Below are 45358 nucleotides of genomic sequence, written 5' to 3'. Positions count from 1 at the left end.
ACGGAGCACGGAGCACGGAGCACGGAGCACGGAGCACGGAGCACGGAGCACGGAGCACGGAGCACGGAGCACGGAGCACGGAGCACGGAGCACGGACCACAGGCCCAGGACCGCGGACCACGGGCCCCGGAGCGCGGGCCCCGGGCCCCGGGCCCCGGGCCCGAGCTGTGTCGTCCGGGTGCGGCGTGAGCGCGGGGGACCAGAATGCTTGACACCGTTCGGAGTGTTCGGTGAGCGATGTGCGACTCAGGCTCAGCCCTCAGGACGGCAGGCCGAGTGCGCCTTCCAGGTGGGCCTTGCGGAAGGTTGTGCCGTCCAGTTGGGCGCCGGTGAAGTCGGCCTGGCGGAGGTCGGCGCCGGTGAAGTCGGCTGTCCGGAGGTCGGCGCCGGTGAAGCGGGCTTGGGGAAGGGCGGCGTTCTTGAAGTGGGCCGTACGGAGGTCCGCGTTGGTGAAGCGGGCCTGGGACAGGGTGGCGTCCGTGAAGTCGATGCCGCGCAGGTCCGTGCCCGACAGGTCGGTGGCGCGAAGGGTGACGCCGTCGGCGGCCACGGGGCCGGTGGAGACGGGGCCGCGGTCGGACTTGCGGTCGCGGCGGCCGAGCACGGTCAGGGCGGCCTCGACGGTCAGGTGGGGGCGGGGGGTCGCCTGGCCGCGGGCCCGGTCCTGCAGGTACGCGGCGATGCTCAGGGTCACCTTCCAGGCGAAGGACGGCGCCTCGTGGGAGATGTCCTCCAGTTCGTAGAGGCCCTGGACCCGGGCGCTGGAGTCGCTGGACCTGAGGTCCTTCAGCGCCTGGTCGTAGCGCGCCTGAAACTGCTTCTGGGTCTCGAGCGAGACGGTCTGGGAGCTGAAGTAGAACGTGCCGACCAGGCCCGCCAGGGAGAGCGCGGCGGTGACGAGGGAGCCGACCTGCATGAGCATCGTCCGGGTGGCGGTCACCGCCTCGGCCCGCTGGTCCGGCGCAAGCGCTTTGACGTCCGCGGTCATCCGGCGGGTGACGGGGCCGAGCAGCGCCCCGACGGCCACGGCCGAGCCGGCGACCACCACCCCGAGCACGATCATCAGAAATGTCATGGTGCGCCTCTTCCGCTGATAAGGCCCGGCGTCCGAAGGATCGGCCGGGCCATATTAGCGGCGAGGTAATGGCTGTTTCTTAGGTTGATCGTCGTGTTGGGATAAGAGCCCTATGGCCGATTAATCGGCGGTTTCGCGCCATCTGTTGGTGATGGGGAGGCGGCGGTCGCGGCCGAAGTTCTTCGGGGTGATCTTGGGGCCGGGCGGATACTGGCGGCGCTTGTACTCGGCCAGGTCGACCAGCCTGATGATCCTCGTGACCAGCTCCGGATCGTGGCCGGCCGCGATGAGCTCCGTCGAGCCCATGTCCTTCTCCACGTAATCGTCCAGCAGGCGGTCGAGGATTTCGTACGGCGGAAGGGAGTCCGTGTCACGCTGGTCGGGTCGGAGCTCGGCGCTCGGCTCCTTGGTGATGGAATTTTCGGGAATGGGGGTTTTCGCGTCGAGCAGGAATTGCGGCAGCGAATTGGCGTTGCGCCACCTCGACAGTTCCCACACCATCGTCTTCGGGACGTCCTTGATGGGGGCGAAGCCGCCGGCCGAGTCGCCGTAGAGGGTGGAGTAGCCCGTCGCCAGCTCGCTCTTGTTGCCGGTCGTCAGGACCAGGTGGCCGTGCTGGTTCGACAGGCCCATGAGGATCATGCCGCGTACCCTCGCCTGGAGGTTCTCGGCCGCCAGGCCCGAGAGCTCGATCTCCTTCTCGAAGGCGTCGACGATGTCGGCGATCGGGGCGATCCGGGAGTTGACGCCCTGCCTGCGGACGAGTTCCTCGGCGTCGGCCAGGGAGTGGTCCGAGGAGTAGCGCGAGGGCATGAGGACCACGTTGACGCGCGAGGGGCCGATGGCGTCGGAGGCGATGGTGGCGGTCAGGGCCGAGTCGATGCCGCCGGACAGGCCCAGGATGACCGACTGGAAGCCGTTCTTGGCCACGTAGTCCCGCACCGCCAGGACCAGGGCCGCGTACACCTCGCCGTGCAGGTCGAGGTGCTCCGCGATCGCCGCGGGAGCCGGTTCGTACGGCTCCAGGGGGTCCGAGGAGAGCACCAGGCGCTCGACGGTGATGGTGGAGCCGTCGCCCGCGTCGTACGGGAAGAAGCCCGGCTCGGCGTCCGAGACCGGCAGCTCCAGATCGACGGTCAGCAGCTCCTCCCGGAACTGGCCCGCCCGTGCCACCAGCTCGCCCGAGGCGTCCACCACGATCGAGTCGCCGTCGAAGACCAGCTCGTCCTGGCCGCCGACCTGGTTGACGTAGACGAGGGCGCAGCCCGCCTCGCGGGCCCGGCGCGCGCACAGCTCCAGGCGTACGTCGTCCTTCTCCTTCTCGTACGGCGAGGCGTTCGGCGAGATCAGCAGCCCGGCGCCCGCCTGGCCCACGACGGACACGGGGCCGCCCTCCTGCCAGAGGTCCTCGCACACCGCGATCGCCACGTCCACGCCGTGCAGCCGGAAGATCGGCAGCCGGTCGCCGCGCACGAAGTAGCGGTATTCGTCGAACACCCCGTAGTTGGGCAGGTGGTGCTTGGCCGTACGGGTCACCACCTGGCCCTTGTGGAGCACAGCGGCCGCGTCCAGCGGGGCGCCCTTCGGCTGGCCGACCCGGGGCGCCAGTCCGGCGCGGTCGACGTAGCCGACCACCACCGGCAGGTCGCCCAGGCCCTCCCGCTCCAGCCTGCGCGCCACCTCCTCCAGGGTCCGGATGCTGGCGTCCACGAAGGACGTACGCAGCACCAGGTCCTCCACGGGATAGCCGGTGAGGAACATCTCGGTGAAGACGACGAGATGGGCTCCACGATCGGCGGCGTCGCGGGTCCACGCGATCAGCCGCTCGGCGTTGCCGTCAAGGTCGCCGACGGACGGGTTCATCTGGGCCAGGGCGATACGCAGTTGTGCCACGTCGCCAAGCCTAGTACGGCGCGATTTTTATCGTCAAAGCGACGAAAAGGAAGTCTTTTCCCCGGGTGTCACAAAACCTGACTCATACGCGGCCATAACCAGCTGTGCGCGGTCGAACAGCCCGAGATGCTCCAAGAGCGACTTGACCATGATGGCCACCTCCTCCTCGGACAAGGAGAGCGTCTGGCCGATCTGGCGGTTCGTCAGGCCGCGGGCGACGAGTTTCAGCACGTCGAGCTGGGAGTCGGCGAGCCCGGCCAGCGCCGGGGGAGAGGCCGGGTCGACGCGTCCGGCGAACCCCGCGATCAGCCGGGTGGTGATCGTCGGGTCGATGAGCGCGTCCCCGGCGGACGCGGCCCTGATCGCGGCCAGGAACTGCTCGGGGGCCGACGTTTTCAGGATGAATCCACTCACTCCAGCACGTAGTGCCGCATAAAGGTTCTCGTCGCTGCCGAACGTGGTCATCATGATCACCTTCGGCGGCCGGTTTTCGGACAGGATGCGGCGGGCGGCGGCCAGGCCGTCCAGATGGGGCATCTGGATGTCGAGCAGCACCACGTCGGGGCCGGTCTCGGCCACGAGCGCGATCGCCTCCTCGCCGTTGGTCGCCTCGCCGACCATCGTCACGCCGGGCTCGGCGTCCAGCATCGCCCGCACGCCCGCCCGTACGAGCGCCTGATCGTCGGCCACCACGACCCGCAGCGGCGCGGCGCCGGAAACGGGGGCGGACACAGCGGCGGGCGCTTCCGCCGGAAGCTGCGGCGGCTCCTCGGGGGCCGGGGACTCCAGGCGCTGGGCGAGCATGTCGGCCTCCAGGCGCTGCAGCCCGGCCGACAGGTCGAGGCCCAGCTCGTCCCGCCACACCGAGCGCGCCCTGCGCAGCGCCGCCAGCGCGTCGCCCTGGCGCCCGAGCCCGTACAGGCCCGTGGCGAGCAGCCGCCAGGCCTCCTCCCGCAGCGGGTACGCCGACGCGTGCGCCTCCAGGTCGGCCACCAGCGACGTCGCCCGGCCCAGCGCCAGGCCGGCCCCGGCCCGGCGCTCGACGGCGATCAGGCGCAGCTCCTCCAGCCTGCCCGCCTCCGTCGCGGCCCAGCTCAGCTCGCCGAACTCGGCCAGCGCGGGCCCCCGCCACAGCCCCAGCGCCGTGTCCATGGCCGCCCACACCCGGCCCGGGTCGCCTTCCGACTTCACCAGGGCCTCGAACCGCCACGCGTCCACCTGCTCGGTCGCGGCCCGCAGGGCGTATCCGGGCGGTGCGGAGACCAGGACGCGGGCCTCCTCGCGGGGTGCGCGATCGGGTTCGAGGGCGCGGCGCAGGCGGGAGACGTATCCCTGGATGGTGGACAGGGCCTGTGCGGGCGGCGCGCCCGGCCAGAGCTCGTCGATGAGGGTGTTCACGGGTACGGCGCGGCCGCCGGCGACGAGCAGGCGCGCGAGCACCGCCCGCTGCCGCTGGCCGCCGAGATCGAGAGGGGCGCCGTCGGCCCAGGCCTGGAACGGTCCCAGCGCGGTGAATGTCAGCATGTCAGGCGTAACTTTAGAGGGAGACGGTTCCTGGGTATATGGCGAATTCTCCCAAGGTACGCGTCTCCCGTGACCCGGGATGCCGTCAGCGGCGCCTGATCGCGGGTCCGAGCAGCAGCATGCCCGCGGCCGACAGCACCCCCACCCCGCCGATCGTGAACCACAGAGCCTGGGAGCCGATCTCCAGCAGCGGCCCGCCGATCAGCGGCGCCAGCACCGCCGCCAGCGACCACGAGAACCCGAACAGCCCCGAATACCGCCCCCGCAGCTCGGCCGGCGCCAGCGTGGCCACGACCGCGCCCGGGATGCCCGCCGTGATGACCTCGCCCGCCGTCCACACCACGATCGTCACCACCAGCCCCAAGGTGGTCTCGACGAACGCCGTCATCGCGAACCCGAGCGCCATCACCGACAGCCCCAGCGCGAACATGCGGGCGGGGTCCCGGCGTCCCAGCCACCCCGACACCAGGGGCTGCACGATGACGATCAGGATCCCGTTCAGGGCCATGGCCACCCCGAACTCCCCGGCCGACAGCCCCACGACCTTCGTCATCGCCACCGGCAGCATGGTGAACGTCTGCGAGTAGACCAGCGCGTTCCCCAGCGCCACCAGCGTGAACCCGATCATCACCCGGTCCCGCAGCACCACGCCGAATCCGCCCGCGGACTCCCGCGCCGCCGGCCTGGTCTCGGGGACGGCCCGCCACACCAGCACGGCGAAGACCACGCTGGACAGGGCGTCGATCCAGAACAACCAGAGGAACCCGAGGCCGGCCAGCCAGCCCCCGGCCGTCACGCCGACCGCGTACCCGAGGTTGATCCCCCAGAACAGCAGCCCGTACGCCCGGGGCCGCTCCTCGGGCGAGACCAGGTCCGCGACGAGGGCGGACGAGGCGGGCCGGTAGATGTCCATCACCAGGCCGAGCACGAGCATCGAGGCCACGACCGCCGGCAGCGAGGAGCTGTAGCCGAGCGCCAGCATGGTCGCGCCCGTGGCCAGCATCCCGCCCGACAGCGTGGCGCGGCGCCCGATCCGGTCGGTGAGCACCCCCGCGACCAGCTGCGACAGCAGCGAGCCCACCCCGAACACGCCCATCACCAGGCCCGCCGCCGCCACCGACAGGCCGCGGCTCTGCGTCAGGTAGACGCCGGTGAAGGGCATGACCATGGTGCCCAGGCGGTTCACCACCGTACCGCCCCAAAGGGCCCAGAACGCGCGGGGCAGCCCGCCGATCTGGGACCGGAAAAACGACCTTCGCTCAAGAGTTGTGCTCGACACGCGACAAGCCTGATATGCCGGGTTTGTGGGGGCGAACGATTTAGTGCAGGCTAAAAGCATGCCGATCGAGTGGGTGCTGAAGCCGGAAGACGTGGCCCGGATCCGGTTCGCGTTCTCGCCGATGTGGGAGCTGGTCGCCAGCCTGCGCACCCTCCAGGGGCCGTCCAGGCAGTCGATCCACCTGCCCTGGCTCAAGGCCGTACGCCCCCGCCTGGCGGCGCTGGACCTGGCCGAGCTGTTCGCGCTCGTGCCCGCGACCGGCTACATGGCCGACTTCATCACGCCGCCGCCCGACACGCCGATGCCGGAGTTCGCCGCCGAGCTGGAGCGGGTCAGGAGCGCGGATCCCGGGCAGGCCCGCGAGGAGGCGGCGAAGATCGTGGGGACCGACCGGGCCGTGCTGGAGCGGTTCATGGCCGACCCCGAGGCGGGCGTGGCCAGGGTCGCCGCCACGCTGGAGGCGTACTGGGAGGCGTGCTTCGCGGAGTTCTGGCCCCGCGTGTACGGGCTGCTCGAACGGGACGTGCTGCGCCGGTCACGGCAGCTCGCCCAGGGCGGGGCGCGAGAGCTGTTCGCCGCGCTCGATCCGGCCGTGGTGTGGACGGGGGAGCGGCTGCTCATCGACCGGCCCTGGTGCGAGGCGGGCGGCCTGCACGGCGACGGGCTGGTGCTGGTGCCCAGCGCGTTCTGGGGACCGGCCGCCGTGGCGGTGATGACGGCGCCGTACCAGTCGATGCTGGTCTACCCCGTGCTCGGCGTCGGCACGCTGTGGGAGCAGGGCCCGCCGCCCGCGCCCGGCGCGCTCGCCGCGCTGATCGGCAGGAGCCGGGCGCAGATCCTGCTCGCCCTCGCCGAGCCCGCCACGACCTCGGCCCTGGCCACACGCATGGCGCTCACGCCCGGCGCGGTCAGCCAGCACCTCGGGGTGCTCAGCGGCGGCGGGCTCACGGTGGGGATGCGGGTCGGCAAACAGGTCGTCTACCGCCGCACCCCCACGGGCGACACGCTGGCGGGTCACGCGTAGCGCTTGGACTCCAGCAGCCAGTCGAGGTGGGCGCGCGGCGCCGCCAGGTACGCGCAGGCGACCTTGCTGACGTCCCTCGCCTCCTTCGGCGCCAGATCATCCAGCGGCAGCCGCCTGGCGGCCTTGTGCATGTCCTGGCAGCGCGCGGCGATCCGGTCGAGCACCCAGGCCGTCGCCTCCCGCTCGCCCAGCCCGAGCTGGCGCATCGCGAGCACCACGAAGTTGTGCACGTCGCCGCGCTCCTTCGGCCGGGAGGCCACGTCGTTGCACCACGCCGTGACGTCGCTGCACGCGCTCACCAGCTGCTGCCACGGCTCGCACTCGTGCACCCACACGGGCACCTCGACCCGCAGGCACGGCTCCACCAGGTCATAGAGGTACGGCCCCACGGTGCCCCTGCGCAGCGCCGGATATTCCTCCAGCGTCGGCATCCGGCCCGCCGCCCGGTTGTCGGCCTCGGTACGGCACGCGTCGTGCTGGCGCCGCAACCCGACCGCGAACCTGGCCCGCCACCGGTCGCTCATCCGCGCGCTCGTCACCCGCCACAGGTCCGCGAACGCCGCCTCCAGCGGATGCCGGGCCGCGCCCCTGAGCATGCCGTCGAAGATGTCCAGCGGGCAGGAGCCCTCGTCCAGCTCGTCGTCCAGGTGGAACAGCCACGTCAGCCACTGCGCGAACAGCGCCGCCGCGGCAGCGTCGAACTCGGCGAACGCCCGGCCCGCCATCCGGTGGTAGCCCACGCCCGGGGCGGCCCGCAGCCCGGTCCTCCTGGCCCAGTCGATGACCGCGGCCTCGATCGCGTACACGGCCGGGTGCATCCGGCACGGGGCCGCCATCGCGGGCACCCGCTCGGTGAGCGGCAGCAGCGCCATCGCGGCCGAGCCGCCCCTGCGCGGCAGCGGCAGCACCGAGGTCAGGGCCGAACGCAGCGCGGTACGCACCGTCGCGAACACGGTGGTGCCCCCGGTGGTGCCCCCGGTGGTGTTCGCAGTGGTGTTCTCAGTGCTCTTCACAGTGGTCTTCGCAGCGGCCTTCACGCCGGTCCTCACGCCCGCCTTCACAGCGGGCCGAAGAGCCAGTTGCCCGCGGCATTGGGGTCGGCGCCGCGGTAGTAGTCGGAGGCGGCCTGGACCAGCTCGTCCACGGTGAGCGTGCCCCTGCCCTCGCGGTCGAGGCGGTCGAAGGCCGCATCGACGTCGTCGTACGCCACGCCGAACGCGCTCAGCATCGTGCGGAAGTCGCCCGGGCCGATCTCCCCGTCGCCGTCGCCGTCGCACAGTTCGGCGACCGCCACCGTCGCGGGCCTGAACACCGCGTCGTACTGGTCGCCCGTGACGAACGCCGCCACCATCCCGGCCCGGAAGTCCGGGCGCGCGATCCCGAAGTCGATGTCACGCTCGAGCGCCTTCGACAGCGCCGACCAGATCTCGTCGAAGCCGTCGACGAGGCTGGCCCCGGTGACCGAGGTGGGGGACTCCCCGAAGCCCACCAGGATGCGGGCGCCCAGACCCAGCAGGTCCTCCCGCTCGACGACGCCGTTGCCACTCGCGTCTATGTGGTCGAATGCCCGATCTAGCTTGTGATTGAGCAGGTCGATGGCCACCAATGCCTCCCCCGAGACTGACTGCGTGATCACAGTAAGCTCGGGGCGGGGCCTTTGTCAGCGAGGCTCGCACCGGCACCCCCCGTAACGTGTGCGAAACACGGGCGCGGCATGCTGGTAGCTGGACCTGTACTGACAGATAGAGGGGACGCCGTGGACCGCCAGCAGGAGTTCGTGCTCCGCACGCTCGAGGAACGCGACATCCGGTTCATCCGGCTGTGGTTCACTGACGTGCTCGGTTTCCTCAAGTCAGTGGCCATCGCCCCGGCCGAGCTCGAAGGCGCGTTCGCCGAGGGCATAGGTTTCGACGGCTCGGCCATCGAGGGTTTCGCGCGTGTCTACGAGTCCGACATGCTCGCCAAGCCCGACCCGGCCACGTTCCAGATCCTGCCCTGGCGCAGCGAGACGCCGGGCGCGGGCCGCATCTTCTGCGACATCCTGATGCCGGACGGCTCGCCGTCGCACGCCGACCCGCGCTGGGTGCTCAAGCGCACCCTCGCCAAGTGCGCCGACATGGGCTTCACCTTCTACACCCACCCGGAGATCGAGTTCTTCCTGCTGAAGAACCGCCCGGAGGGCAGCGAGCGGCCCGAGCCGATCGACTCCGGCGGCTACTTCGACCACACGCCGCACAGCGCCGGCCACGACTTCAGGCGCCAGGCGGTGCTGATGCTGGAGTCGATGGGCATCTCGGTGGAGTTCAGCCACCACGAGGGCGCCCCCGGGCAGCAGGAGATCGACCTGCGCTACGCCGACGCGCTGACCACGGCCGACAACATCATGACCTTCCGCCTGGTCATGAAGGAGGTCGCCCTGGAGCAGGGCATCTGGGCCTCCTTCATGCCGAAGCCGTTCACCGAGCACCCCGGCTCCGGCATGCACACCCACATGTCGCTGTTCGAGGGCGACCGCAACGCCTTCTACGAGGCCGGGTCCGAATACCGGCTGTCCAAGATCGGCCGCTCGTTCATCGCCGGGCTGCTCAAGCACGCCGCCGAGATCACCGCCATCACCAACCAGTGGGTCAACTCCTACAAGCGGCTCTGGGGCGGCGCCGAGGCCATCGCGGGTCAGGGCGGCGAGGCCCCCTCCTACGTGTGCTGGGGCCACAACAACCGCTCCGCCCTGGTCCGGGTGCCGATGTACAAGCCGCACAAGGGCGGCTCGACGCGCATCGAGTTCAGGTCGCTCGACTCGGCGTGCAACCCGTACCTCGCCTTCGCGCTGATCCTGGCCGCGGGCCTGAAGGGCATCGAGGAGAGCTACGAGCTGCCCGCCGCCGCCGAGGACAACGTGTGGACGCTGACCAGCGCCGAGCGGCGGGCCCTCGGCATCCAGCCGCTGCCCGGCTCCCTCAACGACGCGATCGCGGTGATGGAGCAGAGCGAGCTGGTGGCCGAGACGCTCGGGGAGCACGTCTTCGACTTCTTCCTGCGCAACAAGCGCGCGGAGTGGCGCGAATACCGGCGGCACGTCACCGAGTTCGAGCTCGGCCGCTACCTGCCGGTGCTCTAGACGGCTCCCTGAAACTCGCGGACCTCGATGGGCAGCAGGGCCACGGCCCCGGCCAGCTTGCGGGCCCATTCCAGGGCCGCGTCCATGTCGGGCGCCTTGATGATCGTGAACCCGCCGATGTGCTCCTTGCCCTCCACGTAAGGGCCGTCGGTGGTGAGCGGCTCGCCGTCGCTCATCCGCACCACGCGGGCGCCGGAGGGTGACTGGAGCGCGCCCGAGAAGACCCAGACGCCCGCGTCCCGCATCTCCTGTTCGACGGCGCCGATGTCGCGCATGATCGGGTCCAGGACCTCGGGCGGGGGCGGGGGCCCGTCGGGCTGCTGCATGCTGAGCACGTACTGCTTCATGTGACTTTTCCTTTCCGTCACCTCTCACACGAACGCGGTGCGGCCGTATCGACATCCGGCGCGCGGAAATCTCATCGCGTGCGTGTCGGCGTCCGGTCGAACACGATCTCCTGGAGCAGCCCGGCCTGGACCCGGTCGACGATGAACGCGCCGGTGGCGGGCCCGGGGTCGCCGGACTTCACCCTGGCCGACAGGCTCTCCCACCTGCGCCGATGGCGCGCGAACGTCCGGGGCGCGACCACCCGGCCCCTGGCCAGCTGCCCCGCCAGCGCCTCCTCCGGCGGCGCGTCGAGCAGGAGCAGGTGGAAGCTCGCCCGGTGTCTGCGGGCCAGCCAGGCGAAACCCCGCAGCACGTACGGCGCGCAGCCCCGGTTGTGGGCGATGATCGAGTGCCCCAGGACCAGGGCGCGGCGGATGCGGCTCAGGTGGGTGACGAAGACCACGACGCGGCGTAGCGGGCCGGGGGCCCAGCCGAGCCGCTCGTGCCAGTGCCGCTTGGACTGGTAGGTGTCGATCACCACGACCGTGCCGACGGTGACGGGCAGGCTCTCCGCGCCGTGCAGTCCGTACAGGCGCCGCAGCAGCGTGGTCTTCCCCGCGCCCGGCAACCCCGTCAAGATGACCAGCGACCCCGGCGGAAACCGCAACCTCGCCGCCTGCACAGACCCACCCCCGCTTCTGTCGTGTTGCTTACAGCTTCTCCGAGGTTGGCCCCGGACGCGCACTTGGGATCGGCGGTTTTGTCACGGGCCAAGGGAAACCCGGGATAGGGTAAAGGGAACGCCTTGATCGGCCTCACATCGGGGAAGCCCGAAGTGGGGCCGATTTTCGTTGCTTCTAACCTCCGGGTCACATCCCGGCGATGTGTGGCGCATAGCGTGTCGGTGGGTGGGAAGTTTCGGGCCCCTTCGAGGCGTTATGTGGTGGTGTCGATCAGCCTCAGGACCCCCGAGATCTGGTGAAACCGGGCGTCCAGTAAAATCGGCCTGCTTCTATTGACATTTCTGGACTTGTCGCCGTACGTGGCGATATTGGAGGGTGTGGCATGACGACGTCTGCCCTGCAGACAGTGCTGACGGTTCCGGAGCGCTTCCGGGGCCCGGCGGGAGTCGCCAACGGCGGCTGGATCGCGGGCACCATGGCGGAGGCGCTGAACGGGGGCCGATCAGCGGTCGAGGTCACGTTGCATGCGCCGACCCCTTTGCGAACCGAGTTGCGCCTGGAGCACGTCGCCAACTCCGTCTCCCTCTACGACGGCGACAAGCTGCTGGTCGAGGCCATCCCCGTGGCCGAGGACCTGGAGGGCCCGGGGTTCGTGCCGTTCAACGACGCGGCCCGCGCCGAGGCGGGGTTCGTGGGGCTGAAGGCGCACCCGTTCGCCGAGTGCTTCGCCTGCGGGCTGCGCGAGCCCGGTGACGGCCTGCGCATCTTCCCCGGCCCGGTGGAGGGCACGGACCTGGTGGCGGCCGGCTGGCGGGTGCCGTTCACGGTGACGGGCGAGGACGGCGTGCCCGCCTCGATCGTGGGCGCCGTGCTCGACTGCATCACCGGCTGGGCCCACTTCGGCCCGGGCGAGAGCGCGCTGCTCGGCCGCCTGGCCGTGCAGATCCACCGCCCGGTCCACCCCGGCGGCCGCTACTCCGTCGTGGCCCGCCCGACCGGCCGCGACGGCCGCAAGATGTACGGCCAGAGCGCCATCTACGAGGCGGACGGCACGCTGGTCGCCGCCGCCCGCGCCACCTGGATCGCTCCACGCTGACCTGCGGTCCCGGCGATCTCGGAGAACGGCCCCTGAGCACCGCTCGGGGGCCGTTCCGCGTCCACGTCCCGCGCCTTGTCAGGAGGAGCCGGTGAGGTGGGTGACGACGGACGAGACGCAGCGGTCGTCGAACAGGATCGTGTAGTGGTTGCAGTCCGGGATCACCTCGTCCCGCAGCCCCGGGAGACGGGCGGACCAGGGGCGGGCCAGGTCGTCGGGCAGCATGCCGACCTCCTGGTTGAGCAGGCCGCGCGGCGCCCTGAGGAGGGAGAGCGGTGACGTGATGGCGGTCAGGGCGGCGGCGATGGCCTCCGACTCCAGGCGCAGCCAGCGTCCGTCCTGCAGCACCGCCTCCGGGGCCACCCGCGACCTGAGCGCCCCGTCCGGGCCCGTCAGGTCATAGCGGACGTACGCCTCCACGTCGGCGTTCCAGTGGCCGGCGAAGGCCGGATGCGCCTTGAAGAAGTCGACGTAGGCGTCCGCGGTGGGGAACGTCTGGCGCAGCCGGGCGAGCGCCGGCCCGAGGGTGGCCTCCATCGCCTCGTCGGCGTCCACCCCCTCGGGCAGCGGGGGGAAGGGCAGGCCGCCGTCCACCAGCACGACCCGCGCGAAGTCCCGCTCCGCGGCGGCCAGGGCGGCCACGTACGCGCCCATCGAGTGCCCCGTCAGCACCGCGTCCGGGCCCGCCCCCACGTGGTCGGCGACGCGCAGGACGTCCTCGGCGTGCCTCGGCAGCCCGTACGGCCCGGGCAGCGAGGCGCTGTGCCCGCGACCGCGCAGGTCCATGGCGACCATCGACCACTCCTCGGGCAGCCGCCGCGCCACCGCGCCCCAGGCCATCAGGGAGGCCGTGATCCCGTGGACCGCGATGATCGTGCGCGGTCCCGTGCCGAACCTGGCGATCCGCAGACCGCCGACATCGTCCAACTCGAAGCTCATGGTCGGAGCTTAGGCATCCGGGTGATCGGGCGGGCAGGGGGGCGGTGTGGGGAATTGTAGTGATATTCCGGATAATGCCCTGATATGCGTATCACCGTTGTTCAGCACGAGGACGAGGCCGGGCTCGGATATCTCGGTGACTGGCTGGGGCTGCCCTGCGACGTCGTCCGGCCGTACCTCGGCGAGGAGATCCCCGCGCGCCCGGCGGACGGGCTGATCGTGCTCGGCGGCGCGGCGGCCGCCTGGGAGGACGAGCGGAGCCCCTGGCAGCCCGCCACCCGCGACCTGCTGCGCCGGGCCGTGGAGGAGGGCACGCCCACGCTGGCCATCTGCCTGGGGGCGCAGTTATTGACCATGGCCTGCGGCGGCACCGTCGAGCGGGGGACGAACGGGCTCGAGGTGGGCGCCTGCGAGGTGGTCGCGCTGCCCGCGGCCGCCGATGACCGGCTGCTGGCCGGGGTCGGGACGGCGGTGGCCGTCCAGTACCACCAGGACGCGATGACGCGCCTGCCCGACGGCGCGGTGCCGCTGATGACCGGGGCGCAGTACCCGAACCAGGCCTACCGGCTGGGGGAGGCCGCGTGGGCGATCCAGTTCCACCCCGAGGCCACGCCGGAGATCTTCACGTCCTGGACCGACGGGTCGGGGCTGGACGCGGCCGAGGAGCTCAACACCGCGGTCAAGACCGCCGAGAGCGAGCTCGTGGCCACCTGGCGGCCGGTGGCGGAGGCGTTCGCGGAGGTGGTCAGGACCGGCGGCCGCGCCTGAACCACCGCGTCCGCCCGGCCCCGGCCGTGTTCGGGCAAACGGCCCTGTCCGAGCGGGGCCGGGTCAGGGCGTGGGCCGCGGCGTGCACGCCGGCCAGCACGACCGGGAGCGCGGCCAGGCCCGCCCAGCCCGGCGCCCCCGTCCGTACCGGCACCCCTTCGGCCCGCAGCCGCCGCCAGGCCCACACCGAGAACGGGATGACCACCACGGGCGCGGTCACCGCCCCCGGCGTGTACCCCCGCGTCACCGCGGCCTGCGCCAGGTGCATCACCCCGTGCGCCCCGAACCCCAGTAGCGCCGCCTGGAACACCGGGCTCCGCCCGCCGGTACGCGCCCCCAGCGCCGAGGCCCCCGCCATCACCCCGCCCATGAGGCCGATGGCCACGTTCACGTGCCGCTGCGAGACCTCCAGCCGCTCCCACGGCACCCACGGCAGCCGCTCCTCCAGCCTGGGCCGGGCCGAACGCGTCCAGCCCGCCATGGTCGCCAGCTCCTCCACGTCGTGCACCGCCCACGCGGCCAGCAGGCCCCACGTGACGGCAGGCGGAACCATCGCCGATCGCCTCCCTAGAATGCAACGCAACGTTGCGTTTCTATGCTACGGCCGAAGTCCTGTCAAGATGGAGGGGTGCCCAGGATCGAATCCACCGCCGCGCGGCTGGCCAGGCTCGGCTTCGCCGACGGCGCCAGGGCCGCCCGGCTCGTCCGGCAGGCCGGAGCCGAAGTGGACGAGCTCCTGGAGTTCCTGGTGGACGCGGCCGACCCCGACGAGGCGCTGGTCTCGCTGACCCGCCTGGCCGAGCGCGATCCCGCCATGCTCGACGTCCTGCGCCGCGACGAGGGGCTGCGCACGAGGCTGCTGGCCGTCCTGGGCGTCAGCGCCGCACTCGGCGACCATCTGGTGCGCCACCCCGGCCAGGTGGCTCTCCTGGCCGCGCCGTTGCCGGGCGACGCGCGGGCCGAGCTGCTCAAGGCGGTCGGCGCGCGGCCGGGGGAGGCCGCCACCGCGGAGCGCCCGCTGGAGGCGCTGCGTGTGGCCTACCGGGGCCGGCTGCTGCATCTGGCCGCCCGCGACCTCACGGGAGAGGCCACGCTGGCCGAGGTCATGGCGGAGCTGTCCGACCTCGCGGGCGCCGCGCTGGAGGCCGCGCTGGCCATCGCCCGGGCCGAGGTCGACGACGGCGAGGTGCGCCTGGCGGTCATCGGCATGGGCAAATGCGGCGCCAGGGAGCTCAACTACATCAGCGACGTCGACGTGATCTTCGTGGCGGAGCCGCGCGAGGGCGCCGACGAGACCAAGGCGCTGCGCACCGCGACCCGGCTGGCCCAGGCCATGATGCGGGCCTGCTCCGCCACCACGTCCGAGGGCTCCCTGTGGGAGGTGGACGCGGGCCTGCGGCCGGAGGGCAGGTCGGGCCCGCTGGTGCGCACGCTCGGCAGCCACCTGGCCTACTACCGGCGCTGGGCCAAGACGTGGGAGTTCCAGGCGCTGCTCAAGGCCCGGCCGGTCGCGGGCGACATGGAGCTCGGCTCGGCCTACGTCGAGGCGGTCAACGACCTCGTGTGGACGGCGGCCACGCGTGAGCACTTCGTCGAGGACGTGCAGGCCATGCGCCGCCGGGTCGAGGCCCACGTGCGGGCCGAGGGCGACCGCCAGCTCAAGCTGGGGCCGGGCGGGCTGCGCGACATCGAGTTCGCGGTGCAGCTGCTCCAGCTCGTCCACGGCAGGCTCGACCCGCTGCTGCGCCGCAGGGCCACGCTGCCCGCGCTGGCGGCGCTGTCCCGGGGCGGCTACGTCGGCCGCGACGACTCGCGCGGGCTGGCGGAGGCGTACTCGTACCTGCGCCAGATCGAGCACCTCCTGCAGCTCCACCGGCTGCGGCGCACCCACATCGTGCCCACGGACGAGTCCGACCTGCGCAGGCTGGGCCGCGCGCTCGGCATGCAGACCGACCCGGTGGGGGAGTTCACGGCGCGGTGGCGGCGGCACGCCATGGAGGCGCGGCGGCTGCACGAGAAGCTGTTCTACCGGCCGCTGCTCCAGGCCGTGTCGCGGCTGCAGGAGTCGGAGGCGCGGCTGTCGACCACGGCGGCCAAGGCCAGGCTCGAAGCGCTCGGCTACGTCGATCCCACAGGCGCGCTGCACCACATCGCCGCCCTCAGCGCGGGCGTCTCCAGGCGGGCGGCCATCCAGCGCACGCTGCTGCCCGTCATGCTGGGGTGGTTCGCCGACACGCCCGACCCGGACGCGGCGCTGCTCGGGTTCCGGCAGGTCAGCGACAAGCTGGGCAGCACGCCCTGGTATCTGCGGCTGCTGCGCGACGAGACCGCGGTGGCCTCCAGGATGTCGCGCGTGCTCGGCACCAGCCGCTACGCGACCGGCCTGATCATGAACGCGCCCGAGGCGGTCGCGATGCTGGGCTCGGACGACGAGCTCGCCGTGCGCTCCCGGGAGTCGCTGGCCGGCGAGGCCTCGGCGGCGGTCTCCAGGCACCAGGGCGACCCCGAGCCGGCCGTCGCGGCCGTGCGGGCGCTGCGGAGAAAAGAGCTGTTCCGGACGGCCGTGGCCGACATCTTCCGGCTCATCGACATCGAGACGGTCGGCGGCGCCCTGTCGTCCCTGACCGACGTGACCCTCCAGGCCACCCTCGACGTCGCCCTCGCCAAGGTCCCCCGCCTCACGAGGTTCGCCATTATCGCGATGGGCCGGCTCGGCGGCATGGAGAGCTCCTACGCGAGCGACGCCGACGTCATGTTCGTGCACTCGCCGCTGCCGGGCGTGGCGGAGCGCGAGGCCACCGACGCCGCCTTCGCCGTGGCCAACGAGGTGCGCCGGCTGCTCTCGCTGCCCGCCCCCGACCCGCCCCTGATCATCGACCCCGACCTGCGTCCCGAGGGGCGCCAGGGCCCGCTGGTGCGGACGCTGGCCTCCTACCGCGCCTATTACGCGCGCTGGTCGTCGCCGTGGGAGTCGCAGGCGCTGCTGCGGGCCAGGTTCTCGGCGGGCGACGCGGAGCTGGGGCGGGAGTTCACCTCGATGGTCGACGAGCTGCGCTACCCGAAGGGCGGCCTGCACGACGACGCGGTCAGGGAGATCAGGCGGCTCAAGGCCCGCATGGAGGCTGAGCGCCTGCCGCGCGGCGCCGATCCCGGCCTGCACACCAAGCTGGGCCCCGGCGGGCTGTCCGACGTGGAGTGGGTGGCCCAGCTGCTACAACTGCGGTACGCGGGCACGCTGGGGTCCCTGCGCACCACCCGCACGCTCGACGCCCTGCGCGCGGCCGTGGCCGAGGGGTTGCTCGCCCCGGCCGACGAGGCCGTGCTGGTCGAGGCGTGGCGCTTCGCCTCCCGCATCCGCGACGCGATCATGCTGGTCAAGGGCCGCCCGGGCGACAGCGTCCCGCGCGACTCGGGCGAGCGGAAGCTGATCGCCCAGACGCTCGGCTACCCGCCGGACGGCTCGGAGGACTTCCTCGACGACTACCGCCGCGTGACCCGCCGCGCACGACAAGTGATGGACAGAGTTTTCTACGGGGCTTGATCGGCGGCGCGTAAGGGTGTATCAAAGCCCGCGTGTTATCCGTTTACGTGGATTTGGCCCTGGGCCTGGTGGTGTCGTTCCTGCTGCTGTCGCTGCTGGTGAGCGGGCTCAACGAGGCGTTCGTGCGGGTGCTCGCCATCCGCAGCAAGTTCCTGTGGGCCTACCTCAGGGACACCATGGACGGTTCCGACGCGCAGGGCAGGTCGTGGCTGCCCGCCAAGGTGCGTGACGTCTTCGCGGCGCTGCCCTTCGTACGCGACCCCCGGCCCAAGCACAGCGACCAGCCCTCGCCTCCCGAGCCGGGGGCGCTGCCGGCGCAGGAGACCAAGGCCGAGGACGCCATGGTCAACCTGCTCTACCAGCGGGTCCAGGGGATCGACCATCCGAAGAAGGGCCGTACCAGCATCTCCAACATCCCTCCCGCGCGCTTCGCGGTGGCCCTGATGGAGCTGGCCGCGGGGGAGCCGGACGGGGTCGAGGGGTTCCTGGAGAAGCTCAAGGCCATGCGCAGCCCGCTCTACGGCCACCTCAAGGGCGTGTGGGAGACCGCGCAGCGCGACCTCGACCGGTTCCGGCAGGGGGTGGAGAGCTGGTTCGACGGCGAGATGCAGCGGCTGTCCATGCTCTACAAGCGCTACGTCAAGTGGGTCGTGGCCGTGCTCGGCGTGGTCGTGACGCTGGTGTTCACGATGGACGGGCTGGAGTACGCCAAGACGCTGCTGCGCGACAACGCCTTCCGCGCCTCGGTGACGGCCGTGGCGGGGTCGGGGACGGACGCGTACAACGAGCTCAAGGCACGCTGTACGGGCGGCGACCCGGTGCCGTGCGTCACCGAGACGCTGAGCCAGCCCGCGCTGGTCAAGATGCTCGACCATGCGCTGGTCAGCGTGTCGATCCCGGCGGAGGGCGACCCGTCCGTGCACTGGAACGGCGGCCTGTGGTGGCAGCGGATCACCACGCCCAGCCACTGGCCCGGCTTCCTGCTGACGTACGTGGCGCTGCTGTTCGGGGCGTCGTTCTGGTGGGACGTGCTGCGCCGCCTGACCGGGATCAAGAGCCGCCGCTGAGCCCGCCCCTGGCCGCCAGGGTGATCACGTCGGCCAGGGCCGCCAGCTCGCCGGGGTCGTCGGTGAGCCGGGCCGTGGCCAGGCGCAGGTGGTGCGTGGTCGCGGGGCCGATCACGTACCGGCTGCCGGCCGCCACGGAGATGCCGTGCGCGGCCAGGGTGACCAGCGCCGCCGACTCCTCGCGCACCGGCACCCACAGGACCAGCCCGTCGCCGCCGCCGGTGGGCACGCCGCGCTCCGCCAGCTCCGACTTCAGCCGCGCCCGCCGCCCGGCGTAGACCGTCCGGGCGTGCGCCACGCGTTCGCGCACCTCGTCGTCCCCGAGCAGGTGGGCCAGCGTGTCCTGCAGGATCCTGCTGGTCCAGCCGATGCCGAAGCTCCGCAGCACGCGCACCCGCTCGACCGCGTCCGCCGCCCCGCCGATGATCGCGATGCGCAGGTCGGGGCCGTGCGACTTGGAGTACGACCGCACCAGCACCGTGCGGTCGGGGAAGCGCGTCCCCATGCTCACCATCGGCGAGACCGACAGCTCGCCGATCCCGTCGTCCTCCACGATGAGCGTCGAGGTCGGCTCCAGCAGGGCGGCCAGCTCGGCCGAGCGCTCGGCGGTCACGGCGTGGCCGCAGGGCGATTGGCCGCGCGGCTGGTACACGAACGCCACCGGCCTGGCCCGCAGCGCCTTGGCCAGCGACTCGGGGACGGGCCCCTGCTCGTCGCAGGCCACCGGCACGATCTGGACGCCGATCGTCTCCAGGATGTCCAGCAGCCGGGCGGCGGTCGGCTCCTCGATCGCGATCCGGTCGCCGGGCAGCGCGGTCGTCTGGCAGAGCAGCTGCACCCCCTCGTACCCGCCGCCGACCGCGAGCCAGCCCTGCGCCGGGAACGGCCAGTCCGGCTCCACGGCGGCACGCAACCGCGGCGTGATCGTCTCGCGGGCGTAGTCGTTGAGCCCCTCCGCGCCGGCCGCGGCGATCAGCGCGGCCTCCAGCGGCGGCAGCAGCGCCGGGTCCGGGGAGGCGATGGCCAGGTCGATCGCCAGCCGGTCGCCCCAGTGGCCGATGCGCTCGTAACGGATGGGACGGGGCACGTCGGGCGGCCCGAGCACCACCGTGCCGCGGCGGCGATCGGTGTGGATCATCCCGTGCCGCCGCAGCTCCGACCAGGCCTCCGCGACGGTCCCCGAGCTCACGCCCAGCTCCCTGGCCAGGCTGCGCACGGTCGGCAGGCGCGTCTGCGCGGTGACCGTGCCCTGCCTGATCAGGTCGGTCAGGGCGGCGGCTATCCCGCGTGCGGTCGGCTCGCCGATGCGCTGCGCCAGCCAGGCGGATTCCACATGACCTCCTGTAAATCTTTGTTCAGCAACAAAGATCGTCTTGTGTGGGGCGTTGCCTGAACATAAGGTTTCCAGCAATTCAAAGCAAGGGAACTTTGGGGTGTTTGTGCATATTCGGTTGGGTCTGCGGGATTGGGACCATCTCGTACCGGTGGCGACGGGGGAGGTGCGGCCCGAGGGGTTCGAGCTGGACCTCGAGTCCCGCGCCGTCACCCCGGACGTCCTGAGCGAGCCGGGCCTGGACGGCGGTGAGACGTCCTTCAGCAGGTACGTGCTCGGCCGCGCCGCGGGCGACGACCGCCTGGTGGGTCTGCCGGTGTTCGTGATGCGGGGCTTCCGGCACCGGTGCGTCCTGGTCCGCCGCGACAGCGAGCTGACCTCGCTGGAGGAGCTCAAGGGCGCCCGCATCGGCCTGACCGGCTGGCCGGACTCCGGCAACACCTGGACGCGCGCCCTGCTCAGGGCCGCCGGCGTGGACATCAGGGGCATCGAGTGGACCGTCGGCCCGCTGGTCGCCGGGGAGACCGGCAAGGACCGCGTCGGCCCCGTCCCGTTCCCCGACAACGTCTCGCTGACCGGCGACGGCCTCGCCGAAGGGCTCGCCGAGGGCCGTTACGACGCGATCATGACCCCGTTCATGCCCGACGAGTTCTTCACCTCGGACAGCCGCTTCCGCCACCTGCTCGCCGACCACCGCGCCGCCGAGCTGGCCTACTACCGGGAGACCGGCTTCGTGCCCGGCATCCACCTCGTGACGCTGAAGCGCGAGGCCGTCGAGCGCGACCCTGGGCTGCCGCGGGCCGTTCAGGACCTGCTCGAACGCTCCAAGCGGCACTGGCTGGCCCGGCGGCGGCTGCTCACCGACACCACGCCCTGGCTGCTCGCCGACCTGACGGAGACGGCGCGGACCTTCGGCCCCGACTGGATGCCGTACGGCGTCGGGCCCAACGCCGCCATGATCGCCGCCTTCTGCGAGGAACTGCACGCCCAGGGCATCTCGAACCGCCGCATCCGACCCGAGGAGGTCTTCGACATATGAGAATCGCCGTTGGACAGTTCGCGTCCTCGGAGGACTGGACGGACAACCTCAAGACCTGCCAGGACCTGATCGACCGGGCCACCGAGGGCGGCGCCGACCTGCTGGTCCTGCCCGAGGGCGCGATGGCCCTGTTCGTCGACGAGCCGACGCGCATCCGCGAGGCCGCACAGCCGCTGGACGGGCCGTTCGTCAGCGGGCTGGTCGAGCGCACGCGCGGCTCGTCCACCACCGTGATCGTCGGCGTGCACACCCCGTCGGGCGACGGCCGCGTGTTCAACGTCCTGGTGGCCGCCAGGGACGGCGAGATCGTCGGGACGTACACCAAGCTGCACCTGTACGACGCCTTCGGCCGGCGCGAGTCCGACAACGTCGTGCCCGGCACGAACCCGCCCGTGGTGATCGACGTGGCCGGCTGGAAGGTCGGCATGATGACCTGCTACGACGTGCGCTTCCCCGAGCTGGCCAGGCTCCTGGCCGACCAGGGCGCCCAGGTGATCGCGCTGCCCACCGCGTGGGTGCGCGGCCCGGCCAAGGAATGGCACTGGGAGGTCATGGTGACCGCCCGCGCCCTGGAGAACACCGTGTACCTGGCCGCCTCCGGCGAGTGCGGCCGCCGCAACATCGGCGCCAGCATGGTCGTCGACCCGCTCGGCATCACCCGGGCCCGCCTCGGCGACGCGCCGGGCCTGCTCTGGGCCGACGCCTCCATGGAAGAGCTCGAGCGAGCCCGCCTCAGCCTCCCCGTCCTCGAGAACCGGCGCTTCGCCGTCGACCCCCGATTGGAGCGACATGTCTAAGTACGCGACGGCTGCCCTGCTCGGCGCCGCCCTCCTGATTGCCGGCTGCGGCGCCAACCCGGAGGAGGCCCAGGGCGCGCTGAGCTCCCAGTCCGCCCCCTCCGGCACCGTGGCCGCCCAGGGCAAGGACCAGGCCCTGTACGACCGGCTGCCCGACAAGGTGAAGACCGCCGGCAAGCTGGTCTCGGTGAACAACGGCTCGTTCCCGCCGTACGAGATCGCCGGGGCGGACGGCAAGTCCATGACCGGCGCCGCGGCCGACCTGTCGGAGGCCCTCGGCCAGGTGCTCGGCGTCAAGATCGAGCACGTCACCGTGGACGGCCTGCCCAGCCAGCTCACCGGCATCGCGTCGGGCCGCTACGACCTGGCCATCGGCCCGGTGGGCGACTTCCCGGACCGGCAGAAGTCCAACGACTTCGTGGACTGGGTCAAGGAGTTCGTGGTCTTCGCCGTGCCGAAGGGGAACCCCAAGAAGATCAACTCGGTGGCCGACACGTGCGGGCTGAAGATCTCGGTCATGGCCGGCGGCTCCGCCGAAGCCGTGATCAAGAACCAGTCCGAGACCTGCGCCAAGGACGGCAAGCCGAAGATCACCGTGCAGTCGTACAAGGACCAGCCCACCTCGGTGCTGGCGGTCAGCTCGGGCCGGGCCGACGCGTTCTTCTCCTCGCAGGCGCCGCTCACGTACTTCGTGTCGCAGTCCGGCGGCAAGCTGGAGCTGGCGGGCAAGGGGCAGAGCAACGGCTTCGACGACCTCTTCCAGGGGGCCGTCGTCGGCAAGGACTCGCCGCTGCGTGACGTGGTCAAGGACGGCATCCAGAAGCTGATCGACAACGGCGCCTACGCCAAGATCATGGACAAGTGGGGCACCTCCGACAACAAGCTGGACAAGGCCGGCGTCAACCTGGCGGGGTCATGAGCGGACTGCCGGACGTCGACGTCGCGGGCGCGTCCCGCACGCGCCATCCGCTGCGCTGGGTGGCCTCGATCATCCTGCTGGTGCTGGCCGCCCAGCTCGTGAGCCTGCTGGTCACCAACCCCAACTTCCAGTGGGACGTGGTCTTCAAGTACGTCAACGCGCAGGTCATCGGCCAGGGCGTCTTCACCACGCTGCTGCTCACCGTGATCGCGATGTTCGTGGGCGTGGTGCTCGGGGTGCTGCTGGCCATCGGCCGGCTCTCCGAGAACCCCGTCGCGCGGGCGGCCTGCGGGCTCTACGTGTGGTTCTTCCGCGGCACGCCGGTGCTGGTGCAGCTCGTGCTCTGGTACAACCTGTCGTACCTGCTGCCCAAGATCTCCCTCGGCGTCCCGTTCGGCCCGGAGTTCATCAGCGCCGACACGAACCTGGTCATCACCCCGCTGCTCGCGGCCGTCCTCGGGCTCGGGCTGAACGAGGGCGCGTACATGGCGGAGATCATCCGCGGCGGGCTCATGTCGGTGGACCCCGGGCAGACCGAGGCCGCCTCGGCGCTCGGCATGAGCAACGCGCGCACCTTCCGCAGGATCGTGCTGCCGCAGGCCATGCGGTTCATCATCCCGCCCACCGGCAGCCAGGTGATCAGCATGCTGAAGGCCACGTCGCTGGTGAGCGTCATCGCCCTGGCCGACCTGCTGTACACGGTGCAGTCGATCTACAACCGCACCTTCCAGACCATCCCGCTGCTGATCGTCGCCTGCGTCTGGTACCTGGTCATCACCTCGATCCTGTACGTCGGCCAGTCGTTCATCGAGCGGCACTACGCCCGCGGGGCCACCAGGCACGCGCCGCAGAGCTTCTGGGCCTTCCTGACCTTCCGCCGGCGCCGTCCCTCGGAGGTGACGTCATGACCGTCCCCATGGTCCACGCCCACGCCGTACGCAAGCACTTCGGCCACCTCGAGGTCCTCAAGGGCATCGACCTGGACGTCCAGGCGGGGGAGGTCGTGGTGATCCTCGGCCCCTCCGGGTCGGGCAAGTCGACGTTCCTGCGCTGCGTGAACCACCTGGAGACCATCGACGGCGGCTCCATCTTCGTGGACGGGGAGCTGATCGGGTTCCAGGCGTCCGGCGGCAAGGTGCGGCACCTGCGCAAGCGCGATATCACCCGCCAGCGCCGGGAGATCGGCATGGTCTTCCAGCAGTTCAACCTGTTCCCGCACTTCACGGTGTTGCAGAACGTCATGGAGGCGCCGGTCGGCGTCCGCCGCGAGTCGCGCGAGCAGGCCCGGGAACGGGCGTTCGGCCTGCTGCGCCGCGTGGGGCTGGAGGACAAGGCGGGCAGCTATCCCAGGCAGCTCTCCGGCGGGCAGCAGCAGCGGGTGGCGATCGCCAGGGCGCTGGCGATGCGGCCCAAGCTGATGCTGTTCGACGAGCCGACCAGCGCGCTGGACCCGGAGCTGGTGGGTGAGGTGCTGGCCACCATGAAGAGCCTCGCGGAGGACGGGCTGACCATGATCGTGGTGACCCACGAGATCGGGTTCGCGCGGGAGGTGGCCGATCGGGTGGTGTTCATGGACGGCGGCGTCGTGGTCGAGTCGGGCACGCCGAAGGAGGTCCTCGACAACCCCACCAGCCCCCGCACCAAGGCCTTCCTCAGCCGCGTCCTGTAACCCCCACACGCCTCCTTCGCCCCTGCCTGGCCTCCGCCCTGCCCCATGCGCCTCCCTTCTGCGCGCACGGCCTCGTCCCCGCCCTCACGGACGACCCCCCTTCCGACCGCCCCCCTTCCCCCTGAAGGACGGATGGGACATCGGTGGGAAAGGCGCGGGCGGGCCTATCGTGGGTGGGATGGAGACCCAGCGTTTGATCATGCGCAGATGGCGCGACGAAGATCGGGAACCATTCGCCGCGATGAACGCCGACCTCGAGGTGATGGAGCACTTCCCCGCCCCGCTCACCCGCCCGGAGAGCGACCACTTCGTCGACAGGATCGAGGAGGAGTTCGACAAGCACGGCTACGGGCTGTGGGCGCTGGAGGTGCGCGGGAGCGGCGAGTTCATCGGCTTCGCCGGCCTGATCTGGCAGACGTTCGACGCGCCGTTCCTGCCCGCGTGGGAGATCGGATGGCGGCTGGCACGCCCCGCCTGGGGCCACGGGTACGCCACCGAGGCGGCCAGGGAGGTGCTCGGGCACGCGTTCGAGAAGGCCGGGCTGGACGAGATCGTCTCCATGACGGCCAAGAGCAACACCCGCTCCCAGGCCGTGATGAAGCGCCTGGGGATGACCCACCTGACCGACTTCGGTTACCCGCGGCTGGCGCCGGACCACCCCCTGTTCCCGCACGTGGCGTACCACATCAAGCGCCCGTAGGGGCGCTCATGGCGTAGAGGACGTCGCGCAGAGCGGGTTCACGGCCGCGTAGCCAGACCAGCCGCAGCGCCAGCGCGGGAGCCTCGAAGCCGAGCCGCACCAACGCGCCGGAGGCCAGGTCCGGTTCCAGCGCGAAGTCAGGCAGCAGCGCGCTGCCGAGCCCCTGCCTGGCCCATTCGCGGGCGGTGGCGATGCTGGTCAGCTCCCTGCGCGGCACCTCCGCGCCGAACGCCCGGTCGGCGGCCAGCCGGATCGAGCAGCCCGGCGGGCTGACCAGCAGCGGCTCCCGATCCCCGTCCGGCGCCGCGACCAGCGCCAGCCCGACCTCACCCACGTCCAGGAAGTCCAGATCGGGCGTCACCGGCCCGGAGCCGGGGTCGTGCGGCACGGTGAACCCGAGCCCGCCGATCCGCAGGCCCGTGTCCAGCAGGAGCACCGCGTCCAGCTCGCCGCCCGCCACCCCGGCCAGCAGCGACTGCCTGGTGTGCGAGCGCACGTCCACGTCCAGGTCGGGACGGCGTTCCGACAGGCGGCGGATCACGGCGGGCATCCTGGCCGCGGCGAGCATCTCCAGCGCCCCGATCCGCACCTTGCGCCGCTGCCCGGTGACGGCGCGGCGCACCTCGTCGGCGTGGTCGAGCAGCCCCTGCGCCCGCGCCAGCAGCGTGGCGCCCTGCTCGGTCAGCCGCATGCCCTGGGGCGTGCGCTCGAAGAGCGCGACCCCGAGGCTCCGCTCCAGCCGGCGCACCTGCTCCGACACCGACGCGGGGGCGAGGCCGAGGCTGTTCGCCGCCCCGGTGACGGTGCCCGTCCCCGCCACCGCGACGAACCCCCGCAACTGCCGCAAATCCATGACCGCCAGCATACGGTTTTCCCGAACGCCCTCTGAGGTCGAGCCTGTTGAGGGTGGATGTGGCGTTTCAGCAGGCTGAGGGGCATGATGTTCGGATTCTCCCTCGCCTACTTCCTCGTGATCCTCGACACGACCGTGCTGACGATCGCGCTGCCCGATCTGCGGGCCTCGCTCGGCGGTTCGCTGGCCGGGCAGCAGTGGGCGGTGAACGCGTACACGGTCGCCTTCGCCGCCTCGCTGCTCGTCGGGGGAGCGGTGGCCGACCGGCACGGCGCGGCCCGGATCTTCAAGGCCGGCGTGGTGGCGTTCGGCGCGGTCTCGCTGCTGAGCGCCGCGGCGCCGCACCTGGGCGTGCTGGTCGGGCTGCGGGCCCTGCTCGGTGTGGCGGGCGCGCTCTGCACGGGCGGCTCGCTCGGCCTGCTCCCGCAGCTCTTCCCCGACCCGGCCGCCCGCGCCCGCGCCACGGGCCTGTGGGCGGCCATCACCGGCACCGCGCTCGCCGCCGGCCCGCTGCTCGGCGGTCTCCTGGTGGACCTGTACGGCTGGCGCGCGGTCTTCCTGCTCAACCCGCCCCTCGCCCTGATCAGCCTGCTGGCCATGCGCCGGGTGAGCTCGCCGCGCGGCCACCGCGGGATCGACTGGCGGGTCCAGGCGCTGGCCTGCGCGTTCCTGGGCCTGGTGGCGCAGGCCCTGATCGGCCCCTCGGTCCTGGCGGGCGTCGCGGCCGTGGCCGTACTGGCGGTGCTGGTGCCGGTGGAGCGCCGCAGCCACGCCCCCGCGCTGCCCGGCGGCCTGCTCGCCGCCACCTGGCCCGAACTGCTCGCCGGCATGGTGGCCAACTTCGCCTTCTCCGGCGCCCTGTTCGTCCTCACCCTCCTGCTGCAGGACACCCGCCACCTGGACCCGCTGGCCGCCGGGCTGGCCTTCCTGCCGCTCACCCTCCCCATGACCGTGAACCCGCTGCTCACCGGCCGCCTGGTGGCCCGCTACGGCCCGCGCCCGCCGATCCTGTGCGGCCTCACCCTGCTCGCGACCGGCCTGGCGGGGGTCGCCCTCACGGACGCGCTGGCGTTGTGGCTGGTGGTGATGGGGTTCGGGCTGTCGTTCGTGCTGCCCGCGCTGATGGCGGGCATGGTCAACAGCGCTCCGCCGGGGACGGCGGGCACCGCGGGCGGCGTCCTGAACGCGTTCCGCCAGGCCGGCGCGACCCTCGGCGTGGCGGTCATGGGCGTGGTCGGCCGGCCCCTGCTGGCGGCGGCCGTCCTGACGGCCCTGACCTGCCTGTGCTACGCGGCGGGCGCCTGGCGCGCCCGCACGGCCGCCCTGACCTGACGATGCGGGTATCGTGATCGGCTGGGGTTTGTCCGGGGATGGCGAGGTGGACCGTGCGTTTCCAGCATTCGAGTGACATCTGGCGGGACTTCCCGGAGCTCGTGCCCGGCGTGCTCGTCGCGTCGGGCGTCTCGGCGGACGTCTCCGTCGACGACCAGGTCTCCCGGTTCGCCGAGCTCGCCGCGAAGCGGCTCGCGACCTCCTCGGAGGGCGAGTTGCCGGAGATCCAGGCGTGGCGGCGGGCGTACTCGAAGATGGGCCTCAAGCCGACCCAGTACCGCTGCGCCTCGGAGTCCCTGCTGCGCCGCTTCCGGAAGGAAGGCGCGCTACCGCGCCTGCACCCGCTGATCGACCTCTGCAACGCGGTCTCCATCGCGTACGCGATCCCGGTGGCGGTGTTCGACGTCTCCAAGATCTCGCAGTACGTGGAGGTCAGGTACGCGGCGGGCGACGAGACGTACCTGACCTTCTCCGGCGAGACCGAGCACCCGCCGCCCGGCGAGGTGATCTTCGCCGACGCGGAGGGCAGGGCCCACGCCCGCCGCTGGACCAACCGCCAGAGCGGCCTCTCGGCCGTCCGCGACACGACCACCGACGTCCTGATCGTCGCCGAGGCGCTGCACGACACCGCCAGGAAGGACGTCGAGTCCCTCATGGCCGCGCTCTCGGACGAACTGGCCGCCGTCTGGCACATGACGCTGCCGGAATACACGATCCTCGGCCCGTCCGAGCCCCGGTTCGAGTTCCCGGCGTGACGTTTCGCGACGTGAAACGGCCCGGGACCGTGATCGGTCCCGGGCCGTTCGCCGTGTGCGGGCCGGACTACACGTCGTAGTACAGCTCGAACTCGTGCGGGTGCGGGCGCAGGCGGATCGGGTCGACCTCGTTCTCCCGCTTGTACGCGACCCACGTCTCGATCAGGTCAGGCGTGAAGACGCCGCCCTCGAGCAGGTAGTCGTGGTCCTCCTCCAGCGCGTTGAGCACGTCGGTGAGCGAGCCGGGCACCTGCGGGATGTTGCGGGCCTCCTCCGGCGGCAGCTCGTAGAGGTCCTTGTCGACCGGCTCCGGCGGCTCGATCTTGTTGCGGATGCCGTCGATGCCCGCCATCAGCATCGCCGCGAAGGCGAAGTACGGGTTGCAGGACGGGTCGGGCACCCGGAACTCGATGCGCTTGGCCTTCGGGTTGGAGCCCGTGATCGGGATCCGGACGCAGGCCGAACGGTTGCGCTGGGAGTAGACCAGGTTGACCGGGGCCTCGTAGCCGGGGACCAGGCGGTGGTAGGAGTTGACCGTCGGGTTGGTGAAGGCCAGCAGCGACGGCGCGTGCTTGAGCAGGCCGCCGATGTAGTAGCGGGCCGTGTCGGACAGGCCCGCGTAGCCGACCTCGTCGTAGAAGAGCGGCGAGCCGTCCTTCCACAGCGACTGGTGGCAGTGCATGCCGGAGCCGTTGTCACCGAAGATCGGCTTGGGCATGAACGTGACCGTGTGGCCGTACTCGAGCGCCGTGCTCTTGATGATGTACTTGTACAGCATCAGGTTGTCGGCGGTCTTGAGCAGCGTGCCGAACTTGAAGTCGATCTCCGCCTGGCCCGCCGTGCCGACCTCGTGGTGCTGCATCTCGACGTCGATGCCGCACTCGATGAGGTTGCGCACCATCTCGGAGCGCAGGTCGGTGAAGTGGTCCATCGGCGGGACCGGGAAGTAGCCGCCCTTGTAGCGCGGCTTGTAACCGAGGTTGCCGCCCTCGGTGGCCTTGCCGGTGTTCCAGGCGCCTTCGATGGAGTCGATGTAGTAGTAGCCGGCGTTCTGCTTCGTCTCGAAGCGCACGTCGTCGAAGATGTAGAACTCGGCCTCAGGGCCGAAGTAGACCGTGTCGGCGATGCCCGTGCCCCGAAGGAACTCCTCGGCCTTGCGCGCGACGTTACGCGGGTCGCGGCTGTAGGCCTCGCCGGTCAGCGGGTCGTGCACGAAGAAGTTCAGGTTGAGCGTCTTGTGCTGGCGGAACGGGTCCACCACGGCGCTGGACGGGTCGGGCAGCAGAAGCATGTCGGACTCGTGGATCGCCTGGAAACCGCGGATCGACGAGCCGTCGAACATGAGTCCGTCGGTGAAGACGCTCGCGCTGAAGTTTTCTACCGGGAAGGTGAAGTGGTGCGTCGTCCCCGGCAGGTCGGTGAACCTGACATCGACGAATTGCACCCCTTCGTCACTGATGAACTTCAGGACGTCGTCGGCGGAGTTGAACACTCTCGAACCTCCCTGGGGACTGGCCATCATACCGACGCTAGGGCGTGGCCGTTTCCGTGTGGTGTCTCGATTGTTTCGCACATGTTACGCAGGTCAGGTGCCCTGCGTAGCGGCGCATCCCTCGGAATCGTCCTCTTCCAGCTCGTACGGATCCACGGGCGCGCCGGTCGGCGCCACCGTACCCCGAGGTGAATCCTCGTACACGGGATGGATGAAGCCGTCGCGCGTGTCGCAGCTCGCCGGGGTGCTGCTCGCCCCCCAACGCAGCGGCCACGCGACCAGCCGCCCCTCCTCGCGGTACAGCCACACGCGGCCCTTGGGATGGGCGACGACCCGGATCGTGGTGTCCGGCCGGCCCGGGCGGTGCACGGCGTAGACGACGATGTGGTTCAGCTTGAGCTCGACGCCGCGCCGCCAGCGGTCCTTGAACGTGCCCAGCTCGACCCGACCGTGCACCTTGATCACATCGGTGGAGAACTCGGCCGTGCCCTTGGCGAACTGGATGACGAAGGCCGCCGAGCCCTTGTGCTTCTTCATGTCCCGGAGGAACCAGTCACGCTGGTCGGGGCTCAGGAGCTTGGTGAACGCCGACGGCTTGCCGCCCAGGAGCGCCTTCTTGTCGAGGAAGGCCGCCGCCATCAGCTCGCGGGTCAGCTTCAGGCCCCTCGCGACGTCCTTCTTCGACAGCCCGCCCAGCGCCTTCGCCTCCGGCAACGCGAAGCCAGCGGCCCCCTCGGCGTACTTCTCGGCGGGGGATCCGGCGAACGGGCTCGCCGGCTCCTCGCTCGCCCCCTCCGTCGGCTCCCCGGCGGCTTCGTCCGCCGGATTGCCGGCAGGTTCGACGGCCGGCTCGGCGATCGGCGCCGGCGGGTCGTCCACGACGACGCCCGAGGTGAGCAGATCGGGGCGGAAGGTCACGATCACACCCGCGGCCGTGATCAGCGAGGTGATCACGGCCATCGCGATCCAGGCCCGCCCGATCCGCCGCCGCGGCTCGGACCCGTAGTCCCCGTATCCCCCGGATTCTCCGGATAAGCGCGCCGACCTGCTCTCGCGCCTGGCTAAGCGGTCGGTACGCCGCTGTTCTTTCGCGCCTTTGACGGCCGCGGCGCGCATCCTGCGCTGTTGCTCCTCGTCTATCTGCGCGACCAGCTCGTTGAAGCGCGCGTCAAGGTCATCCCCGTGTGGCATGGCGTACATGATGGCCGTTCTGCGACGCGGTTGGGTCACGATGCCGACCGGCCTACCGGGCGGATACCGTTGAGGGCATGAGCAGCAAGGAGCCTCGGTGGACGCAGACCTGGCTGGGCGGGGTCAGGTCCGCCGGGGTCGATCTCGGATACCCGGGGGAGCGCCTGGGGCTGCCCGAGGAGGGCAGCGGGTCGATCGCCGGCTGGGGACGCAGGATCGCCGCGCTGGTCATCGACTGGATGATCTGCACGTGGGTCGTCGTGCAGCTGCTGCTCAGGATCAACCCGGCCGAGCAGCCGTGGGCGCCCGCGGCCGTCTTCGCCGTTCAATACCTGATCCTGGTCGGGTTCATGGGGCAGACGTTCGGCCACCGGCTGGCAGGCATCAGGGTGGCCGCGATGGACGGCGGCGACCCGCGCTGGCTGCCCGTGCTGGTGCGCTCGGTGCTCCTGTGCCTGGCCGTGCCCGCCCTGATCTGGGACCGCGACCATCGCGGGGTGCACGACCGCGTCTCCAACACGATGGTCGTCCGCATGTAGTCGAGTAAAAAGCCGTACCGGGTTCAAAAATGTACCCGGTACGGTTTATGCTGCCCTCATGGGGTTGAGGGAGCGGAAGAAGGAGCAGACGCGGCGGCGGATCGCCGAGGTGGCGCTGCGGCTGTTCGACGAGCGCGGCTACGACGCGGTGACCGTCAACGAGATCGCCGAGGCGGCCGGGGTCGCCAAGGTGACGCTGTTCAACTACTTCCCGACCAAGGACTGCCTCGTCACCGAAGGGGTCAAGGAGGACCTGGCGGCGATCGTGGCCGGGCGGGGCGAGGGGCGCTCGCCCCTTCAGGCGCTGCGCGAGCACTACCGCTCGATGGCCGCCCGGGGCGCGGGAGCGGTGGACGTCGAGGCGCTGCTGGCCAGGGTGCGGGTGATCGGGTCGAGTCCGGCCCTGATGGGCGCGCTGCACGCGATGCACATGAGCGAGCGCTACGAGCTGGCCGAGGCCCTCGGGGAGGCCCACCCCGGCGACGATCTGACCGCGCGGCTCATGGCCGGGCAGATCGCCGCCGCCGTCACCACCATCCAGGAGGCCTTCTTCCATCGCATCGCGACGGGCGAGCCGCTGGAGGAGGCGGGCCGGCGCCTGGCGGGTGACGTGGAGCTGGCCTTCGACCTCCTGGAGCACGGCCTCACAAACGTAAAAAAGGGGATAAATCATGAAAAAGGGGATCAACTATGATGTCGGGTTCCTGCCGGGCGACAGCCTGAGCCGCAGGTCGTTCCACATCGAGGACGTCCGGCGCGACATGCGGACGATCGCGGAAGACCTGCACTGCGCGTCCGTACGCGTCTCCGGCCGCGACCCCGAGCGCGTCGAGGCGGCCGCCAGGGAGGCCGCGGCGGCCGGGCTGGAGATCTGGTTCACCCCGTTCCCCGTGGACCTCACCCAGGACGCGATGCTGGAGGTCTTCGCGGACGCGGCCCGGCGCGCCGAGTCGGTGCGCCGCGACGGAGCCGAGGTCGTGCTGGTCACCGGCTGCGAGATCACCGCCTTCGGCCACGGCTTCATCGACGGCGACGGGTACGGCGACCGGCTCGGCGCCATGATGGCCGGCGACATGGAGTGGTGGACGTCCCTCATGCAGGTCATGCCGCGCTTCAACGCCTACCTGGCGAAGGTGGTCGAGACGGTGCGGCCGCTGTTCGGCGGCCGGCTGAGCTACGCCTCGGCGCCGTGGGAGCCGGTCGACTGGGCCCCGTTCGACGTGGCGGGCGTGGACGCCTACCGCGCCGCCTACAACGCCCACGACTTCGCGGACGAGCTACGCGCCCAGTTCAAGCACGGCAAACCGGTCGCCGTGACGGAGTTCGGCACCTGCGCGTACCGCGGCGCGGGGGAGCACGGCGGCTCGGCCTGGGTGGTGCCCGACGGCGCGGTACGCGACGAGGGCGAGCAGGTGCGTTACTTCACCGAGCTGATGGACGTCTTCGAGCAGGAGGGGGTGGAGACCGCGCTGTGGTTCACGTTCGCCGCCTTCAACCGGCCCGGCGAGGCCGACCTGGGCTCCTACGGCGTGGTCAGGATGCTCGACGAGCGGCGCTGGGAGCCCAAGGAGGTCTTCCACGCCATGGCCGCTAGGTACGCGCGCAGCTGAAAATGGCCGTGCCCGGGAGGTGACGGCCGCGCAGCGGGCTCCAGCCGCCCCACACCCGCTCGTGCACCTCCGGCCACTCGGGCTCCAGCAGCCCCGTGACGGTCAGCCCGGAGGCGACCAGCAGATTCACCCAGTCACCCATGGTGCGATGGTGCTCGGCGTACGTGACCGTGCCCCGTTCGTCGTGCTCCTCGTAAGGGGAACGGTCGAAGTAGGACCGGTCGGACGTCAGCCCGCGCGGCCCCGGATCGTCCGGGAACGCCCACCGGATCGGATGGCTCACCGAGAACACGAACCGGCCGCCCGGCCTGAGCACCCGCCGCACCTCGCGGAAGACGGCGAGCGGGTCGGCCACGAACGGCAGCGCGCCGAACGCCGAGCAGGCCAGGTCGAAGGCGGCCGCGGCGAACGGCAGCGACTCGGCGTCGGCCTGGACCACGGGCACGCGCAGCCCCGTGTCGAGGTCGATGCGCTGGGAGTGGCGCAGCTGCCGGTGGGAGACGTCGAAGGCGGCCACCTGCGCGCCCTGCGTCACCAGCCAGCGGGCGCACTGCGCCGCCCCGCAGCCGATCTCGAGCACGCGCCGTCCGCGCACCTCGCCGAGGAGGTGCGCGTCGGCCTCGTCGACGCCTTCTGGACACCACACGAACCCGGTGTCACGCAGGAACTCGCCGTGTTCGAGCTGGTAGTCGTCGGCGTTGCCGTCCCACCACCAGCGGTTGGCCCGTGCGGAGGAGGACAGCACTAGCGCATCTTGGGGCCGCGCGGCATGCGCGCGCCCTTGGGCATGGGGCCCTTGGGCAGCGGCATGTTCTTCGGCAGCGAGCGCAGCCGGTCCTTCACCTCGTTGACCGCGGGCTTCTTGAGGTTGCGCGGCAGCTTCATCAGGTGGCGCTGCAGCTTGCCGAGCGGCACCTGCCCCTCGCCGTCACCGCACTGGATGTCGTAGATCTCGATGCCCAGGACCACCCGCGCGACCCGCTTCTTCTCGGCCGCCAGCATCTTCGCCACCCGGTTGCCCGGCCCCTCGGACACCAGCACGACGCCCGGATAGCCGACCACGAGGTGGATGAGGTCCTGGTCGCGGTTGACCGCGATGGCAGGGGTGACCTGCCAGTTGCCGCGCATGCCCTGCAGCACCGCCGCCGCGGCACCCGTCTGGCCGTGCAGGATCGAATATTGGGCCTTCTGGGCGAGCTGCCCGAAGACCACCAGACCAACCGTGAGCGCGGCCAGCACACCGATGAACACCGAATACCACAAGTAGTCCGTGACCAGGCCGATCACGACGACCACAGCCAGCGTGCCCACCGCCGAGAGGAAGACGATGGGCAACCCCTTGGGGTTGGCCTGCTTGATGATCTGCGCGATCATGCGGAGCTGCTTGATGCGCCCCGGCTTCTCTGGATCCTCGGACTTTGCCATGCTCTGAAGGATACAAACCAACAGGTGCGGTATGGAAAACGTGACCCCGTCATTTCGCGCCCGGCTAGATCTTCACGGTCGCGGACAGGCGCGGATCGGCCGCGTGGCGGCCCGCCTCGACCGTGTGAACGCCCTCGACGGTCCGCCAGCCGCCCTCCTCCCAGACCTGGAAGGCCCGCTCGGGCAGGAACACGGTCGTGATCACGGTCTCCCCGGGGGCCGCCTCGACCACGTCGAACCCGGCCAGCGCCCTGTCGACGTACACCTGCACGACCTCGCGGCCCGGGCGGTCGCCGGTGTTGGTGACCGCCACCGTCACGCTCGTGCCCTCGGCCGCGATCGAGTCGTACGACCAGGTGGTGTAGCCCAGGCCGTGCCCGAACCAGAACGCCGGCGCGCGACCCGTGCGCTCCCACGCCCGGTAGCCGATCGAGGTCCCCTCCTCATAGGCCACCACACCGTCCACCGGCGTCACGTCGGCCACGGGAGCGTCCGCCAGCCGCCGCGGCCACGTCGTGGGCAGCCGCCCGCCCGGCTCGGCGTCCCCGAACAGCACGTCCGCCAGCGCCGCCCCCGCCTCCTGCCCGGGGAACCAGGTGAGCAGCACGGCCGCAACCTCCTCCGCCCACGGCAGTTCGACCGGCGAACCCGCGTTGACCACCACGACGGTTCGGGGATTGGCCGCGGCCACCGCGCGGATCAGCTCGTCCTGCCGCCCCGGCAGCCTGAGGTCCGCGCGGTCGAAGCCCTCGCTCTCCACCTCGGGCGTGGTCGCGGCCACGACCACCGCCACGTCGCACTCCGCCGCCACCCGCACGGCCTCGGCCATGAGCTCGTCCTCGCCGGGGCCGGGGTTCGCGTGGCCGGCCGTGAAGGACACGAACGCCATCCCGCCGAACGTCCCGGCCGGGTGCGTCACGACCACCTCGTACGCCTGCCCGGCGGCCATGGGCAGGCTGATCCGCCGCTCGGGCGGCGACAGGAACGCCATGGCGGGGTCGTCGCCGTCCGGGCCGATGCTCTCGTCGAAGACGCTCTCGCCGTCGACGGTGACGGTGAAGGCGCCCACACCCGCGACCGACAGCTGGTGCTCGCCCGAAACGCCCGGTGTGTACGTGGTACGCAGCCGGACCGCCGCCAGCCGGTCGCCGTCCACGCCCGGCGGCAACTGGCCGATCCACCGCGCCTCGGCCGTGGCCAGCGGCTGCTCCGACAGCACCGCGCCATCGGCGTCCAGGAAGGCGGCCGTGGCCGGGCCGGGGAGCGGGGACAGGCGGATCCGGGGGTCGGTGCCGAGCGCGTACCGGACCTCGGCCCGCTCGCCGAGCCCCTGCAGCGGCGAGACGATCCGGCTCGGGAAGACCTGCGCGCTCCCGCCGCCCATGACGCGCGACTCGGCGGCGGCCGCCCCGATCAGGGCGATGGTCCTGATCTGCCGGAACGGCAGGATGCCGTCGTTGGTGAGCAGCGTGAAGCCGCGCGTGGCCACCTCACGCGCCAGCGCCACCCCGTCGACGGCGGGTCGTTCTTCGGTGGGTGGGGGCTCCGCGCCGTGCAGGGCCCCGACGCGGTGGGCCAGGCGCAGGATGCGGCGCACCCGATCGTCCACGACCGACTCGGGCACCCGCCCCTCCCGCACGGCGGCCTCCAGCTTCTCTCCCCACGGCCCGTGCGGACCCGGCATCGCCACATCGGTGCCGCCCAGCGCCGCGGCCTCGGTCGTACGCACCGCCGTCCAGTCCGACACCACGAACCCGTCGAACCCCCACTCGCCCTTCAGCACCCCGTTCACCAGCTCGGCGTGCTCGGTCATGGTCGTGCCGTTCACCGAGTTGTAGGCGGTCATGAGGCCCCACGCCCCGGCCCGCACCACCCGCTCGAACGGCCGCAGATAGACCTCGCGCAGCGCCTTCTCGCTCACCCGGACGTCCGCGGTGAAGCGGTCGGTCTCGAAGTCGTTGGCCACGAAGTGCTTCGGGGTGGTGGCCACCCCGCCCTCCTGGACACCCTCGACGTACGCGGCGCCGATCTCGCCCGTCAGGTACGCGTCCTCGGAGAAGCACTCGAAATGCCGGCCGCCGAGCGGGGAGCGGTGCAGGTTGATCGTGGGGGCGAGGAGCACGTGCACGCCCTTGCGCCGGGCCTCCTGGGCCAGCAGCCGGCCCGCCCGGCGGACCAGGTCCACGTCCCAGGTGGCGGCCAGCGCGGTCGGGCTGGGCAGCGCGATCGAGGGATCGACCGCGCTCCACCGCTCGCCGCGTACGCCGATCGGGCCGTCGCTCATGACGAGCCGATCGAGGCCGATCTCGGGCAGCGGCGGGAGCGACCACATGCCGGCCCCGGTGAGCAGGCGGACCTTGGTGCGGAGGTCGAGCCGGGCGATGAGTTCGTCGAAGTCCACGAGCCCAGTCTCCACCAGCTCGCGCGGGGCTCAAATGAGGCTCGGGCGGGGCTCATGGGGCTCATGGGGGCTCAGACGAGGGCTCAGGCGGAGGGCTCAGGCGGAGGGCTCAGGCGGAGGGCTCAGGCGGTGGCGAAGAACTCCAGGAGCTCGGGCACCAGCGCCTGCGGGGCCACGTTGTGCGCCTGGCCCTCCAGGACCCGCCGTACCGCGCCCGGCACGGCCGCCGCGACCGCCAGCCCCGCGTTCGACATCCACCCGGGGCTGTCCTCGCCGTTCAGCACCAGCGTCGGCTGCCTGACGGCGGCCAGCCGCCCGGTGGGCAGCGCGTTGCCCGGCCCCAGCACGGCGGCCTCGTAGGCGAGGGTGTGGGCCAGCGCCTCCACCTGTGCCCAGGACGGCTGCGCGCGCATCGCGGCCACCGCCTCCGGCGGCGCCTCGGCCGCCTCCACCATGAACCGCTCGACGGCCTCGCCCCGCCTGCCCGCCCTCACTAGCGCCTCCAGCCGCGCGGCGAAGTCGTCCGGCAGTGGGGGCGCGCTGTCGTCCACGTGGTACGGCGGCTCCCACAGGGCCAGCTTCGTGACGGCCGGGTTCCGCGCCGCGGCCTCCAGCGCCAGCGCGGCCCCCGACGAGCCCCCGAACACCATGGCCGACCCGCCCGCCGCCTCGATGACCGCCGCCAGATCCTCGATCTCCCGCTCGGCCGCGTACGGCTGGGTGTCCCCGCTGTCGCCGCGCCCCCGGCGGTCGTAGTCGTACACCGTGAACCACGGCGCCAGGGCGGCCGCCACGCCGGCCAGCGTGACGTGGCCCCGCACCCCGAACGCGCCGTGGACCAGGATGACCGCGGGCCCCTCGCCGTAGCCGTCGAAGGCGATGACGGTCCCGTCCGCCGAGATCGCCTTGCCGCTCAGGCGGCCGGCTGCGCCAGGCACAGCGCCTCCCAGTGGTGTCCGTCGAGGTCGGCGAAGCCGCGCTGGTAGCGGATGCCGTCCTCCTGCTTCACGCCCGCCGGGGTGGCGCCGAGCGCCAGCGCCTTGTCGACCAGCTCGTCCACCTGGGCCGGGTTCTCCATGCCCAGCACCAGGATCGCCTCCGTGGCCGTGTCGGCGGCGGCGATCTCCTTGGTGATGTACGAGCCGAACGTCGGCTCGGTCAGCAGCATGACCTGGGTCTGCTCACTGATGATCACCGACGCCATGCCCTCGGCCATGCCGAACAGGTTGAAGCCGAGTTCGGCGAAGAACTTCTTCGACCGCTCGAGATCCTTGACCGGCAGATTGACGAACAGCTGCATTTTCCTCATCCCTTCCTTCGATGTGCCTTCAGTCTGCCGATCGAAGGGGGCGCCGGTCTTGGATCTGGGTGCCAGGCGGATTGACGTTCAGCGCACGGTGTTCAGCACGGTGTTCAGGCGCCGGTATTCGGCGGGCGGCATCCCGTACGCGCTCTTGAAGAGCCTGCTGAAGTGGGCCGAGTCCGGCAGCCCCCACCGGGCCCCGATCTCGCTCACGGACCGGGTGCCACCCGATGCCAGCTCCGCGCGGCACCGCTCCAGCCGCCGCTGCCGGATCCAGGCGGCCACCGTGGTGTGCTCCGCCTCGAACAGCCGGTGCAGGTAGCGCACGGAGATGTGGTGCGCGGCGGCGACGGTGGCCGGGTCGAGGCCGATGTCGCCCAGCCGCTGCTCGATGAAGGCGTGGATCTCCATCAGCAGCACGCGCTGCCGGGAGTCCTCCGGTAACGCCCGCGTCAGCTCGACGCGTTCGGCGACGGCGGTGCTGACCAGGTCGGTCACGATGCCCGACAGCCTGGCGGCGCTGCCCGGCCGGTACGTCTCGATGTCCTCGGCCACCCGGCGCAGCAGCGGCACGGCCAGCGCGGCGGCGCCGGTCTCGGCGGTGATGGGGACGGCGGCGAGCGCGTCCACGGCGCCGGACGGCAGCGCGAGCAGGTCGCGCGGGAAGCTGAACAGCGCGAGCCGCACCGCCGAGTCGTAGGCCAGCTCGTAGGGCCTGGTGAAGTCGTAGATCGTGAACTCGCCCCGGCTGAGCTGCGCGTCCCGCCCGTCCTGGGAGAGCCGCGGGCTGCCCTCCAGGGCCAGCACGACGCGGTACATCTCGGGGCTGCCGCTGTCGATCATGCCCGGGGTGCGGTGCACGCTGTGGGGCGTGGACGTACGGATCCGGCCGACGGTGACCGAGCCCAGCCCGCCGGTCACGATCTCGCCCCGCAGCGGGGCGCCGGCGGCGATCCTGCAGTCGAGCGGGCCGAGCGTGTCACACACGATGCTGCGCCAGGCGTCGTGACGTCGCTTGGCGGGCAGGTCACTCGTGCGGATCAGAACCGCCATGTCCGCTCCCGGGGGTCGGCTGCCCGCCATGCTAACGCGCCGCATGAAGCAGCAGCCGAGAGTCCGGTTACGGTGCCGGGTCGTTGACCGTGCGGAAGGTCACTGACACGCGCCGCGTGCGCGGGACGCGGCCGGCCGTGGTGGGGTCGCTCTTGCGTGCGGCAATGCTGTGACGCCAGGTGTATGAAGCGCTCCCCACGACTAAAGTCGGGGGATTCCAGCCAGCTCGGGCTCCGCCTGCGCGGCGGCCTGGGCTGCTGTTGCTTGGCGGTTGGCCTTCCGGCCCACGCGGTTGCGTGGTTTGCGCGCCCCAGCCCGCACACCCGGTCTGGGTTGTGCGTGCTCCGCCCTCCCGGCGGTGAGGATGTTCTTGGCGGCGTTCACGTCGGCGTGCTCGGTGTGTCCGCACGAGGTGCACCGGAAGACCGCTTGGCTCTGGCGGGACTTCCGGTCCACCACCGTGCACACGTTGCACGTCTGACTCGTGTACGCCGGATTGACGGTGATCACGTGGGTGCCCGTGGATCGGGCCTTGCTGCGGGTGGCCAGCTCGATCCGGTGCCAGCCCTTGTCCAGGATGGACCGGTTCAGACCGGACTTGCTCGCAGCCCCGTTGGGCAGGAACGCGCCCTGCCGTCCGGGGTCTGGCTTGGGTGCTGCCCCGGCGGTCATGTTCTTGGTCGCCAGGGCCTCGAACACGATCAGCTCGAAGCCGGCGGCCAGGGTGTGGGCGGCCTTGGCGGCGAAGTCAGCGCGGCGACGCCGCACCTTCGCCAGCGCCTTGCCGAGCCTCGCGGCGGCCTGTTTGCGCCGGACAGAGCCCTTCTGCGTGCGGGCCAGGCGACGCTGGAGCGTGGCCGCATGTTCGACCTCCCGCCCGCACGCGAACACCTGGTGGTGGAAGATGCCGTCCGAGCGGGTGACGACCTTGGCCACACCCCGGTCGATGCCGACCGCGCTGCCCGGCTGGTCGTGCCGCTCGGGTGTGAGCGCGCCGTCTTCGACGAGGAAACTGACATACCAGTGCTCGCCGTCCCGGCTGACGGTGGCGTTCCTGACCGTGCCGCCGAGCGGGCGGGTGATGCGGAAGCGGACCCAGCCGAGCTTGGGGAGTCTCGCCCGCGCCCAACGCCGGTTCAGCCGCTCGATGGCGATCTTGGCGCCTTCGGGGAACCGGAAGCTCGGGGCGTTCCTGGCTCTCGATTTCCAGCGGACCTTCCACGTACCGTGCCGGCTGCACGCCTGGTCCAGGTCGAGGAGCGTCTGCTGAAGGCAGTGGCCGGGCACCTCTGCCAGCCACGCGAACTCGGCCTTCGCCTCGACGAGTTGGCGGGCCTGTTCGTGGTAGCCGATCCACGCGTCCCGGCGACGGTAGGTGCGGCGCTGCTCCAGGGCGGTGTTCCACACACTGCGGCAGACGCCGCCGATCCGCTCGGCGAACTCTGCCTGACCAGGGGCCAGGTCCAAGCGGTACTTACGTCCGGTCAGCATCCGCGATCACCGGTTCTCCTGGTTCTCAACGTACCGCTTGACCACATCCCAAGGTGCCCCGCCCACGGTGGCCACAAAGGAGGAGTTGGTCCACAATGTCGGCAGTTTCGACGTCAAGCTCGGGAACTCCTGACGCAGGACGCGGGAGGAACGGCCCTTGATGGCCTTGACCAACTTGTGGATCCCGAACTGCGGATCCACCTCGACCAGCAGGTGAACGTGGTCGGGCATGACCTCCATCTCCACCGGACATGCCCCCTTCTCCTCGATCACCTCGCGGATCAGCTCTTCCAGCCGCGCCTCGATCCGCCCGCCCAGCACCCGCCTGTGATTGTTGGGGTACCACATCACGTGAAAGGCGCACCGGAAGGCGATGTCGCTGTTCGTGCCTGGCTATTAACGCAACGTCGCAGCCACACGGATCAATGTACGGCGTTGATCTATCTACCGCTCAAAGATTCGACAGAAGGGCTCACCTCCATGGCTGAAGCCAGGGGTCCGCGCCCTAGATTTCCGATCGAAAGACTCCGGCATGCCGAAAACAGTAGCCAGCCGTCAAAGGACTTCGAACGATTTTGCGGTGGCGGTGTCATGAGTGCGGCCGGGTATGAAGCAGCCCCGGGACCGTACGGGTCCCGGGGCCGGAGGTTGGGAGGTCAGGCCGTCTGGCGAGCCTCGATGGCCTGCTTGTAGAGGCGGCCCGCCCGGTACGACGAGCGCACGAGCGGCCCCGAGAGCACACCGGCGAACCCGATGGCCTCGGCCTCCGCCTGCAGCTCCACGAACTCCTCGGGCTTCACCCACCGCTCCACCGGATGGTGCCGGGGAGTGGGCCGCAGGTACTGGGTGATGGTCAGCAGGTCGGTGCCGGCCGCGTGCAGGTCGCGCATGGCCTCGACGACCTCCTCGCGCGTCTCGCCCATGCCCAGGATCAGGTTGGACTTGGTGACCAGCCCGGCCTCGCGGGCCGTCGTGATCACCGCGAGGGACCGCTCGTAGCGGAACGCGGGACGGATCCGCTTGAAGATCCGCGGCACCGTCTCGACGTTGTGCGCGAACACCTCGGGCCGGCTGGAGAAGACCTCCTCCAGCTGGTCGCGGTTGCCGTTGAAGTCGGGCACCAGCAGCTCGACGCCGCACCCGGGCAGCAGCCCGTGGATCTGGCGGGCCGTCTCGGCGTAGAGCCAGGCGCCGCCGTCGGGCAGGTCGTCGCGGGCGACGCCGGTCACGGTCGCGTACTTCAGGCCCATCTGCTGGACGGACTCGGCCACGCGGCGCGGCTCGTCGCGGTCGTACTCCTTCGGCTTGCCCGTGTCGATCTGGCAGAAGTCGCAGCGGCGCGTGCACTGGTCGCCGCCGATGAGGAAGGTCGCCTCGCGGTCTTCCCAGCACTCGTAGATATTGGGACAGCCCGCCTCTTCACAGACCGTGTGCAGGCCCTCCCGGCGCACGAGCGATTTCAGCTCGGTGTATTCGGGGCCCGTCTTCAGCTTGGTCTTGATCCACGGGGGCTTGCGCTCGATAGGGGTTTCGGCGTTACGCACCTCCAGGCGGAGGAGCTTTCGGCCTTCAGGGGCAACGGTCACGTTCTCAGCTTACGTCTCCCGGAAAAGCGGCCTGGCCGGGGGGTGCGGAGCTGTTGGTGTTCGATGTGACGCTGGTTACGCCATCGCCACAGTGCGTGTCCACCGGCGCTTGCCGCGCATATGTTCTACCCGGCGGATTCAACTCTTGGTATCGTTGTGGCCACGCAACGTGAAAGCTGGAGAGGGGGCGAATGCTCGTCATGCGACCGTGCTTGTTCGGCCGCCGTCCAGCGGCATCGGCAGTGCGCCGCGCCTCCGCCCTCCCATCAGTCGCCGACTGCGCCGCACCGCAGGCCCTCCGGCATGGCTGAGCTGCGCCCGATCGCCTCCTCCTTCGTGGTGCCCGGCCCGTCCGGTGTCGCCGTCCGTGACCGGCTCAAGCACCTCACCCCCGCAGACGAGCAGGTGCTGTGCCTGGTCGGCGCGCATCTGGGCGCGCTGGCCTCCGCCGATCTGAAGACCAGGTGCGCCGATGGGCTGGGGCACTGTTCCGATACCTGGGCGGCGCGTAAGCGTGAATTGACCGTGCAGTCGTCGTCGCGCTGGGCCGGGGCCATCACCAAAACCTCCCACGATCAGTGGGCGCTGGCCCGCCGCGGCCAGGCCGACCACATCCGCGACCTTCAGGCCGCCATCGCCACGCTCATCCGTCGGCTGTCCCTGCCCGTCGGAAGGAAAGGAACCCGCAAGGAGCCAGGCGGCTACCGCTCCAGACAGGAGTGGTTCGCCAAGTCCCGCCGCCTGCACCTCCTGCAAGACCGGCTCAAGCGGCGGAAGGCTGACCACCAAGCCGGGCGGGTCCGCGTGGTGCGGGGCGGCAAACGCCTCGCCCGCACCCGGCACCACCTGGACGCCGCCGGACTCACCGAGTCCGAGTGGCGGAACAGGTGGCAGGCCGAGCGCTGGTTCCTGGCCGCCGACGGCGAGTCCGGCAAACGTCACGGCAACGAGACCATCCGCATCACCCCCGACGGCCAGGCATCGATCAAGCTGCCCGTGCCGCTGGCACACCATGCGAACGCGCCGCACGGCCGCTACGTGCTCACCTGCCGGGTGACCTTCGCCCACCGCGGGGTGGAATGGCGGGATCGCATCGAGGCCAACCGGGCCGTGGCCTACCGCATCCACCTGGACGCGCAACGCGGACGCTGGTACATCACCGCCTCCTGGCAGATTCCTCAAGCCCCGACCGTGCCCATGGCTACCGCGCTCGCCCACGGGGTGGTCGGCGTGGACACCAACGCCGACCATCTGGCCGCCTGGCGCCTGGACGCCCACGGCAACCCGATCGGCAACCCCCGGCGCTTCACCTACGACCTGTCCGGCAACGCCGAGCATCGCGACGCCCAGGTCCGCCACGCCCTGACCCGGCTACTGCACTGGGCCAGGGCCTGCGGCGTGCACGCCATCGCCATCGAAGACCTCGACTTCGAAGCCGACAAGACCCGGGAGAAACACGGCCGCCGCAAACGCTTCCGCAAGCTCATCTCCGGCATGCCCACCAGCAGGCTGCGCGCCCGGCTCACGTCGATGGCCGACGCCACCGGGATCGCGATCATCGCCGCCGACCCGGCCTACACCTCCCGATGGGGCGCCCAGCACTGGCAACAGCCCCTCACCACCACCAAACGCACAACCACCGCCACGACGCAGCCGCCGTGGCGATCGGCAGACGCGCCCAAGGACACCCGATCCGGCGACGGACGGCACCGCCCCCTGCCCACCGGAGCGATGGACAGGGGCATCGGACCGTCCAGGCCGGACCGGACGCCCGCGGGCGTGAGGGACCCCGCCCCCGCATCCCCGGACCACGGACACGATCCGTGCCGCCCGGACGCGGCGCGTACGCGGGCGACCAGAACGCTCATCACCGTCCGGAGCGTTCGGCTGAGCACGTGCCACTCACGCTCAGTCCATAGGAACGGTCAGGAGATGAGGCCGAAGCCGCGGATCGCGCGCGTGTAGTGGGCGAGCAGTTCGTCGTCGACGCGTTCGGACTCACGCGTGCCGAGCAGCTCCGAGTGCGGGGGAGTGGTGAGCACCCCGTCGTCGGTGAGCCTGGAGCGGGCCAGCGCGCCCTGCCTGATGGCCGCCACGCTCTCGCCGCGCAGCGCCGCCGCCTGCATCGGCGCCAGGTAGCCGCCGCCGGCCAGCCCGTCGAGCTCGGCGAGGTCCTGTTCGGAGGCGGCCCGCCGGGCCAGCTGCCGCTGCCGGGCCAGGGTACGGCTCTCGCCGGCGCGGGCCAGCCGGGTCAGCGCGTACCGGACCAGGAGCACGGGCCCGCCGAGCACCCGCCCGAGCATGCGGCCGAACATCCCCGCCACTTCGTACGTGGTCCCCGGGTGGTCCACCGCGCCCAGCGAGGAAGCCGCGATCTTGGTCTGCGCCTCCTCCCTGATCCGCAGCGGCTCGGCCCCCAGCAGCGCGTCCCGCCACGCCTCCAGGGTGAGCAGAGCCCCGCTCACGACGAGCTCGTCGCCGGTCGGCACCCGCGCGTACGCCGTGGACAGCAGGGCGACCCGCTGCTTGGGCGGCAGCGCCAGCCACAGCGGCAGCCCGATCATCAAGATGGGGGTACGCAGCGGGCCCACGCGGTCGTAGCGCGTCTCCGGGTCCAGATCCATGACGGCGACCTTGCGCGGCCGCCGGACGCCGACCCGGTCGGCCACGCGCTCCGCGGCGCCGTACAGCTCGGGCGCCGACGAGCGGTCGAGCACCTCGGCGTCGGCGGGCAGGCCGCCCAGGCGCGGCCGCAGCGCCCACCCGATGGCCAGGCTCGCGCCGCCGAACAGCCACGCGAGCAGGGAGCCGGGGTGCCCCAGGATCACCCACGCGCCCAGCGCGACGAAGCCGAGCGTCAGCAGGTGGACCAGAAGGGCGAGTAAGAGAGCGAGGACGCGCTTCACACGGCTGATCGTAGGCCGTGGGTCATCTGCGGAGAAGGTCCTCTTCGTGGAGATCGTACGACTCCATGCCGAGGGCCTCCGCCAGCCGCTTCTCCGCGATCGGCATGACCTCCTCCACCACGATGCGGCGGCCGGTCTCCGCCGACAGCGAGGAGACGCCGACGTCGGGGATGCCGCACGGCGCGATGCGGTTGAACCAGCGGGGGTCGTTGGCGCAGTTGAGGGAGAAGCCGTGCATGGTGACGCCGCGGGCCACGCGCAGCCCGACCGCGCCGAGCTGGCGGTCGGGCAGGCCCAGGCTGGGATCGCCGACCGCCCAGACACCCCCGCGCCCCTGCACCTGTCTCGCCGTGACGCCGAAGTCGGCGCAGATCTGGATCATGGCCTCCGCGAGGCGGCAGGCGTACGCGTTGACGTCGGTGATGCCGACGATCGGGTAGGCCACCAGCTGCCCGGGCCCGTGCCAGGTCAGCCGGCCGCCCCGGTCGACGTCGACGACCGGGGTGCCGTCGGCCGGCCGCTCGTCCGGGGCGGTGCGCTTGCCCGCGGTGTAGACGGGCGCGTGCTCGAGGAACAGGACGGTGTCGCTCAGCTCTCCGGCGACCCGCTTGCCGTGCACCCAGCGCTGCA

General features: G+C 71.4%; 43 protein-coding genes (1 of these 43 cut by a window edge). 18 read left to right on the top strand and 25 right to left on the bottom strand.

The features are described 5' to 3' along the window. Positions 1–259 precede the first annotated feature (259 nt). From ACWDRB_RS43030 to ACWDRB_RS43015, 4 genes are all read right to left on the bottom strand, one after another. Positions 260–1075 (bottom strand): pentapeptide repeat-containing protein, encoded by an 816-nt coding sequence (locus ACWDRB_RS43030; protein ID WP_449903999.1) that lies wholly within the window; start codon positions 1073–1075, stop codon positions 260–262. Between the two features lie 120 nt (positions 1076–1195). Beyond that, on the bottom strand, positions 1196–2968 hold the full coding sequence (locus ACWDRB_RS43025) for an NAD+ synthase (RefSeq protein ID WP_355206211.1): 1773 nt from the start codon (positions 2966–2968) through the stop codon (positions 1196–1198). Positions 2969–3001: 33 nt separating this feature from the next. After that, positions 3002–4492, bottom strand: a complete 1491-nt coding sequence (locus ACWDRB_RS43020) for a BTAD domain-containing putative transcriptional regulator (protein WP_449903995.1) — start codon at positions 4490–4492, stop codon at positions 3002–3004. A gap of 85 nt (positions 4493–4577) precedes the next feature. After that, on the bottom strand, positions 4578–5831 hold the full coding sequence (locus tag ACWDRB_RS43015) for an MDR family MFS transporter (protein ID WP_449903993.1): 1254 nt from the start codon (positions 5829–5831) through the stop codon (positions 4578–4580). Here ACWDRB_RS43015 and ACWDRB_RS43010 point away from each other — a divergent pair. Beyond that, entirely contained in the window at positions 5830–6795 is a 966-nt protein-coding gene (locus ACWDRB_RS43010) for a DUF5937 family protein (protein WP_449903990.1), read from the top strand. The genes ACWDRB_RS43015 and ACWDRB_RS43010 overlap by 2 nt on opposite strands. Here ACWDRB_RS43010 and ACWDRB_RS43005 read toward each other — a convergent pair. Both ACWDRB_RS43005 and ACWDRB_RS43000 read right to left on the bottom strand, forming a co-directional pair. Beyond that, positions 6786–7808 (bottom strand): terpene synthase family protein, encoded by a 1023-nt coding sequence (locus ACWDRB_RS43005; RefSeq protein WP_449903987.1) that lies wholly within the window; start codon positions 7806–7808, stop codon positions 6786–6788. The genes ACWDRB_RS43010 and ACWDRB_RS43005 overlap by 10 nt on opposite strands. Before the next feature lie 44 nt (positions 7809–7852). After that, positions 7853–8398: an EF-hand domain-containing protein gene (locus tag ACWDRB_RS43000; protein WP_363963327.1), complete on the bottom strand. Its 546-nt coding sequence runs from the start codon at positions 8396–8398 to the stop codon at positions 7853–7855. Between the two features lie 153 nt (positions 8399–8551). Between ACWDRB_RS43000 and glnA (ACWDRB_RS42995) the strand changes: the two genes are divergently transcribed. Further along, entirely contained in the window at positions 8552–9913 is a 1362-nt protein-coding gene (gene glnA / locus ACWDRB_RS42995) for a type I glutamate--ammonia ligase (protein ID WP_350728779.1), read from the top strand. Here the strand turns inward: glnA (ACWDRB_RS42995) and ACWDRB_RS42990 are convergent. Both ACWDRB_RS42990 and ACWDRB_RS42985 read right to left on the bottom strand, forming a co-directional pair. Continuing rightward, positions 9910–10260 (bottom strand): YciI family protein, encoded by a 351-nt coding sequence (locus ACWDRB_RS42990; RefSeq protein ID WP_350728780.1) that lies wholly within the window; start codon positions 10258–10260, stop codon positions 9910–9912. The genes glnA (ACWDRB_RS42995) and ACWDRB_RS42990 overlap by 4 nt on opposite strands. Positions 10261–10331: 71 nt before the next feature. Beyond that, a complete protein-coding gene (locus tag ACWDRB_RS42985) occupies positions 10332–10922 on the bottom strand; it encodes an AAA family ATPase (protein WP_449903982.1) in 591 nt (196 codons plus the stop codon). 383 nt (positions 10923–11305) lie between these two features. Between ACWDRB_RS42985 and ACWDRB_RS42980 the strand changes: the two genes are divergently transcribed. Continuing rightward, complete coding sequence (locus ACWDRB_RS42980; RefSeq protein WP_350728782.1) at positions 11306–12019, top strand: PaaI family thioesterase; 714 nt, start codon at positions 11306–11308, stop codon at positions 12017–12019. A 78-nt stretch (positions 12020–12097) separates the two neighbouring features. Here the strand turns inward: ACWDRB_RS42980 and ACWDRB_RS42975 are convergent, their stop codons facing one another. Beyond that, a complete protein-coding gene (locus tag ACWDRB_RS42975; RefSeq protein ID WP_449903979.1) occupies positions 12098–12958 on the bottom strand; it encodes an alpha/beta hydrolase in 861 nt (286 codons plus the stop codon). 84 nt (positions 12959–13042) lie between these two features. On the opposite strand from ACWDRB_RS42975, the gene ACWDRB_RS42970 reads away from it, so the two are divergent. Further along, positions 13043–13726, top strand: coding sequence for a type 1 glutamine amidotransferase (locus ACWDRB_RS42970; protein ID WP_363963337.1), 684 nt, complete (start codon positions 13043–13045; stop codon positions 13724–13726). Here the strand turns inward: ACWDRB_RS42970 and ACWDRB_RS42965 are convergent. Beyond that, entirely contained in the window at positions 13704–14279 is a 576-nt protein-coding gene (locus tag ACWDRB_RS42965) for an HXXEE domain-containing protein (RefSeq protein ID WP_449903975.1), read from the bottom strand. The genes ACWDRB_RS42970 and ACWDRB_RS42965 overlap by 23 nt on opposite strands. Before the next feature lie 75 nt (positions 14280–14354). On the opposite strand from ACWDRB_RS42965, the gene ACWDRB_RS42960 reads away from it, so the two are divergent. After that, positions 14355–17267 carry a bifunctional [glutamine synthetase] adenylyltransferase/[glutamine synthetase]-adenylyl-L-tyrosine phosphorylase gene (locus tag ACWDRB_RS42960; RefSeq protein WP_449903972.1) on the top strand — a complete coding sequence of 971 codons (2913 nt, stop codon included), beginning with the start codon at positions 14355–14357 and terminating at the stop codon, positions 17265–17267. A gap of 32 nt (positions 17268–17299) precedes the next feature. Next, the gene (locus ACWDRB_RS42955) at positions 17300–18334 is read left to right on the top strand and encodes a hypothetical protein (RefSeq protein WP_449903968.1); all 1035 of its coding nucleotides are present in this window, start codon (positions 17300–17302) and stop codon (positions 18332–18334) included. On the opposite strand, the gene ACWDRB_RS42950 is transcribed toward ACWDRB_RS42955, so the two are convergent. Then, on the bottom strand, positions 18318–19667 hold the full coding sequence (locus ACWDRB_RS42950) for an aminotransferase-like domain-containing protein (protein WP_350728788.1): 1350 nt from the start codon (positions 19665–19667) through the stop codon (positions 18318–18320). The genes ACWDRB_RS42955 and ACWDRB_RS42950 overlap by 17 nt on opposite strands. A 151-nt stretch (positions 19668–19818) precedes the next feature. Between ACWDRB_RS42950 and ACWDRB_RS42945 the strand changes: the two genes are divergently transcribed. From ACWDRB_RS42945 to ACWDRB_RS42920, 6 genes are all read left to right on the top strand, one after another. Then, positions 19819–20706: a hypothetical protein gene (locus ACWDRB_RS42945; protein WP_449903965.1), complete on the top strand. Its 888-nt coding sequence runs from the start codon at positions 19819–19821 to the stop codon at positions 20704–20706. Beyond that, positions 20703–21503 (top strand): deaminated glutathione amidase, encoded by an 801-nt coding sequence (locus tag ACWDRB_RS42940; protein ID WP_449903962.1) that lies wholly within the window; start codon positions 20703–20705, stop codon positions 21501–21503. The genes ACWDRB_RS42945 and ACWDRB_RS42940 overlap by 4 nt, the downstream gene beginning before the upstream one ends. Then, on the top strand, positions 21496–22422 hold the full coding sequence (locus tag ACWDRB_RS42935) for an ABC transporter substrate-binding protein (protein WP_449903959.1): 927 nt from the start codon (positions 21496–21498) through the stop codon (positions 22420–22422). The genes ACWDRB_RS42940 and ACWDRB_RS42935 overlap by 8 nt, the downstream gene beginning before the upstream one ends. After that, positions 22419–23330, top strand: coding sequence for an amino acid ABC transporter permease (locus ACWDRB_RS42930; RefSeq protein ID WP_449903956.1), 912 nt, complete (start codon positions 22419–22421; stop codon positions 23328–23330). Before ACWDRB_RS42935 ends, ACWDRB_RS42930 begins: the two co-directional genes overlap by 4 nt. Then, a complete protein-coding gene (locus ACWDRB_RS42925) occupies positions 23327–24091 on the top strand; it encodes an amino acid ABC transporter ATP-binding protein (RefSeq protein WP_449903953.1) in 765 nt (254 codons plus the stop codon). The genes ACWDRB_RS42930 and ACWDRB_RS42925 overlap by 4 nt, the downstream gene beginning before the upstream one ends. A 178-nt stretch (positions 24092–24269) precedes the next feature. Beyond that, positions 24270–24791 carry a GNAT family N-acetyltransferase gene (locus ACWDRB_RS42920; RefSeq protein ID WP_449903950.1) on the top strand — a complete coding sequence of 174 codons (522 nt, stop codon included), beginning with the start codon at positions 24270–24272 and terminating at the stop codon, positions 24789–24791. Here the strand turns inward: ACWDRB_RS42920 and ACWDRB_RS42915 are convergent. Beyond that, a complete protein-coding gene (locus tag ACWDRB_RS42915; protein WP_355206160.1) occupies positions 24778–25644 on the bottom strand; it encodes a LysR family transcriptional regulator in 867 nt (288 codons plus the stop codon). The two genes, ACWDRB_RS42920 and ACWDRB_RS42915, sit on opposite strands and share 14 nt — an antisense overlap. Before the next feature lie 84 nt (positions 25645–25728). On the opposite strand from ACWDRB_RS42915, the gene ACWDRB_RS42910 reads away from it, so the two are divergent. Beyond that, positions 25729–26976 (top strand): MFS transporter, encoded by a 1248-nt coding sequence (locus ACWDRB_RS42910; RefSeq protein WP_449903946.1) that lies wholly within the window; start codon positions 25729–25731, stop codon positions 26974–26976. A gap of 53 nt (positions 26977–27029) precedes the next feature. Beyond that, complete coding sequence (locus ACWDRB_RS42905) at positions 27030–27731, top strand: B3/B4 domain-containing protein (protein ID WP_449903943.1); 702 nt, start codon at positions 27030–27032, stop codon at positions 27729–27731. A gap of 67 nt (positions 27732–27798) precedes the next feature. Here ACWDRB_RS42905 and glnA (ACWDRB_RS42900) read toward each other — a convergent pair whose 3' ends face one another. After that, positions 27799–29223 carry a type I glutamate--ammonia ligase gene (gene glnA / locus ACWDRB_RS42900; RefSeq protein ID WP_350728806.1) on the bottom strand — a complete coding sequence of 475 codons (1425 nt, stop codon included), beginning with the start codon at positions 29221–29223 and terminating at the stop codon, positions 27799–27801. Between the two features lie 93 nt (positions 29224–29316). Further along, entirely contained in the window at positions 29317–30414 is a 1098-nt protein-coding gene (locus tag ACWDRB_RS42895) for a hypothetical protein (RefSeq protein WP_449903940.1), read from the bottom strand. A gap of 77 nt (positions 30415–30491) precedes the next feature. On the opposite strand from ACWDRB_RS42895, the gene ACWDRB_RS42890 reads away from it, so the two are divergent. Genes ACWDRB_RS42890 through ACWDRB_RS42880 form a run of 3 tightly spaced genes read left to right on the top strand, consistent with a single transcriptional unit; the run spans position 30492 to position 32563 of the window. Beyond that, on the top strand, positions 30492–30953 hold the full coding sequence (locus ACWDRB_RS42890) for an RDD family protein (RefSeq protein ID WP_350728810.1): 462 nt from the start codon (positions 30492–30494) through the stop codon (positions 30951–30953). Between the two features lie 58 nt (positions 30954–31011). Next, positions 31012–31647, top strand: coding sequence for a TetR/AcrR family transcriptional regulator (locus tag ACWDRB_RS42885; protein ID WP_449903937.1), 636 nt, complete (start codon positions 31012–31014; stop codon positions 31645–31647). Then, entirely contained in the window at positions 31625–32563 is a 939-nt protein-coding gene (locus tag ACWDRB_RS42880) for a hypothetical protein (RefSeq protein WP_449903935.1), read from the top strand. Before ACWDRB_RS42885 ends, ACWDRB_RS42880 begins: the two co-directional genes overlap by 23 nt. Here the strand turns inward: ACWDRB_RS42880 and ACWDRB_RS42875 are convergent. From ACWDRB_RS42875 to lipA, 9 genes are all read right to left on the bottom strand, one after another. Further along, entirely contained in the window at positions 32544–33308 is a 765-nt protein-coding gene (locus ACWDRB_RS42875) for a class I SAM-dependent methyltransferase (RefSeq protein WP_449903932.1), read from the bottom strand. The genes ACWDRB_RS42880 and ACWDRB_RS42875 overlap by 20 nt on opposite strands. Further along, on the bottom strand, positions 33308–33988 hold the full coding sequence (locus tag ACWDRB_RS42870) for a DUF4191 domain-containing protein (protein ID WP_350728818.1): 681 nt from the start codon (positions 33986–33988) through the stop codon (positions 33308–33310). The genes ACWDRB_RS42875 and ACWDRB_RS42870 overlap by 1 nt, the downstream gene beginning before the upstream one ends. Positions 33989–34052: 64 nt before the next feature. Further along, positions 34053–36389, bottom strand: a complete 2337-nt coding sequence (locus ACWDRB_RS42865) for a glycoside hydrolase family 3 protein (RefSeq protein WP_449903929.1) — start codon at positions 36387–36389, stop codon at positions 34053–34055. A 122-nt stretch (positions 36390–36511) separates the two neighbouring features. Next, a complete protein-coding gene (locus tag ACWDRB_RS42860; protein ID WP_449903927.1) occupies positions 36512–37327 on the bottom strand; it encodes an alpha/beta fold hydrolase in 816 nt (271 codons plus the stop codon). Beyond that, positions 37303–37698, bottom strand: coding sequence for a VOC family protein (locus tag ACWDRB_RS42855; protein WP_355206124.1), 396 nt, complete (start codon positions 37696–37698; stop codon positions 37303–37305). The genes ACWDRB_RS42860 and ACWDRB_RS42855 overlap by 25 nt, the downstream gene beginning before the upstream one ends. A gap of 78 nt (positions 37699–37776) precedes the next feature. Beyond that, positions 37777–38745 carry an AraC-like ligand-binding domain-containing protein gene (locus ACWDRB_RS42850; RefSeq protein ID WP_449903923.1) on the bottom strand — a complete coding sequence of 323 codons (969 nt, stop codon included), beginning with the start codon at positions 38743–38745 and terminating at the stop codon, positions 37777–37779. A 201-nt stretch (positions 38746–38946) separates the two neighbouring features. Next, a complete protein-coding gene (locus ACWDRB_RS42845; protein ID WP_449903920.1) occupies positions 38947–40236 on the bottom strand; it encodes an RNA-guided endonuclease InsQ/TnpB family protein in 1290 nt (429 codons plus the stop codon). 6 nt (positions 40237–40242) lie between these two features. After that, positions 40243–40611 carry an IS200/IS605 family transposase gene (gene tnpA, locus ACWDRB_RS42840; RefSeq protein ID WP_449904200.1) on the bottom strand — a complete coding sequence of 123 codons (369 nt, stop codon included), beginning with the start codon at positions 40609–40611 and terminating at the stop codon, positions 40243–40245. A gap of 281 nt (positions 40612–40892) precedes the next feature. After that, positions 40893–41822, bottom strand: a complete 930-nt coding sequence (gene lipA, locus ACWDRB_RS42835) for a lipoyl synthase (RefSeq protein WP_350728831.1) — start codon at positions 41820–41822, stop codon at positions 40893–40895. 303 nt (positions 41823–42125) lie between these two features. On the opposite strand from lipA, the gene ACWDRB_RS42830 reads away from it, so the two are divergent. Next, entirely contained in the window at positions 42126–43787 is a 1662-nt protein-coding gene (locus ACWDRB_RS42830; protein ID WP_449903917.1) for an IS200/IS605 family accessory protein TnpB-related protein, read from the top strand. Here the strand turns inward: ACWDRB_RS42830 and ACWDRB_RS42825 are convergent. Both ACWDRB_RS42825 and lipB read right to left on the bottom strand, forming a co-directional pair. Next, positions 43748–44728 carry a M48 family metallopeptidase gene (locus ACWDRB_RS42825; protein WP_449903914.1) on the bottom strand — a complete coding sequence of 327 codons (981 nt, stop codon included), beginning with the start codon at positions 44726–44728 and terminating at the stop codon, positions 43748–43750. The two genes, ACWDRB_RS42830 and ACWDRB_RS42825, sit on opposite strands and share 40 nt — an antisense overlap. Positions 44729–44750: 22 nt before the next feature. Next, positions 44751–45358 carry the 3' portion of a lipoyl(octanoyl) transferase LipB gene (gene lipB / locus ACWDRB_RS42820; RefSeq protein WP_449903910.1) on the bottom strand. 85 nt of this gene lie beyond the right edge of the window, so only the last 608 of its 693 coding nucleotides appear in the window; the start codon falls outside the window, past its right edge; it ends in the stop codon at positions 44751–44753.

This window comes from Nonomuraea sp. NPDC003707 (genome assembly GCF_053587055.1).
This window is presented reverse-complemented; position numbering and strand designations above follow the sequence as displayed.

Excerpts from the sequence above, each read along its gene's own strand:
- ACWDRB_RS43030 (WP_449903999.1), bottom strand. The coding sequence starts at position 1,075 with ATGACATTTCTGATGATCGTGCTCGGGGTGGTGGTCGCCGGCTCGGCC.
- ACWDRB_RS43020 (WP_449903995.1), bottom strand. The coding sequence starts at position 4,492 with ATGCTGACATTCACCGCGCTGGGACCGTTCCAGGCCTGGGCCGACGGC.
- ACWDRB_RS43010 (WP_449903990.1), top strand. The coding sequence starts at position 5,830 with ATGCCGATCGAGTGGGTGCTGAAGCCGGAAGACGTGGCCCGGATCCGG.
- ACWDRB_RS43015 (WP_449903993.1), bottom strand. The coding sequence starts at position 5,831 with ATGCTTTTAGCCTGCACTAAATCGTTCGCCCCCACAAACCCGGCATAT.
- ACWDRB_RS42990 (WP_350728780.1), bottom strand. The coding sequence starts at position 10,260 with ATGAAGCAGTACGTGCTCAGCATGCAGCAGCCCGACGGGCCCCCGCCC.
- ACWDRB_RS42980 (WP_350728782.1), top strand. The coding sequence starts at position 11,306 with ATGACGACGTCTGCCCTGCAGACAGTGCTGACGGTTCCGGAGCGCTTC.
- ACWDRB_RS42975 (WP_449903979.1), bottom strand. The coding sequence starts at position 12,958 with ATGAGCTTCGAGTTGGACGATGTCGGCGGTCTGCGGATCGCCAGGTTC.
- ACWDRB_RS42970 (WP_363963337.1), top strand. The coding sequence starts at position 13,043 with ATGCGTATCACCGTTGTTCAGCACGAGGACGAGGCCGGGCTCGGATAT.
- ACWDRB_RS42965 (WP_449903975.1), bottom strand. The coding sequence starts at position 14,279 with ATGGTTCCGCCTGCCGTCACGTGGGGCCTGCTGGCCGCGTGGGCGGTG.
- ACWDRB_RS42940 (WP_449903962.1), top strand. The coding sequence starts at position 20,703 with ATGAGAATCGCCGTTGGACAGTTCGCGTCCTCGGAGGACTGGACGGAC.
- ACWDRB_RS42935 (WP_449903959.1), top strand. The coding sequence starts at position 21,496 with ATGTCTAAGTACGCGACGGCTGCCCTGCTCGGCGCCGCCCTCCTGATT.
- ACWDRB_RS42930 (WP_449903956.1), top strand. The coding sequence starts at position 22,419 with ATGAGCGGACTGCCGGACGTCGACGTCGCGGGCGCGTCCCGCACGCGC.
- ACWDRB_RS42925 (WP_449903953.1), top strand. The coding sequence starts at position 23,327 with ATGACCGTCCCCATGGTCCACGCCCACGCCGTACGCAAGCACTTCGGC.
- ACWDRB_RS42920 (WP_449903950.1), top strand. The coding sequence starts at position 24,270 with ATGGAGACCCAGCGTTTGATCATGCGCAGATGGCGCGACGAAGATCGG.
- ACWDRB_RS42915 (WP_355206160.1), bottom strand. The coding sequence starts at position 25,644 with ATGGATTTGCGGCAGTTGCGGGGGTTCGTCGCGGTGGCGGGGACGGGC.
- ACWDRB_RS42910 (WP_449903946.1), top strand. The coding sequence starts at position 25,729 with ATGATGTTCGGATTCTCCCTCGCCTACTTCCTCGTGATCCTCGACACG.
- ACWDRB_RS42895 (WP_449903940.1), bottom strand. The coding sequence starts at position 30,414 with ATGCCACACGGGGATGACCTTGACGCGCGCTTCAACGAGCTGGTCGCG.
- ACWDRB_RS42890 (WP_350728810.1), top strand. The coding sequence starts at position 30,492 with ATGAGCAGCAAGGAGCCTCGGTGGACGCAGACCTGGCTGGGCGGGGTC.
- ACWDRB_RS42885 (WP_449903937.1), top strand. The coding sequence starts at position 31,012 with ATGGGGTTGAGGGAGCGGAAGAAGGAGCAGACGCGGCGGCGGATCGCC.
- ACWDRB_RS42880 (WP_449903935.1), top strand. The coding sequence starts at position 31,625 with ATGAAAAAGGGGATCAACTATGATGTCGGGTTCCTGCCGGGCGACAGC.
- ACWDRB_RS42870 (WP_350728818.1), bottom strand. The coding sequence starts at position 33,988 with ATGGCAAAGTCCGAGGATCCAGAGAAGCCGGGGCGCATCAAGCAGCTC.
- ACWDRB_RS42855 (WP_355206124.1), bottom strand. The coding sequence starts at position 37,698 with ATGAGGAAAATGCAGCTGTTCGTCAATCTGCCGGTCAAGGATCTCGAG.
- ACWDRB_RS42850 (WP_449903923.1), bottom strand. The coding sequence starts at position 38,745 with ATGGCGGTTCTGATCCGCACGAGTGACCTGCCCGCCAAGCGACGTCAC.
- ACWDRB_RS42845 (WP_449903920.1), bottom strand. The coding sequence starts at position 40,236 with ATGCTGACCGGACGTAAGTACCGCTTGGACCTGGCCCCTGGTCAGGCA.
- ACWDRB_RS42830 (WP_449903917.1), top strand. The coding sequence starts at position 42,126 with ATGGCTGAGCTGCGCCCGATCGCCTCCTCCTTCGTGGTGCCCGGCCCG.